General features: G+C 67.2%; 55 protein-coding genes (2 of these 55 running past the window's edge). 35 read left to right on the top strand and 20 right to left on the bottom strand.

Going from position 1 to position 56409, the window contains the following annotated elements:
• The 5 genes in view from sdhA to KAK88_RS01880 are tightly spaced (at most 53 nt apart) and all read left to right on the top strand, a layout consistent with a single transcriptional unit that may run on beyond the window.
• Positions 1-870 carry the final stretch of a succinate dehydrogenase flavoprotein subunit gene (gene sdhA, locus KAK88_RS01900; protein WP_055809722.1) on the top strand. The gene continues 915 nt to the left of window position 1, outside the view, so 870 of the gene's 1785 nt are visible here — the last part of the coding sequence; its start codon lies beyond the left edge, outside the window; the stop codon is at positions 868-870.
• Between the two features lies 1 nt (position 871).
• Complete coding sequence (locus KAK88_RS01895) at positions 872-1666, top strand: succinate dehydrogenase iron-sulfur subunit (protein WP_055755116.1); 795 nt, start codon at positions 872-874, stop codon at positions 1664-1666.
• A gap of 53 nt (positions 1667-1719) precedes the next feature.
• Complete coding sequence (locus tag KAK88_RS01890) at positions 1720-2040, top strand: 2Fe-2S iron-sulfur cluster-binding protein (RefSeq protein ID WP_017506647.1); 321 nt, start codon at positions 1720-1722, stop codon at positions 2038-2040.
• Position 2041: 1 nt separating this feature from the next.
• Positions 2042-2857, top strand: coding sequence for a kinase (locus tag KAK88_RS01885; protein ID WP_242077646.1), 816 nt, complete (start codon positions 2042-2044; stop codon positions 2855-2857).
• Between the two features lie 9 nt (positions 2858-2866).
• Positions 2867-3229 (top strand): PilZ domain-containing protein, encoded by a 363-nt coding sequence (locus tag KAK88_RS01880; protein WP_242077645.1) that lies wholly within the window; start codon positions 2867-2869, stop codon positions 3227-3229.
• A gap of 9 nt (positions 3230-3238) precedes the next feature.
• On the opposite strand, the gene KAK88_RS01875 is transcribed toward KAK88_RS01880, so the two are convergent.
• A complete protein-coding gene (locus KAK88_RS01875) occupies positions 3239-4108 on the bottom strand; it encodes an HAD family hydrolase (protein ID WP_039246730.1) in 870 nt (289 codons plus the stop codon).
• Between the two features lie 35 nt (positions 4109-4143).
• Positions 4144-4653: an S-type pyocin family protein gene (locus KAK88_RS01870; protein WP_242077644.1), complete on the bottom strand. Its 510-nt coding sequence runs from the start codon at positions 4651-4653 to the stop codon at positions 4144-4146.
• A 102-nt stretch (positions 4654-4755) separates the two neighbouring features.
• Here KAK88_RS01870 and coaBC point away from each other — a divergent pair, with 102 nt between their 5' ends.
• Both coaBC and dut read left to right on the top strand, forming a co-directional pair.
• Complete coding sequence (gene coaBC, locus KAK88_RS01865) at positions 4756-5985, top strand: bifunctional phosphopantothenoylcysteine decarboxylase/phosphopantothenate--cysteine ligase CoaBC (RefSeq protein ID WP_242077643.1); 1230 nt, start codon at positions 4756-4758, stop codon at positions 5983-5985.
• Complete coding sequence (dut, locus tag KAK88_RS01860; RefSeq protein ID WP_242077642.1) at positions 5982-6437, top strand: dUTP diphosphatase; 456 nt, start codon at positions 5982-5984, stop codon at positions 6435-6437. Before coaBC ends, dut begins: the two co-directional genes overlap by 4 nt.
• A gap of 4 nt (positions 6438-6441) precedes the next feature.
• On the opposite strand, the gene KAK88_RS01855 is transcribed toward dut, so the two are convergent.
• Both KAK88_RS01855 and secB read right to left on the bottom strand, forming a co-directional pair.
• Complete coding sequence (locus KAK88_RS01855) at positions 6442-7392, bottom strand: DMT family transporter (RefSeq protein ID WP_242077641.1); 951 nt, start codon at positions 7390-7392, stop codon at positions 6442-6444.
• Between the two features lie 9 nt (positions 7393-7401).
• Positions 7402-7914: a protein-export chaperone SecB gene (gene secB / locus KAK88_RS01850; RefSeq protein ID WP_017505358.1), complete on the bottom strand. Its 513-nt coding sequence runs from the start codon at positions 7912-7914 to the stop codon at positions 7402-7404.
• Between the two features lie 198 nt (positions 7915-8112).
• Between secB and timA the strand changes: the two genes are divergently transcribed.
• Both timA and KAK88_RS01840 read left to right on the top strand, forming a co-directional pair.
• On the top strand, positions 8113-8751 hold the full coding sequence (gene timA / locus KAK88_RS01845; RefSeq protein ID WP_039246722.1) for a TIM44-related membrane protein TimA: 639 nt from the start codon (positions 8113-8115) through the stop codon (positions 8749-8751).
• On the top strand, positions 8751-9866 hold the full coding sequence (locus KAK88_RS01840) for an MltA domain-containing protein (protein WP_242077640.1): 1116 nt from the start codon (positions 8751-8753) through the stop codon (positions 9864-9866). Before timA ends, KAK88_RS01840 begins: the two co-directional genes overlap by 1 nt.
• Positions 9867-9878: 12 nt before the next feature.
• Here the strand turns inward: KAK88_RS01840 and KAK88_RS01835 are convergent, their stop codons facing one another.
• Both KAK88_RS01835 and KAK88_RS01830 read right to left on the bottom strand, forming a co-directional pair.
• Positions 9879-10346, bottom strand: a complete 468-nt coding sequence (locus KAK88_RS01835) for a universal stress protein (protein ID WP_039246719.1) — start codon at positions 10344-10346, stop codon at positions 9879-9881.
• Between the two features lie 110 nt (positions 10347-10456).
• Positions 10457-15313 (bottom strand): NAD-glutamate dehydrogenase, encoded by a 4857-nt coding sequence (locus KAK88_RS01830; RefSeq protein ID WP_242077639.1) that lies wholly within the window; start codon positions 15311-15313, stop codon positions 10457-10459.
• Between the two features lie 462 nt (positions 15314-15775).
• Here KAK88_RS01830 and KAK88_RS01825 point away from each other — a divergent pair, with 462 nt between their 5' ends.
• Positions 15776-16672, top strand: coding sequence for a hypothetical protein (locus KAK88_RS01825; protein WP_242077638.1), 897 nt, complete (start codon positions 15776-15778; stop codon positions 16670-16672).
• Here the strand turns inward: KAK88_RS01825 and KAK88_RS01820 are convergent, their stop codons facing one another.
• Complete coding sequence (locus tag KAK88_RS01820; RefSeq protein WP_242077637.1) at positions 16673-17833, bottom strand: aminotransferase class V-fold PLP-dependent enzyme; 1161 nt, start codon at positions 17831-17833, stop codon at positions 16673-16675.
• Between the two features lie 84 nt (positions 17834-17917).
• On the bottom strand, positions 17918-20767 hold the full coding sequence (gene secA, locus KAK88_RS01815) for a preprotein translocase subunit SecA (protein ID WP_242077636.1): 2850 nt from the start codon (positions 20765-20767) through the stop codon (positions 17918-17920).
• A gap of 244 nt (positions 20768-21011) precedes the next feature.
• On the opposite strand from secA, the gene KAK88_RS01810 reads away from it, so the two are divergent.
• Genes KAK88_RS01810 through KAK88_RS01795 form a run of 4 tightly spaced genes read left to right on the top strand, consistent with a single transcriptional unit; the run spans position 21012 to position 23928 of the window.
• Entirely contained in the window at positions 21012-21908 is an 897-nt protein-coding gene (locus KAK88_RS01810; RefSeq protein WP_431307201.1) for a peptidylprolyl isomerase, read from the top strand.
• A 1-nt stretch (position 21909) separates the two neighbouring features.
• Positions 21910-23304, top strand: a complete 1395-nt coding sequence (gene argJ / locus KAK88_RS01805) for a bifunctional glutamate N-acetyltransferase/amino-acid acetyltransferase ArgJ (protein WP_242077635.1) — start codon at positions 21910-21912, stop codon at positions 23302-23304.
• Positions 23301-23714, top strand: coding sequence for a (deoxy)nucleoside triphosphate pyrophosphohydrolase (locus KAK88_RS01800; protein ID WP_242077634.1), 414 nt, complete (start codon positions 23301-23303; stop codon positions 23712-23714). Before argJ ends, KAK88_RS01800 begins: the two co-directional genes overlap by 4 nt.
• Before the next feature lie 25 nt (positions 23715-23739).
• On the top strand, positions 23740-23928 hold the full coding sequence (locus tag KAK88_RS01795; protein WP_039246696.1) for a Flp family type IVb pilin: 189 nt from the start codon (positions 23740-23742) through the stop codon (positions 23926-23928).
• Here the strand turns inward: KAK88_RS01795 and KAK88_RS01790 are convergent.
• On the bottom strand, positions 23925-24827 hold the full coding sequence (locus KAK88_RS01790; RefSeq protein WP_242077633.1) for a class I SAM-dependent methyltransferase: 903 nt from the start codon (positions 24825-24827) through the stop codon (positions 23925-23927). The genes KAK88_RS01795 and KAK88_RS01790 overlap by 4 nt on opposite strands.
• On the opposite strand from KAK88_RS01790, the gene KAK88_RS01785 reads away from it, so the two are divergent.
• The 5 genes from KAK88_RS01785 to KAK88_RS01765 all read left to right on the top strand — a co-directional run bounded on the left by KAK88_RS01785 (position 24826) and on the right by KAK88_RS01765 (position 27723).
• Positions 24826-25620 (top strand): ComF family protein, encoded by a 795-nt coding sequence (locus KAK88_RS01785; RefSeq protein ID WP_242077632.1) that lies wholly within the window; start codon positions 24826-24828, stop codon positions 25618-25620. The genes KAK88_RS01790 and KAK88_RS01785 overlap by 2 nt on opposite strands.
• Positions 25621-25684: 64 nt before the next feature.
• Positions 25685-25942, top strand: a complete 258-nt coding sequence (grxC, locus tag KAK88_RS01780; protein ID WP_055755096.1) for a glutaredoxin 3 — start codon at positions 25685-25687, stop codon at positions 25940-25942.
• Between the two features lie 3 nt (positions 25943-25945).
• On the top strand, positions 25946-26785 hold the full coding sequence (locus tag KAK88_RS01775) for a carbon-nitrogen hydrolase family protein (protein ID WP_242077631.1): 840 nt from the start codon (positions 25946-25948) through the stop codon (positions 26783-26785).
• 6 nt (positions 26786-26791) lie between these two features.
• The gene (locus KAK88_RS01770) at positions 26792-27226 is read left to right on the top strand and encodes a DUF1178 family protein (RefSeq protein ID WP_242077630.1); all 435 of its coding nucleotides are present in this window, start codon (positions 26792-26794) and stop codon (positions 27224-27226) included.
• Complete coding sequence (locus KAK88_RS01765; RefSeq protein WP_242077629.1) at positions 27226-27723, top strand: GNAT family N-acetyltransferase; 498 nt, start codon at positions 27226-27228, stop codon at positions 27721-27723. Before KAK88_RS01770 ends, KAK88_RS01765 begins: the two co-directional genes overlap by 1 nt.
• Here KAK88_RS01765 and KAK88_RS01760 read toward each other — a convergent pair.
• Entirely contained in the window at positions 27720-28025 is a 306-nt protein-coding gene (locus KAK88_RS01760) for a UrcA family protein (RefSeq protein WP_242077628.1), read from the bottom strand. The two genes, KAK88_RS01765 and KAK88_RS01760, sit on opposite strands and share 4 nt — an antisense overlap.
• A 233-nt stretch (positions 28026-28258) precedes the next feature.
• Here KAK88_RS01760 and typA point away from each other — a divergent pair, with 233 nt between their 5' ends.
• The 5 genes from typA (at position 28259) to KAK88_RS01735 (ending at position 36259) form a co-directional block, all read left to right on the top strand.
• The gene (gene typA, locus KAK88_RS01755) at positions 28259-30091 is read left to right on the top strand and encodes a translational GTPase TypA (protein WP_242077627.1); all 1833 of its coding nucleotides are present in this window, start codon (positions 28259-28261) and stop codon (positions 30089-30091) included.
• Between the two features lie 51 nt (positions 30092-30142).
• Positions 30143-32848: a [protein-PII] uridylyltransferase gene (gene glnD / locus KAK88_RS01750; RefSeq protein ID WP_242077626.1), complete on the top strand. Its 2706-nt coding sequence runs from the start codon at positions 30143-30145 to the stop codon at positions 32846-32848.
• Positions 32849-33018: 170 nt separating this feature from the next.
• Complete coding sequence (gene murJ, locus KAK88_RS01745) at positions 33019-34614, top strand: murein biosynthesis integral membrane protein MurJ (RefSeq protein ID WP_242077625.1); 1596 nt, start codon at positions 33019-33021, stop codon at positions 34612-34614.
• Positions 34615-34739: 125 nt separating this feature from the next.
• Positions 34740-35795, top strand: coding sequence for a tryptophan--tRNA ligase (trpS, locus tag KAK88_RS01740; protein WP_242077624.1), 1056 nt, complete (start codon positions 34740-34742; stop codon positions 35793-35795).
• Complete coding sequence (locus KAK88_RS01735) at positions 35795-36259, top strand: OsmC family protein (RefSeq protein ID WP_242077623.1); 465 nt, start codon at positions 35795-35797, stop codon at positions 36257-36259. Before trpS ends, KAK88_RS01735 begins: the two co-directional genes overlap by 1 nt.
• Here KAK88_RS01735 and KAK88_RS01730 read toward each other — a convergent pair.
• From KAK88_RS01730 to KAK88_RS01710, 5 genes are read right to left on the bottom strand one after another with little or no spacing between them, the layout of a single operon-like run.
• A complete protein-coding gene (locus KAK88_RS01730) occupies positions 36256-37170 on the bottom strand; it encodes an NAD(P)/FAD-dependent oxidoreductase (RefSeq protein WP_242077622.1) in 915 nt (304 codons plus the stop codon). The two genes, KAK88_RS01735 and KAK88_RS01730, sit on opposite strands and share 4 nt — an antisense overlap.
• A gap of 4 nt (positions 37171-37174) precedes the next feature.
• The gene (locus tag KAK88_RS01725) at positions 37175-37654 is read right to left on the bottom strand and encodes an Rrf2 family transcriptional regulator (protein WP_242077621.1); all 480 of its coding nucleotides are present in this window, start codon (positions 37652-37654) and stop codon (positions 37175-37177) included.
• Between the two features lie 58 nt (positions 37655-37712).
• Complete coding sequence (locus KAK88_RS01720) at positions 37713-38471, bottom strand: dienelactone hydrolase family protein (RefSeq protein ID WP_242077620.1); 759 nt, start codon at positions 38469-38471, stop codon at positions 37713-37715.
• A 43-nt stretch (positions 38472-38514) separates the two neighbouring features.
• Positions 38515-39153 (bottom strand): alpha-ketoglutarate-dependent dioxygenase AlkB, encoded by a 639-nt coding sequence (locus KAK88_RS01715; protein WP_242077619.1) that lies wholly within the window; start codon positions 39151-39153, stop codon positions 38515-38517.
• On the bottom strand, positions 39116-39484 hold the full coding sequence (locus KAK88_RS01710; protein ID WP_242077618.1) for a hypothetical protein: 369 nt from the start codon (positions 39482-39484) through the stop codon (positions 39116-39118). Before KAK88_RS01710 ends, KAK88_RS01715 begins: the two co-directional genes overlap by 38 nt.
• Positions 39485-39775: 291 nt before the next feature.
• On the opposite strand from KAK88_RS01710, the gene dnaK reads away from it, so the two are divergent.
• The 3 genes from dnaK to dapB all read left to right on the top strand — a co-directional run bounded on the left by dnaK (position 39776) and on the right by dapB (position 43807).
• Positions 39776-41683: a molecular chaperone DnaK gene (dnaK, locus tag KAK88_RS01705; protein WP_242077617.1), complete on the top strand. Its 1908-nt coding sequence runs from the start codon at positions 39776-39778 to the stop codon at positions 41681-41683.
• A gap of 175 nt (positions 41684-41858) precedes the next feature.
• Complete coding sequence (gene dnaJ, locus KAK88_RS01700; RefSeq protein ID WP_055809618.1) at positions 41859-43061, top strand: molecular chaperone DnaJ; 1203 nt, start codon at positions 41859-41861, stop codon at positions 43059-43061.
• Positions 43058-43807 (top strand): 4-hydroxy-tetrahydrodipicolinate reductase, encoded by a 750-nt coding sequence (dapB, locus tag KAK88_RS01695; RefSeq protein WP_066553577.1) that lies wholly within the window; start codon positions 43058-43060, stop codon positions 43805-43807. The genes dnaJ and dapB overlap by 4 nt, the downstream gene beginning before the upstream one ends.
• A gap of 87 nt (positions 43808-43894) precedes the next feature.
• On the opposite strand, the gene dnaQ is transcribed toward dapB, so the two are convergent.
• The 5 genes from dnaQ to KAK88_RS01670 all read right to left on the bottom strand — a co-directional run bounded on the left by dnaQ (position 43895) and on the right by KAK88_RS01670 (position 47599).
• Positions 43895-44617, bottom strand: a complete 723-nt coding sequence (gene dnaQ, locus KAK88_RS01690) for a DNA polymerase III subunit epsilon (protein ID WP_242077616.1) — start codon at positions 44615-44617, stop codon at positions 43895-43897.
• Positions 44618-44641: 24 nt separating this feature from the next.
• Complete coding sequence (gene coaE, locus KAK88_RS01685) at positions 44642-45274, bottom strand: dephospho-CoA kinase (protein WP_242077615.1); 633 nt, start codon at positions 45272-45274, stop codon at positions 44642-44644.
• Positions 45271-46101 (bottom strand): shikimate dehydrogenase family protein, encoded by an 831-nt coding sequence (locus KAK88_RS01680; RefSeq protein ID WP_242077614.1) that lies wholly within the window; start codon positions 46099-46101, stop codon positions 45271-45273. The genes coaE and KAK88_RS01680 overlap by 4 nt, the downstream gene beginning before the upstream one ends.
• Positions 46098-46643, bottom strand: coding sequence for a Maf family protein (locus KAK88_RS01675; protein ID WP_242078540.1), 546 nt, complete (start codon positions 46641-46643; stop codon positions 46098-46100). The genes KAK88_RS01680 and KAK88_RS01675 overlap by 4 nt, the downstream gene beginning before the upstream one ends.
• A gap of 86 nt (positions 46644-46729) precedes the next feature.
• Positions 46730-47599, bottom strand: a complete 870-nt coding sequence (locus KAK88_RS01670; RefSeq protein ID WP_045810959.1) for a pyruvate, water dikinase regulatory protein — start codon at positions 47597-47599, stop codon at positions 46730-46732.
• Positions 47600-48049: 450 nt separating this feature from the next.
• On the opposite strand from KAK88_RS01670, the gene hemE reads away from it, so the two are divergent.
• The 8 genes from hemE to rsmG form a co-directional block, all read left to right on the top strand.
• The gene (gene hemE, locus KAK88_RS01665) at positions 48050-49108 is read left to right on the top strand and encodes a uroporphyrinogen decarboxylase (protein WP_242077613.1); all 1059 of its coding nucleotides are present in this window, start codon (positions 48050-48052) and stop codon (positions 49106-49108) included.
• Positions 49105-50166: a ferrochelatase gene (gene hemH, locus KAK88_RS01660; RefSeq protein ID WP_242077612.1), complete on the top strand. Its 1062-nt coding sequence runs from the start codon at positions 49105-49107 to the stop codon at positions 50164-50166. The genes hemE and hemH overlap by 4 nt, the downstream gene beginning before the upstream one ends.
• On the top strand, positions 50163-50630 hold the full coding sequence (locus KAK88_RS01655) for a CopD family protein (protein ID WP_242077611.1): 468 nt from the start codon (positions 50163-50165) through the stop codon (positions 50628-50630). Before hemH ends, KAK88_RS01655 begins: the two co-directional genes overlap by 4 nt.
• 207 nt (positions 50631-50837) lie before the next feature.
• Complete coding sequence (gene rho / locus KAK88_RS01650; RefSeq protein WP_242077610.1) at positions 50838-52271, top strand: transcription termination factor Rho; 1434 nt, start codon at positions 50838-50840, stop codon at positions 52269-52271.
• A gap of 82 nt (positions 52272-52353) precedes the next feature.
• Positions 52354-52578: a DUF6489 family protein gene (locus KAK88_RS01645; RefSeq protein WP_137720449.1), complete on the top strand. Its 225-nt coding sequence runs from the start codon at positions 52354-52356 to the stop codon at positions 52576-52578.
• A gap of 36 nt (positions 52579-52614) precedes the next feature.
• Complete coding sequence (mnmE, locus tag KAK88_RS01640; protein WP_242077609.1) at positions 52615-53922, top strand: tRNA uridine-5-carboxymethylaminomethyl(34) synthesis GTPase MnmE; 1308 nt, start codon at positions 52615-52617, stop codon at positions 53920-53922.
• 102 nt (positions 53923-54024) lie between these two features.
• Positions 54025-55905, top strand: a complete 1881-nt coding sequence (gene mnmG / locus KAK88_RS01635) for a tRNA uridine-5-carboxymethylaminomethyl(34) synthesis enzyme MnmG (protein ID WP_242077608.1) — start codon at positions 54025-54027, stop codon at positions 55903-55905.
• Positions 55905-56409: the 5' portion of a 16S rRNA (guanine(527)-N(7))-methyltransferase RsmG gene (gene rsmG, locus KAK88_RS01630; protein WP_242077607.1), read on the top strand. 128 nt of this gene lie beyond the right edge of the window; 505 of the gene's 633 nt are visible here — the first part of the coding sequence; its start codon is at positions 55905-55907; its stop codon lies beyond the right edge, outside the window. Before mnmG ends, rsmG begins: the two co-directional genes overlap by 1 nt.

Raw genomic sequence — 56409 nt, 5'->3', positions numbered from 1 at the left:
GGTCCGAACAAGGACCACATCTTCCTGCACCTGGATCACCTGGATCCGAAGATCCTGCACCAGCGCCTGCCGGGCATCTCGGAGTCGGCCAAGATTTTCGCCGGCGTGGATGTGACCAAGGAGCCGATCCCGGTCCTGCCGACCGTGCACTACAATATGGGCGGCATCCCCACGAACTATCACGGCGAAGTCCTGACGCTGCGCGACGGCAACCCCGACAGCGTGGTGCCGGGCCTGATGGCCGTGGGCGAGGCGGCGTGCGTTTCGGTGCACGGCGCCAACCGCCTGGGCTCCAACTCCCTGACCGATCTGGTGGTATTCGGCCGCGCCGTCGGCCTGCGCTGCGGTGAAGTCGTCGACAAGGCCTCGGCCGTGCCGTCGGCCTCCAAGAGCCAGACCGACCAGCACCTGGCCCGCCTGGACCGCTTCCGCTACGCCGACGGCTCGACCCCGACCGCCGAACTGCGTCTGTCGATGCAGCGCGCGATGCAGGCCGATGCCGCGGTGTTCCGCACCGGCGAAACCCTGCAGCAGGGCACCGACAAGCTGCGCGCCATCGAGGCGGCCGGCGCCGACATCAAGACCACCGATCGCGGCTTGATCTGGAATACGGACCTGGTCGAGACGCTGGAGTACGACAACCTGATCGCCCAGGCGATGGTGACGATCGAGGGCGGCCTGAACCGCACGGAATCGCGCGGCGCCCACGCCCGCGAAGACTATCCCGATCGCGACGACGTCAACTGGATGAAGCACACCCTGGCGTGGAAGCGTCCGGGCGAGCAGGTCCAGATCGATTATCGTCCGGTCCACAACTACACCATGTCCGACGACATCGCGTATATCGAACCGAAGGCGCGGGTTTACTAAGATGGTCCAGCTTACTCTCCCCAGAGGCTCCAAGCCGACGACCGGCAAGGTCCACAAGGCCGCGCCGGGCTCCAAGGACGTGAAGACCTACAAGGTCTATCGCTACGATCCGGAAACCGACGCCGATCCGCGCTGGGACACCTATGAGGTGCCGACCGGCGACCACGGGCCGATGCTGCTGGACGCCCTGATCCACATCAAGAACACCATCGATCCGACCCTGTCGTTCCGGCGCTCGTGCCGCGAGGGCATCTGCGGTTCGTGCTCGATGAACATCGACGGGCGCAACGCCCTGGCCTGCACCAAGGGCTGGGACGAATGCGCGTCCAACAACATCACCATCTCCCCCCTGCCCCACCAGCCGGTGGTCAAGGATCTGGTGACGGACCTGAGCCTGTTCTACGCCCAGTACGACTCGATCCAGCCGTATCTGCAATCGGACGAGCCGGACCCCGAGAAGGAACGTCTGCAGACCCCGGCCGAGCGCGAGAAGCTAGACGGCCTGTACGAGTGCATCCTGTGCGCCTGCTGCTCGACCTCGTGCCCCAGCTACTGGTGGAACCAGGAAGAGTACCTGGGCCCGGCGGCGCTGCTGCAATCCTATCGCTGGATTTCCGACAGCCGCGACGACGCGACCCAGAAGCGTCTGGACGATCTGGAAGACCCGTTCAAACTGTATCGCTGCCACACGATCATGAACTGCGCCCAGGTCTGCCCCAAGGGTCTGAACCCGGCCAAGGCCATCGCCGAGACCAAGAAGCTGATGGTCGCGCCCAGCCGCAAGAAGGCGGCCTGAGTATCCGGCGCTGGGGGCCTTGCCTCCGGCGCCGCCTCGTTTAAGAGCGGCGCATGGCCAGCATCACCTATATCGAGCATGACGGAACCGAGCACGTCGTCGACGTGAAGCCGGGGCTGAGCGTCATGGAAGGCGCGATCCGCAATAATGTGCCGGGCATCGACGCGGACTGCGGCGGGGCCTGCGCCTGCGCCACCTGCCATGTCTATGTCGACGACGCCTGGCGCGAGGCGACGGGCAAGCCGTCGGCGATGGAAGAATCGATGCTGGACTTCGCCGAGGAGGTCGAGCCGAACAGCCGCCTGTCGTGCCAGATCCGGGTGTCGGACGCCCTGAACGGCCTGATCGTGCGGTTGCCGGAAAACCAGCACTGAAATGATCGACGCGCGGCTGATCGACAGGATCGGCCGATGGATCGACCAGCGCACCGAGGCGATAGACCGTGACGGTCCGCCGCCGCTCCTGGGGATCGCGGGCTCGCAGGGATCGGGAAAATCGACACTGGCCAAGGCTGTCGCCGAGCGGTTCGGCGGGGCGAGCCTGTCGCTGGACGACGTCTATCTGACGAAGGCGGAGCGGGCGGCGATGGCGGTGCGGGTGCATCCGCTGTTCGCCACGCGCGGGCCGCCGGGGACGCATGACCTGGGCCTTCTGAACCGTCTGCTGGATCGGTTGCAGGCGGCCGGGCCGGACGATCTGACGCCTCTGCCGCGTTTCGACAAGCTGGCCGACGACCGGGCAGCCGAGGCGGACTGGCCTGTCGTGAAGGGTCGGCCGCGGGTCATCGTGCTGGAGGGATGGTGTTTGGGCGCGACGCCGCAGGCCGAGGGGGACCTGGTTGCGCCGATCAACGCCCTGGAGGCCCGGCAGGATGTCGGAGGCGAGTGGCGCAGGACGGTCAATGCGGCGCTGGGTCAGCCCTATGGCCGCCTGCGCGCGCGTCTGGACGCCCTGATCTTTCTGAAGGCGCCGGGGTTCGATGTCGTGCTGGACTGGCGCTGCGAGCAGGAGGCGGGATTGATGGGGCAGGACGCCGTATCGCCCGAGCGACGCGCGGCCCTGGCGGTCTTCATTCAGCATTACGAACGCCTGAGCCGGCATATGATGACCGGCGGCGTGGAGGCAGACCTGATCGTCGCCCTGGACCGGGACCGCCGGGTTCGCAGCCTCGAAGGCAGGCTTGGCGCCTGAGCCGTATCCGTGCGTTATCGGGCCATGAGCCTGTTTGGATCCAAGCCCGCCGTCGAGCCCGACCGTCGCATGGGCGCGCGCCGACCCGCCAATGCGCGCGGCGTCATCTGTGCGCCCGGCCTGGAGACGGCGTGTCTGATCGTCGATCTGTCGGACGCGGGGATGAAGCTGCGGCTGGACCGGGGCGGGGCCCTGCCGCGCGAGGTGGTCGTGGTCGATGTGGCTGCGGGCGTCGCCTATCCCGCCACCGTCGTCTGGCAGCGCGGGCAGGAGGCCGGGCTGAAACAGACCGGGGCCAAGTCGCTGAGAGGCCTGGCGCCGGCGAGGCTGACCCCCGCCCGCGACGCCTGGCTGAGAGCCGGGGGGCGCTGATCGACCGGCCTAGTCCGCCGTATCGGCGGGCATGGAGCCGGCGTTGATTGCGATGCGGCCCACCAGCCCCTTGACGATCAGGTCCAGGGCCGAACCCTCGCGATAGTCGGCGGCGGCGACGAAGTTCACCCGGTCCTCCGAAATCAGGGAATAGACCTTCTTCTGATCCCGCTCGTTCGAGCGCGGGTCATAGACGGCGATCGAGAAGCCGCCCTTGGTGTGCATCATCTTCATGGTCGGCACGTCGGTGTCGCCGTCGCCGATGAAGATCATCCGGTCGAACGGCACGGCGCGCTCGTCGTCGGGGATGAAGTGGTTGATCCGCTCGTGCTCCCAGTGGTTCTTCACGCCCTTGTTGATGCGGAACAGATACTGGGTCTTGGTGGTGTAGTTGACGCCGACCGCCGGCCAGGCGGCCTCGCCCTTGTCGTCATAGACGTAGTGGGAGGCGAAGACGTGGGTCAGGGCGGGGCGGATCGGCGTGCCGTCGATCATCTCCTCCAGTCCGGCGGAGATGATGTAATGCTCGATCTCCAGCCCGTATTTGGCCCCGAAGGCGTTCATCCGGTCGAACCAGCTGAGGTCCTTCAGCCCCTCGAACAGGGCGACGGCCTCGCCGTGCTGGCGCAGGGTCTCGCGCGTCACCGGGGCGCCGTTCTGACGCGCGTGATGCAGCATCAGCTGCATGTACATCAGGATACCGTCGCCGTCGGCGTCCTTGGTCAGGCGCTCGGCCTCTTCCCAGAAGGCGCCGATGCCCATGCCGACGGAGGGGATGAAGGACACCTCCTGCATATTGCCGCGCGCCAAGGTGCCGTCGAAATCATAGATCAGGGCGGTCTTAAGCAGCGGGGTCTTGGGTTCGGCCGTATCGGACATGGGGGCGAGATCCTTGGTGGACCCCGCCCTCTATATCAGCCCGCCGCGCCCGTCGATTGGCGCCGCTGGCCGAAGGTGGGCGCCGCCGCCTTCTGCTCAGCCCAATAATCCGCGCCCGTCGTCGGCTTGAACATGGTGCGCGGCGAGCCGTTGCGGGCCACGACGGCGAAGGTGTTGGTCGAGGCCTGATAGATCAGGGTGTCGCCATTGGGCCGTTTGACGGTCTCGGCGTCGGCGGGCGGACTGGCGGTGAAGGCCTTCACCTTGGCGATATAGTCCTGGGGCGTTCGGGCGTCGAAGTCCGCGCCATTGCGCGCGAAGAGACGGGCCGTCTTGGCGTCGATCGTCTCGGTGCGGGTTACCGTCAGACCCGGCTTAATCTCTTGCGTCGTGGTCGTCTCGATCGTGTCGGACACAAGACCGGCCTTTGGCGCCGCCTCGGTCGTCCGATCCCGCGTCTCGACCGCCGAGCTGTTGTCGCAGCCGGCAAGCGCCAGCAGACCGCACAGAACCAGCGCGGCCCCTCCCCTCGTCAGCGTTCTCATTCTTCCCTCCAGATACCCGCTGGGCGCGACGAAAGCACAACTTTGTTGTTCGTGCAATGTTCTCGTCTCGACGGCGTCACGCGCGGCGGCTAGACCGTGGGCATGGACAATCGCCCCCTTTCGAACCGCAAGATCCTGCTGATCGTCGGCGGCGGCATCGCGGCCTATAAGGCGCTGGAGCTGGTGCGGCTGATCGCCAAGGCGGGCGGGCGGACGCGCGTGATCCTGACGGAATCCGGAGCCGAGTTCGTCACGCCCCTGTCGCTGGCGGCGCTGAGCGGGCATCCGGTGCGGTCAGGGCTGTTCCACCCAGACGACGAGACCAGCATGGGCCATATCGAGCTGTCGCGCTGGGCCGATCTGGTGGTGGTGGCGCCGGCGACGGCGGGGCTGATCGCCAAGGCGGCGAACGGCCTGGCCGACGACCTGGCCTCGACCACTCTGATCGCCACGGACAAGCGAGTGCTGCTGGCGCCGGCGATGAATGTGCGGATGTGGGAACATCCGGCGGTCCAGGCCAATATGGAGCGGTTGAAGGCCTTTCCGGGCTTCCACGGCGTCGCGGTGGTGGGGCCGGACGACGGCGAGATGGCCTGCGGCGAATACGGGCCGGGGCGCATGGCGGAACCCGCCGCGATCCTGGAGGCCATCGAAGGGCTGCTGGCGGGTGCGGCGGAGCGACCGCTCCAGGGACGCAAGGCCGTGGTCACGGCCGGCCCGACGTTCGAACCGATCGATCCGGTGCGGGGCCTGACCAATCGCTCCAGCGGCAAACAGGGCTACGCCATCGCCGCCGCCCTGGCCGAGCTGGGGGCCGAGGTGACGCTGGTGTCGGGGCCGACGGCGCTGGCGGCCCCGACCGGCGTGACGCGGATCGATGTGGAGAGCGCGCTGGAGATGCAGGCGGCGACGCAGGGCGCCCTTCCCGCCGATATCGCCGTGCTGTCGGCCGCCGTCGCCGACTGGCGCATCGACACCATCGCCGGCGGCAAGATCAAGAAGGGACCCGGCGGCCCGCCGACCCTGGCCCTGATCGAAAACCCCGACATCCTGGCCGGCGTCGCCGCGCCCGGTCCGAACCGCCCGGCCCTGGTCATCGGCTTCGCCGCCGAGACGACGGATCTCGAGGCCAATGCGCGCGCCAAGCTGTCGAGGAAGGGCTGCGACTGGATCCTGGGCAACGATGTGTCGGACGACGTGTTCGGATCGGACGGCAACGCCGTGCTGCTGGTCACCGCCGATCGGACCGAGACTTGGCCGCGCCAGTCCAAGACCGCCATCGCCCGGGCCGTCGCCGCCCGCATCGCCGATCATTTCAAGGCCCCCGAATGACTGAAACCGCCATCCAGATCCTGCGCCTGCCGCATTCCGAAGGCCTGCCCCTGCCCGCTTATGAGACGGCAGGGTCGGCGGGCATGGACCTGCGCGCCGCCGTGCCGGAGGATCAGCCGATGACCCTGGCGCCGGGCCAGCGGGCGCTGGTGCCGACGGGGCTGAAGATCGCCCTGCCGCTGGGGTATGAGGCCCAAGTGCGGGCGCGCTCGGGACTAGCGTTGAAACACGGCATCATCTGCCCCAATGCGCCGGGCACGATCGACAGCGACTATCGCGGCGAGTGCGGCGTGATCCTGGCCAATATCGGCGACGAACCCTTCGTCATCCGCCGCGGCGAACGCATCGCCCAGCTGGTGATCGCCCGGCATGAGCGGGCGGACTGGATCGAGGTCGAAACGCTGGACGAAACCGCACGCGGGACGGGCGGTTTCGGATCGACGGGTCGCTGACGCCCTAAACCAGAGGCGCGGTCGGCTGGATCAGGCTGGCCTTGCGGCGGATGTGTTCGCGCCAGGCGGTGTAGAGGCCGCTGCTGGCGATCAGGGCGGCGCCGGCCAGGGTGGTGAGGGTGGGCGTCGCGGCCATCAGCCACCAGCCGAAGACGATGGCGCCGACGATCTGGAGATAGTCGAAGGGCGCGACTACGGCGACCGGAGCCTTTTGCAGCGAGGCGGTCATGAACAGTTGCGCCAGGCCGCCAGCGACGCCCGATCCGATCAGCAGGCCGAAGGTGCCGAGCGCGTGCCAATGGCCGACGAAGGGCAGCAGGATCGCCCCCACGACCGAACAGGCGACGAAGAACCAGAACACGATGGCGGCGACGTGTTCTGTGTCGCGCAGCTGGCGCAGAGTGATGGTCACGCCGGCCGTCAGCACCGCCCCGATCAGGGCGAAGGCCACGCCGGCCAGCGGCAGCACCGAATGGCCGACGCCCGGCCGCATGACGACGATCACGCCGATGAAGCCGACCGCGACGGCAGCCCAGCGGCGCGGGCCGACCGCCTCCTTCAGCACGAAGAAGGACAGGATGGTGGCGAAGATCGGGGCGGTGAAGCTGAGGGTCGTCGCGTCGGCGAGAGGCAGCAGCGTCAGCGTCTGAAACAGGCACAGGATGGCCGCGACGCCCAGGGCGCTGCGTCCCAGATGAGCCAGGGGGCGGCGCGTCGACAGGGCCGACAGCCCGCCCGGCTGGGTCAGCACCCAGGCCAGCACCACCGGCAGGCCGAAGACGGCGCGGTAGAACAGCATTTCCGGCGCCGCCACGCCGTCCTGCGACGCCAGCTTCAACGTCGCCGTCATGATCGAGAAACAGCCGGCGGCGGCGATGCGCAGAAGAATGCCGCGGACGACGTCCTCGCCCGCGGCTTTCGATGGATCAGGCGAGGGCCGCGCGGCGGCGACCATGTCGCGCGCTTAGGCCTGGCCGGTTTCGACCGGCTGCTGGGCGATCTGCTGCTGACGCGCGATGTAGATGGCGGCGAAGTCGATCGGGTCCAGCTGGAACGGGGGGTAGAAACCGCCGTCGGCCGTGGCGCCCGAGATGATCTCGCGCGCGAACGGGAACAGATAGCGCGGGCATTCGATCAGCAGCAGCGGCTCGATGTCCTGCTCCTGGACATTGGCCAGCTGGAACAGGCCGCCATAGACCAGTTCGACGTGGAAGACGGGCTGGTTCTCGTGCGTCGCCTTGATCGACAGCTTCAGGTCCAGTTCGAACAGGCCGTCGGGGCGGCCCTGGGCGGCCATTTCAACGCCCAGGTCGATCGCGGGCTTGCCGTCGATGCGCAGGGATTCCGGGGCGCGCGGGTTCTCGAACGAGAAGTCGCGGACGTATTGCGCCAGGATGCGGAAGCCGGGACCGGCGGGCTGGCCCTGTTGGGCGTCGCCTTGCTGGGGCTGTTCGGCGGGAGGGGCGGCGTCGGTCATGAAACGGTCTTTGGCGCAGTTTGGGGCCGATGAGGCCGGAATGAGGCGCCGCGACTACCATGCCGGGACGCTTGGCCGCAACGTCGCGCGCGCGATTGAGGGCGCGCTTCGCCTTGCCTCACCCTATATGAGCCCGTAATCACGCCAGACTAAGTGTTTGGCGCACCCGTCGTTCGCTACAGGAATCTCCTCTTGAACATGCCGGTTCAGTTCCAGGTCGTCGTCTTCGCCTTCATCGCAGCCTTCGTGCTGTTCCAGCTCTACAATGTGCTGGGCAAGCGGGTGGGCCGTCAGCCGCAGGAAGACGCCAAGATCGCGCCGCCCGGCCCGGCCCAGGCCGAGACGCCCAAGGTCGCGGCGATCGACCCGGCGACCCTGGCCTCGATCGCCAGCCTGAAGGCGCGCGATCCGGCGTTCGACCCGGCCCGTTTCCTGGACGGGGCGCGCCAGGCCTATGAGACCATCGTGCGCGGCTACGCCGCCGGCGACCGGGCCGCGCTGAAGCCGTTGCTGAAGCCGAACGTCTTCGCCTCGTTCGAGACCGGCATCGCAGCGCGCGAGACGCGCGGAGAGACCGAGACGGTCGAGTTCCTGTATCCGCCCCGGGCCGATCTGGAAGGCGCAGTGGCCGAGGGCGACAAGGCCGTGGCCAAGGTCCGTTTCCTGGCCGAACTGCGCAGCCGGGTGACCAAGGCCTCGGGCGAAACGGCGGACGCGACGACGGGCGAGCCGCTGGTCGAGGAACGCCGCACGGCCGAACACTGGACCTTCGAACGCACCCTGGGCGCGACGGACCCGAACTGGGTCCTGGCGCGCGTCGAGCCGGCCAACGCCTGATGGCGGTTCGGGGCCGGTCGGGCGGACTGGCGACGCTGACGGCCGCCCTGGCTGTCGCCGCCTGTTCGACCGGGCCGATGACGCCGACGGGGACGACGGGGCCGCAGACAGGGCCGATCCCCTATACGCCCTCGCCCAATCCGACCCCGCCTCCCGCGCCGTCCGACGCCCTGAGCCCCGCCGTGCTGCCGGGCTGGGGCCAGGAAGACCATCTGGCCGCCTTCCGGGCCTATGTGGACGGGTGCGGCGCAGCGCGTGACGAGGCCGCACGCCGGCTCTGCGGACGCGCCAAGGCCATGACGACGACGATGGCGATCACGCCGTCACAGGCGCGCGCCTTCTTCGAGGCCAGCTTCAGCGCGATCCCGGCCCAGACGCCGGACGGGCGACCGGGGCTGCTGACCTCCTATTTCGCCCCCGAGTATCCGGCGCGGCGACGGCCGGACGCCGAATTCTCGGCCCCCGTCCTGCCCAAGCCCGCCAATCCACGCGCCGCCGGCGACCGGGCCTATATCGAATCCGCCGCACGGCCGGAGCAGGCCCTGGCCTGGATGCGGGCCGAGGACCTGTTCTTTCTGCAGATCCAGGGGTCGGGCTATCTGACGTTCGAGGACGGCACGCGCGGCCGCGCCGCCTATGCCGCCGACAACGGCAAGCCGTTCGTGGGCATCGCCCGACCGATGGCGCAGCAGGGGCTGTTGCTTCAAAACGGCACCTCCGGCGACGCGATCCGGGACTGGCTGGCCAGCCATAGGGGCTATGAGGCGCAGGCGGTCATGGCGCTGAACCCGCGCTACATCTTCTTCCGGCTGGACCCTGACGATGACGGCCATCCGGCGGGGGCGGCGGGCGTGCCTCTGACCGAGCGGCGGGCCATCGCGGTCGATCCGGCGCACTGGCGCTATGGCGAACTGGTCTGGCTGGAGGCCGACGGGGGCGATCTGCGCGGCGCCACGGCCAGCTATCGCGGTCTGGCCATGGCGTTGGACACCGGATCGGCCATTCGCGGACCGGTGCGCGCGGACCTCTATATGGGGCGCGGCGACCGCGCGGGCGCCGAGGCCGGGACCGTGCGCCATCCTTTGCGGATGTGGCGGCTGGTCCCGAAGGGCTAGACCCCTGCCCGTCTAGGCCAGGTCTTCGATCTCGTCTTCGGTCAGTTCGCCGGGGACGATGGTGACGGGCAGTTTGCGGCCGCCGATCTGCGCGCCCTGTTTGATGATGGCCGAGACCAGCGGGCCGGGGCCGCGCGAGCTGGTTCCGGCGGCCAGGACCAGGATCTTGATCTCAGGGTCGGCGGCGACGACCTTCTTGATCGCGGCCTGGGCCTCGCCCTTTTCGATCAGGAAGACCGGCGCGGCGCCGGAACGGGTCTGCGCCTCCTCGCCCAGGCGGTTCAGCAGGATTTCCGCCTCCTGGCGCTGCTGGCGTTCGATTTCCTCGCGCACGCCCGACCAGTGGGCGTCGCTGTCGGTCGGCAGGACGCGCAGCATGACCACGCGCCCGCCCGTCGATTTCGCCCGGCGCGAGGCGAACCGCAGGGCGGCCTCGAACTCCGGACTGTCGTCGACGACGACGAGGAACTTTCTCGGCATTGCGGCCTCCCCAGCCTGATCAGCGGCTGAAGAGGCCGTGCGACGACGGCTTCGTCAAGCGGAGCGTCCATATAGCGTGCTCAAGTAGGCCGAAAGGCCGATAGCACACCTCAGGAACTCACCGCCGCCGTCGCCAGATCGCGGATCGTGGCGTTGGCGATGGTCAGTTTGGCGAAGGTCCAGCCTGAGCCGGACTGTTCGATCTCGTCCACCGAAGCGCGCACGCCCTCGACCGTCGCCTGTTTGGAGCCAATCCAGGCGTCCACGGCGGCCTCGGCCGCGTCCTCGCTGACGCCGACCGACGGATCGGAGGCGCGCGCGACGGCGCGGGTCAGGGCCGCCTGCTCGTTCATCAGATCCTCGATCAGACGACGGACGGCGAGACGATCGAAATGATCCGCAGACGGAATGGAGCCGGCGGCGGCGCGCAGACGGTCGAAGTCGAAGGCGGCTCCGACCTGGTGATACAGGCGCGCCATGGCCGCGACCGGCCAGTTCGCCTCCTGCGCCAGGTCTCCGATGTCGGAGGCAGCGACGAGGGGGCGCATGATGGCGATGCTGCGGGTCAGATCCTCAGGCGCGCCGTGGTCGGCAAAGCGTTTGACGCGCGCATCCAGACGCCCCTGTTCGAAGCGCGACAGGACCGGCGCGCCCTCGGCCTGCAAGGCGTCGGCGATCGGGCGGTAGCGGTCGATCAGGGCCTGAACCGACAGACCGCCCTTGGCGCGGCGGGCCAGCCAGAAGGTCTGGCGACGCAGGACGACGGCGATTTCCTGATAGAGGGCGATCTGCGCCTCGGCAGAGATCTTCAGGTCCAGGGCCGACACGGCGTCCCAGGCCTCGTCCAGACGGAAGACGCGGCGCGCGGCCTCGAAGGCGATGATCAGGGCGGTAGTGTCGCATTCCGCCGAGCCGCGCAGGCGGTCGGGGAAGGTCGGGCCGCACATGTTGACGACTTCGTTGGCCATGACGGTGGCGATGATCTCGCGCCGCAGACGGTGGCTCTTCATCTCCGGCTCGAACCGGGCCAGGGCCTCGGGGAAGTAGCGGACCAGGATCTGTTCGAAGAAGGGATCCTCTGGCGCTTGCGAGGCGACGATGTCGTCCGACAGCTCCAGCTTGGCGTAGGCCATCAGGACGGCCAGCTCAGGCCGGGCCAGCGGAATACCCGCCATCATCAGCTCCTTGACGCGGGCGTCGTTGGGCAGGCCTTCGACCTTGCGGTCCAGCTTTCCGCGCGCCGACAGGCTCTGCATGAACCGCTGCTGGGCGTCCAGGGCGCCGATGCCCTCAGCCTGTTGCAGGGTCAGGGCCAGGGTCTGGTCGTAGTTGTGGGCCAGCACCTTGAGGCCGACCTCGTCGGTCATGGAGGCCAGAAGTGGCGTGCGCTCCTCAGCCGGCAGGACGCCGTTGGTCACGGCCGAGCCGACCAGGATCTTGATGTTGACCTCGTGGTCGGAAGTGTCGACCCCGGCGGAGTTGTCGATGGCGTCGGTGTTGATGCGACCGCCGGCCTGACCGAAGGCGATGCGCCCCGCCTGGGTGAAGCCCAGGTTTGCGCCCTCGCCCACCACCTTGACCCGCAGTTCGTCGGCGTTGATGCGCAGGGCGTCGGTGCCCTTGTCCCCGACCTGGGCGTCGGTTTCGGCCGCCGATTTCACATAGGTGCCGATGCCGCCCAGATAGAGCAGTTCGACCGGCGCCTTCAGGATGGCGCGGATCAGGCTGACCGGGTCCAGTTCGTCCTCGGCGATGTCCAGGACCGCCTTGATCTGCGGCGTCAGCTGGATCGACTTGGCCGAGCGCGAGAAGACGCCGCCGCCCTCCGAGATCAGAGCCTTGTCATAGTCCTGCCAGGACGAGCGCGGCAGGTCGAACAGACGCTTGCGTTCGGTCCAACTGGTCACATGATCCGGGTTCGGATCAATGAAGATGTCGCGGTGATCGAAGGCGGCGACCAAGCGCGTCGCCTTGGACAGAAGGACGCCGTTGCCGAAGACGTCGCCGGACATGTCGCCGACGCCGACCATGGTGAAGGGCTGGGTCTGGATGTCCTTGCCCATTTCGCGGAAGTGGCGCTTGACCGCCTCCCACGCGCCGCGGGCGGTGATGCCCATGGCCTTGTGGTCATAGCCGATGGAGCCGCCCGAGGCGAAGGCGTCGCCCAGCCAGAAGCCGTAGGAGGCCGAGACGCCGTTGGCGATGTCGGAGAAGGTCGCCGTGCCCTTGTCGGCGGCCACGACCAGATAGGGGTCGTCGCCTTCCCAGGCGATGACATTGGCCGGATGGGTCACCGAACCGTCGGAGGCGATATTGTCGGTGATGTCCAGAAGGCCGGACAGGAAGGTGCGATAGGCGCGGATGGCCTCGCCCTGAATGGCCTCGCGGTCCGTCGTGCGGGGCAGTTGCTTGGGATAGAAGCCGCCCTTGGAGCCGACCGGCACGATGACCGCGTTCTTCACCTGCTGCGCCTTGACCAGGCCCAGCACCTCGGTGCGGAAGTCGTCGCGACGGTCCGACCAGCGCAGACCGCCGCGCGCGACGGGACCAAAGCGCAGGTGCACGCCCTCGACGTGCGGCGCCCAGACGAAGATTTCGCGATAGGGTTTGGGCAGGGGCAGGTCGTCCAGTTCGCGCGAGGCGATCTTGATCGAAATGTGCGGCTTGGGCTGACCGTCGGCGTCCAGCTGGAAATAGTTGGTGCGCTTGATCGCGCCGATCAGGGCGGCGATGCGGCGCAGGGCTCGGTCGTGATCCAGACTCTTCACGTCCTGCAGCAGGGTGACGATCTTGGCGTCCAGCTCGGCGACGGCCGGCGCGCGGTCGTCGGCGGTGCCGCCTTCAGGCGCGAACTTGGCCTTGAACAGCGACAGCAGGGCGCGCGCCACGTCGGGGTATTCGCGCAGGGCCTCTTCCTGCACCGTCTGGGAGGGGTCGAGACCCGTCTGCTGGCGATAGTGGGCCAGGGTGCGGATCAGGGCGGCGTCGCGCCATTCCACGCCCAGTTCGATCACCAGACGGTTGAAGCCGTCGCTTTCGTTGCGGCCGGTCCAGACGGCGGCGAAGGCGTCCTCGAACGGGCCCTTCACGTCATCGAAGACCAGCGCCTCGCCGCGCGGATCCTCCATCAGGAACTCGTGGACGTGGATTTCCTCTTCGCCCAGCGGGCGGATCGGATAGCCGTATTCCTCCAGCGTCTTCAGACCCATATCAGCCAGGATCGGCAGGACGTCGGACAGGGGAACGGCCGGGCCGCGACGATAGAGTTTGAAGCGGAACTGCAGTCGGCTGTCGTCCGGCGTGCGGAAGGCGCGCACGGCGACGGCCTTGCCTTCGCCCGGCAGACCGGTCTCGTTCAGCCGGTTCACATACTGCAGGTCGGTCGCGGCCTCGTCGGCGTCATAGCGATCGCGATAGGCGGCGCCGAAAGCCTTGGCCCACTGGGCGCTGAGCGGACCGACGGCGACTTCCTCGACGCCCGAGCGGCGCAGGGCGCCTTCGAAACGATCGACCCAGCCTCGACCGGCCTCGGCGACGTCGGCCTCCAGCTGGGCGGCGTCCGGGATTGGGTGGGCGCCGGGCTCGACGCCGATGATGTAGTGGATGCGCACCAGGGGCGCGTCGGACAGCTCCGGATACCAGGCCGAGATGCGGCCGCCCCAGGCGCGGGCGATGATCTGGCCGATGCGTTCGCGCACGGCGGAATCGAACTTCTCGCGCGGAATGAAGCACAGGACCGAGACGAAGCGGTCGAACGGATCCTGGCGCGAGAACAGACGGATGCGCGGCCGGTCGTAGAGGTGAAGGATGCCCAGGGCGATGGACAGCAGCTCGTCCTCGCTGACCTGAAACAGCTCGTCGCGCGGATAATTCTCAAGGATGTTCTTGAGGCGTTTCTCATTGTGGCTGCCGGGCGCCTTGTCGGCGCGGGCCAGGGCGTTGGCCACCTTGCGACGGAGCAGCGGCACTTCGGTCGCCAGCTGATCGTAGGCTTCCGACGTGAACAGGCCGACGAACCGGGTCTCGCCCGTCGCCTTGCCGTCCGGGCCGTAACGCTTGACCCCGACATAATCCATGTAGGCGCGACGGTGGACGCGCGAGCGGGCGTTGGCCTTGGCCACCGTCACCGGTTCGCTGAGGTCCAGTTGGCGACGCATCTGGCGCGTCAGGACGGCGGGTTCCGACGCGCGACGCAGCACCGTGCGCTCAGGATCGGCCAGGATCCCCATGCCGTCGGTGGACAGGCCCAACGGCGCCTCGGCCTCATAGTCGCCGTCGGCGTTCAGCGGATAGTCGTAGTCGCGCGCGCCTAGGAAGACGAAATGGTCGCTCTTCAGCCATTTCAGGAAGGCGATGTTCTCGGCCAGGACGGCGGGATCGACCGGGGGCGGAGTCTCTTCCAGTCGCTGCACGGCCTGACGCATCAGAGACGTCATGGCGTCATGATCGGCGACGGCGGCGTGAACGTCCGACAGGCTCTGGGCCAGGCCTTCGCCCAGGGCGTCGCGACGCTCCTGCGGCACGCTGTCGATGACCAGCATGATGATCGACAGGCGGCGGCCGTCCAGTTCAACCACCGGGTGGAACAGGGCGCGCACGGACACGGCGGCCTCGGCCAGGGCGCCCATGACGCTGTCGACCAGGAAGGGCGCGTCGGACTGGACGATACGCACCAGATCGTAATCCAGAACCCTTTCCGACGCGCCGTGTAGCGGGCCGACGGTGATGGCGGGAGCGGCCGCGTCGGTCGGATAGGCCTTGGCGGCGATCCAGGAGGCGGCGAGCAGGGCGGCCAGATCCTCGCCGCTGAGCTCGGGCGTCTCATCGGCCGAATAGTCTTCGTGCGCCTGGGTCAGATAGGTCTGTTCGACTGCGCCGGGCCCAGTCCCCGCGATCTTGGCGAAGGCCGCCTCCAGCGCGGCCTTGGTGATCGGCTGAACGGGTTGGCGCAGATCGTGGGCGGTCATGGACGAGCAGTCTCGAACGACGCGGCAGGGCCGCAAGGGATGCGGCGCGACGGGGCGCCACCCTCGCTGACTAGGCCAGGTCCGATCGCTCGGGAAGCCCCCGGCGACCGTTCATTGTAATGATCAGTGATCAGGTTGGAATTATTGTGCAGCGCCACAAAGCAGAAAGCCGCCGGACTGGGGGAGTCCGGCGGCCTGCGCGAGCGGCGCCTGGAGGGGAGGGGAGGGTGCCGGCTTCGCTTCGCTGCGGTTCGGAGGGGGAGTGTCCCGCAGCGTCGAAATCGGAAATGGGAAGCCGCCTGCGCCGTTCAAGAGCGCATCGGGCGGAATCTTTCGCGACATTTTGGCGCCTCTGGTTGGCGCCTCTGGGCGCCGATGAAGACGTCGGCGAATGCGGGCGACAACGGATTCCGATGCTATGCGTTAGGAGGGGTCAACGGTGAAGCTGGAGGACCCGATTACATGCGCCGCTTTTTAATGGGTTCGATCGTGGCGGCCGTGGTCGGCCTGCTGCTCGCCGGCGCCGGATACTGGGCCTATTGGAACTTCTACTCGCGGTTCCAGCCGGTCACAATCAGCCGCAATCAGGCCGAGGTGCAGCAACTGCTGGACGAGGCGTCCTGGGTGTCGGACGGCAGCGGGGGGCAGGCCCTCTATATCGTCACCTATCGCGACAGCGCTTCAGCCCTGCGTTACGCGCGCGACGAGGCGCCCAAGCTGAAGGCGGCGGGGATCGAGACGCGCTACATCCTGTTCGCCCGCCCCGATCTGGAGGGTGCGGCGCAATCGACGGCGGCGGAGCGGGCGACGGTCGCGGAGCTGTGGCTGACGCGGGACTGGCCGCTTTACCAGCGCTGGATGGCGACGCCGGCGAACAGCTGGACCGCCGCCGGCGTGCCGCAGGCGGATGGCAATCTGGCGCGCACCGCCGTGGTGGAGGCCGGCCGTCGTTTCAACGAGCGGCTGAGCCAGCTGCTCAAGGAGTCCGGCGTCGACATCAGCTATCCGCTGATCCTGTGGCGCGACAAGCAGGGCTTCCTGAAGGCCTGCGGCTGTTCGGACCGGCAGGCCTGGGCCTTCATCCGCGACGATGTCGGCGCGCCCGACCGGTTGGGCCAGTCCGACACGGGACCGATCGCGCCCGATGAAGCGGCGCCGGCGCAGGACGCCCGCCCCGCGGCCATGCCCTATCCGGACCTGCCGGCGATTCCGCCAGTCGATGCGCCGGCAGCGGGGACCGCGCCGGCGCCGGCTTCGCCTCAAGCCCGCCCGGCAACCCCGCCCGGATCGAACCGACCGGCGACGCCGCCGCGCACGGCCCCGGCGCCCAGCAAGCAGGACGACACGACCTTCTACTGATCAGAGGGATCGGCAGGCCGCGATCAGGCGATCGACATCCTCGGCGTCCTGATACAGGCCGAAGCCGAAGCGGATGACGTCGTCGCGCACGTCGGTGACGATGTTCGCCGCCCGCAGACCCGCGCACCAGGCCTGGGCGTCGGGATGACGCAAGGCGAGGAAACGGGCGCGCGGCGCATCGCCCTCGACGGGATTGAGGATTTCGGCCTGAGACAACACCCCGGCCTGTCCACCCTGAACGGCATGCTGGAACCTGGTTGCCAGATCGCGCGCATGGGCGGCGATGGCGGCGGTGTCGAGCCCCTGCTGATCCAGCATTCGGCGCACGGCGTTGAAGCGATACAGCGGCGTGCAGTCGAAGGTGGCGCCCCAGAAGCGACCGCCGTCGCTGCGGTACTGAACGCCGCCGGGCGGACCCGACAGGTCGCCGAACTCCGCGAACCAGCCGGTGACGACAGGACGCGGGCAGAAGCCGGGCGGGGCGTGCAGGAAGCAGACGCCCTCGCCCGACATGGCGTATTTGTAGCCGCCAGAGACATAGAAGACCTGGTCCGCCACCGCCGACAGGTCGGTCGGGGTCGCCATGAAGCCGTGATAGCCGTCGATCAGCACCCAGGGCCCTTCGGGTCTCGCCAGGGCGGCGAGCTCCTCGATCCGGTCGAACAGGCCCCCGGTGCGGAAGAAGACCTGGCTGACGACGATCCAGTCGAAACCGCCCCTCGACGCCTCGGCGACGAAGCGATCGGCGAAGGTTTCGAAGGGCGCCAGTGGAACGCGCGTGACCACCGCCGCCCCGACCTCTTCCCACCGTTCCGCCTGGCGACGGAAGGAGTGGAACTCGCCGTCGGTCGCCAGAATGCGAACCGGCTTGGTCTCCACGCCCGAAAACACACGCAGCAGGAAGTCGTGGGTGTTGGACGAAAAGACGATGCTGTCGGGCGAGGGCAGGCCCAGTTCGGCCGCGACATGGGCCTGGGCCTCGGGGATCACCTGACCGAAGACGAGGTCCCACTTGTGGTCGGCATGCAGATTGGCGTCGAGCCAGGTCTGTTGCTGCGCCTCGAAACTGGCGTCGGGCCACAGGTGATGGCTATGCGCGGCGAAATGCAGCCGACCGGGCGCCGCCGACAGGGCGCGGGAGAAGAGGGACTTGTAGGTCATCCCTCTTCTTTAGGACATCTCACTCAGCGCTCAAGCAGCGAGCCGAAGCGCGGCGAGCGAGAGCGCCGCGCGGTGGCTCGCCTCTTAAACGAGAGCCCCGTGGCAGTGTTTGAACTTGCGGCCCGAGCCGCAGGGGCAGGGGGAGTTGCGGCCGGTCATTTCCCAGCCGGGCGGCAGAGCCTCGACGGGCAGTTTGGAGCGGTCGTCGCCGATCAGCGTGCCTTCGGGGTTCTGGGCCGACGGATTGGCCATCTCGTTCTCGCCGGTGCCGGGGTTCAGGTGGATTTCCTGGAACTCAGGCAGTTCGGGCGGCGCCTGGAAGCGGAACTCCACCGTCATCAGCCAGCGGGTCACATTGTGGCGCAGGTCGTAGAGCAGGTTCTCGAACAGGGAGAAGGCTTCGGTCTTGTATTCGTTCAGCGGGTCACGCTGGCCGTAGCCGCGCAGGCCGATGACGCCGCGCAGGTGGTCCAGATGGACCAGGTGCTCGCGCCACTGCATGTCGATCATCTGCAGCATGAATTGCTTTTCCAGACCGCGCGTCTGTTCGGCCCCGATCATCTCCAGACGTTCGGCGGCGCGCGCATCGGCGGCGGCCAGCAGCCGCTCCTCGATCTCCTCGTTCGACACGCCTTCCTCGGCGGCCCAGTCGTGCAGCGGCAGCTCAAGACCCAGGGTCGAGCGGACCTTTTCGTCCAGGCCGTCGATGTCCCACTGCTCGGCATAGGCCTTGGGCGGCATGTAGCGTTCGACCAGGTCCGACACGACGTCGCGGCGGAAGTCGCCGACCAGTTCGGACAGATCCTCGGAGTCCATGAACTCCTGGCGCTGCTCGAACACGGCCTTGCGCTGGTCGTTCACGACGTCGTCGTATTTCAGCAGATTCTTGCGGATGTCGTAGTTGCGGGTCTCGACGCGCTTCTGGGCGGTCTCGATGGCGCGGTTCAGCCAGGGGTGGGTGATCGCCTCGCCCTCCGCCACGCCGAAGGTCTTCATGATCGAGTCGAGGCGGTCGCCGGCAAAGATGCGCAGCAGGTCGTCCTCGCAGGACAGGTAGAATTTGGAGGTGCCGGGGTCGCCCTGACGGCCGGTGCGGCCGCGCAGCTGGTTGTCGATGCGGCGGCTCTCGTGGCGCTCGGTGCCCAGAACGAACAGGCCGCCGGCGGCCAGCGCCTTTTCTTTCTGGACGGCGATCTCGGCCTTGAACTCGGCCTCCTTGGCCGCTTCCATTTCCGGCGTGACCTCGACGGCCATGTTGCGCTGTTCAAGTAACCACTTCTGCATCTTCATCTCGAGGTTGCCCCCGAGCTGAATGTCGGTGCCGCGGCCGGCCATGTTGGTGGCGATGGTCACCACGCCCGGCAGGCCGGCGTCGGCGACGATGTAGGCTTCCTGCTCGTGCTGGCGCGCGTTCAGGACGCTGTGCGGGATGCCGCGCAGCTTGGTTTCGTAGGTGATGTTATAGGCGGCGTCGCCGATCTTCTCGGCTTCCTTGGCCTTGCCCGCATATTCCGGCTTCAGCGTGCGCGCGGTCTCGACATTGTATTCGAAGCGGTTCAGCAGGTCCGACAGCTGTTCCGAACGCTCGATCGACACGGTGCCGACCAGGATCGGCTGACCGGCAAGGTGGCATTCGGCGATCTGGCGCGCGATGGCCTGGTTCTTCTCGGCGTGGGTCCGATAGACCTCGTCGTCATAATCCTTGCGCTGGATCGGCCGGTTGGTCGGCACTTCCAGCACGTCCATCTTGTAGATGTCGCCGAATTCCTGGGCCTCGGTCGCGGCCGTGCCGGTCATGCCCGACAGCTTTTCATACAGGCGGAAGTAGTTCTGGATCGTCACCGAGGCCAAGGTTTGGTTCTCGGGCTGGATTTTGACGTCTTCCTTGGCCTCGATGGCCTGGTGCAGACCTTCGGACAGGCGGCGGCCGGTCATCATACGGCCGGTGAACTCGTCGATCAGGACGATCTCGCCGCCCTTGATGATATAGTCCTTGTCACGCTGATACAGGGTGTTGGCGCGCAGGGCCTGGTTGGCGTGGTGGACCAGGCTGATGTTGGCGGCGTCGTAAAGGCCGGTGGTGTCGGCGGCGAAATGACCGCCGGCCTCCAGGGCCTCTTCCATCCGCTCGGAGCCCAGCTCGGTCAGCAGGACCTGCTTCTGCTTCTCGTCGAGCTCGAAGGTGTCCTTGTCCTTGATCAGGTCTTTGATCAGGCCGTCGAGGATCTTGTAGAGATCCGAACGGTCCTCGGTCGGGCCCGAGATGATCAGAGGCGTGCGCGCCTCGTCGATCAGGATGGAGTCGACCTCGTCGACGATGGCGAAGTTGTGCGGACGCTGCACCATCTCGCGCCGGTCATAGACCAGGTTGTCGCGCAGATAGTCGAAGCCGAATTCGTTGTTGGTGCCGTAGGTGACGTCGGCGTTATAGGCCTGCTGTCGTTGGCCCTGGCTGAGTCCGTTGACGATGACGCCGACCTCAAGACCCAGGAAGCGATAGACCTTGCCCATCGTCTCGGCGTCGCGGCGGGCCAGGTAGTCGTTGACGGTGATGACGTGCACGCCCTTGCCGGGCAGGGCGTTCAGATAGACCGGGGCCACGGCTACCAGAGTCTTGCCTTCGCCGGTCCGCATCTCGGCGATGCCGCCTTCGTGCAGGATCATGCCGCCGGCCAGCTGAACGTCGTACTGACGCTGGCCCAGCACGCGCTTGGAGGCTTCGCGCACGACGGCGAAGGCTTCGGGCAGGATCTTGTCCAGGGTTTCGCCGTTCGCCAGCCGATCACGGAAGGCGTCGGTCATCATCCGCAGCTCGTCGTCGGACAGGGCGGCGAACTTGGGCTCCAGCGCATTGATGCGCTGTGCGTGGTCCTGGAAGGCCTTGACCTTGCGGTCGTTGGAAGAGCCGAAAAGTTTCTTGGCGAAGCCGAGCATATTGGATCCGGTAAGCGGTCGAGCGTCTGCGAGCTGAGCGGCTCTGAAATCCCGTGAGGGGCGGCGATACGGACGCCGTGAGAGAGGCCCAGACCGATCGCAGCCCCGGAGCGCCGCATCAGGCGCGCGCGAAGGGCCGCGCAGACGATCAAAACCCCTCGACTTGGGCGCAGGCGGGACTTAAGCACCGGCCTAACCCCTGTCAACGCGAGGGGCTTTCGGCCGCCTTCGACGGAGCGCCCCCTTGACCCCCTTCCGGCGATCTTCACGCATTCTGACGGCGGCCTTGCTGACGGCGACGCTTTCGACCGCCGCCTGTTCGCGCGGCGGCGACAACCGGCCGCCCGAACAGGGCGACCAGGCCGTGGCCACAGTGCAGGATGAGACCATCTGGGCCTCGGACGTGAAGCGCGAGGCGGTGGCGCAAGGCCTGATCGGCGAGGACGAGACGCTGGATGTGACGTCGGATCTCTTCCGCCGGGTGCTGGACGAGGTGATCGATCAAAAGCTGCTGGCCGGAGAGGCGCAGCGGCGTCGACTGGATTCCTCGCCTCTGGCGCAGCGGCGTCTGGAAGCGACGCGCGAACGCATCCTGGGCGACATGCTGGTCGAGAGCGTGGTCAACAAGGCCGTCTCGGACCAGGCGGTGCAGACCCTGTATAATGAGCAGTTGCGGCTGGCGAAGACCTCGGAAGAGATCCGCGTGCGGCTGATCCTGTCGCGCACCAAGCCCGAGGCGGATGCCGTGATCGGCATTCTGGGCCAGGGCGCCGGCTTCGAGGCGGTGGCGGCGGAGCGGTCGATCGACGAGGCGACACGGTTTTCCGGCGGCGACCTGGGCTATTCGACGCTGGACGTGATGCCACAAGCCTATGCCGACGCCCTGCGCGACAAGCCGGCCGGTGCGACCGTTGGGCCGTTCCAGACCGAGGGCGGCTGGGCCGTTCTGAGGGTCGAGGACCGGCGCAAGGAAAACCCGCCGACGCTGGAACAGGCCCGACCGCAGATCGTGCGCTATCTGACCTATGAGGGCGTTCGGCAACTGCTGGAACAACTGCGCGGCAAGGCCCAGGTGGATGTGCGCCTGCCCGCCCAAACGCCGCCCGCATCGCCTGCTCCTTCCGCTCCTCCGGGCGCCTGACATGACCAAGCCTCCCTCCACGACCGGCCAGAAGATCGAGCATGCGTTCGAAAAGGCGCTGGACCCGTTCGCCACGGCGCTGAAGCGCGCAACCCGCACGCCGGGATCGGATGCGGCGCCGGCCGCCGCGACTGCGCCCGCCGCCGCCGGCAAGCCCGGCCTGGCCATCTCGCCCCTGGCCGTGCCGTTCCCGACCATTCCGCCGATCGGCGGGGTCGAGATCGCGACCGCGCGCGCCGGCTTCTACAAGCATGAGCGCGACGACCTGGTGGTGTTCCGGTTCGCGCGCGGGACCAGCTGCGCCGGGGTCTTCACCCGCCACAAGATCGGGTCGGCGCCCGTCGATTGGTGCAAGAAGCATCTGGCCGGGGCCGAGGGCGGCAAGGATGTGCGCGCCCTGGTGATCAACGCCGGATGCGCCAATGCCTTCACGGGCAAGGCCGGCGCGGACGCCGCGCGGCGAACGGCCTCGGAGGTCGCCAAACGGTTCGGCTGTCGCCAGCGCGACGTCATGCTGGCCTCGACCGGTGTGATCGGGGTGGTGCTGGACGATAAGAAGATCGTCGCCAAACTGCCTGAAATCGAGAACGGGCTGGAGGCGGACGCCTGGGCCCGGGCGGGTCGCGGCATCATGACCACCGACACCTTCCCCAAGGGCTCCTACGCCGAGGCCGAGATCGAGGGCTACAAGGTCCGGATCGCCGGCATCGCCAAGGGATCGGGCATGATCGCGCCGGACATGGCGACCATGCTGGCCTTCATCGTCACCGATGCGGACATCCATCCGAACGTGCTGCAGGCGCTGCTGGGCCTGCATGTGCGCACCACCTTCAACAGCGTGACGGTGGATGGCGACACCTCGACCAACGACACGGCCCTGCTGTTCGCCACCGGAACCTCGGGCGCGCCGCGCATCGGGCGGGTCGGCGATCGCCGGCTGAAGAGCTTCTCGGCCGCCCTGGACAAGGTGATGCTGGACCTGGCCCACCAGCTGGTGCGCGACGGCGAGGGCGCGACCAAGTTCGTCAAAGTCACGGTCGACGGCGCCGCCAGCCCGGCCTCGGCCCGCAAGCTGGCCAAGTCCATCGCCGACAGCCCCCTGGTCAAGACCGCCATCGCCGGTCAGGACGCCAACTGGGGCCGCGTCGTCATGGCGGTGGGCAAGACCGAGGAACCGGTCGACCGAGACCGTCTGGCCATCAAGTTCGGTCCGCACCAGGCCGCCGTCGACGGCGCCCCATCCCCGACCTACGACGAGGCCAAGATGACCGCCTATATGAAGAACCCCGAGATCGACATCACCGTCGAAGTAGGTTCGGGCCGGGCGTCGGCGACCGTGTGGACCTGCGATTTGACCAAGGGCTACATCGAGATCAACGGCGATTATCGCTCGTGACCGCTGCGTCGCTTCCTACCGTCCTGGTCGTCGCCGTCGCCCTGATCGATGTGGATGGGCGGGTGCTGATTGCCAAACGTCTCGAGGGCAAGAAGCTGGCCGGCCTGTGGGAGTTTCCGGGTGGCAAGGTGGAGCCCGGAGAGCGGCCGGAACAGGCCCTGATCCGCGAGCTAAAGGAAGAGCTGGGCATCGACGTCAGCGAAAACTGTCTGTCGCCGTTCGTTTTCGCCAGTCACGCTTACGATTCGTTTCACCTGTTGATGCCATTGTATCTGTGCCGACGGTGGGACGGCGTGGTCACGGCGCGTGAACACGACGGCCTGGCCTGGGTGAAGCCGAGCAAACTTTCGGACTATCCCATGCCGCCGGCGGACGAACCTCTGGTCGCCTGGTTGCGCGACCTGCTCTGACCACCGCCGACCAGGGAGGCCGGCCATGCGACGTCTTATCGGCCGGTTCCTGCGCAATGAGAGCGGGGCCACAGCCATTGAATACGGCCTGCTCTGCGCCCTGATCTTCCTGGCGATCGTGACTTCGATCAGCGCCCTGGCGAACAGCCAGAACGGCGGCCTGGCCGCCACGGTGAACAAGCTGAGCGCCGCCATACAGGCCGCGATCAGCTAGTCCTGCTCTTCGCCGGTCATTTCCTTGACGCCCAGGGCATCGGCCAGCCGCGTCTTGGCCGAGCCGCGCGGCAGGGGCTTCTGCTGGCTGTCGTGGGGTTTCCAGCCGGCCAGGTGAATGATCTCGAAGGTCGCCGGGATGCGGCCGTCGTCGAGACCGTATCGCTCGGCATAGAGGGCGGCGGCGCGCGCCACGATGCGGCGGCTTAAGGGTCGAACGGGCCCGTACAGCACATTGGTCTCGCCCATGGCGCGCAGGTCGCGGATCAGGGCGAACAGGTCGGCGTAGCGGACGGTGAAGCGGTCCACGTCCGATACTGGAAGGGCGAACCCGGCGCGCTGCAACAGGGCCGCCCCGTCATAGCCGTCGGCGAAGGGCGAGACGCGCGCCTGGGCGCCGCCGCGCTCTTCCAATTCGACCTCGGTCAGAACGGCGCGAAGTTCTTTCAACGTGCCCGCGCCGAACAGCGTGCCGATGAACAGACCGTCCGGTTTCAACGCGCGCCGGATCTGGGCCAGGGCGCCGGGCAGGTCGTTGGCCCAGTGAAGGGTCAAAAGGGAGACGATCAGATCGGTCGAGGCGTCGGCCAGCGGCAAAGCGTCCGCCCCCGGCGCTGCGCGTTGGGCCAGAGAGACGGGCGTCTGGACGGGGCCGACCCGTCCAGCGGCGTCGCTTGACCGAACCGCCGCATCGAACACGCCTGGATGGGCAGACAGATCGACCGCAACGGGAAAATCGCGCAATATGGCTTCCAGGCTCTCGGCGGCGTTGGCGGCGGCGCGGGCATGCAGGAAGTCGGCCTGGGGGAACTGGGCGGCGGACCGCGCCAGCCGCGCCTGACGTCGCACGGCGTCGAAGATGCGCGGGGGGCCGTCGGAAGAGGATTGGGGGGCGGTCATGGACGCACAGGATGGGGGCTGGCGACGCGCCTGGGAAGAGGCGGGGCGTCACTTGCGCGGAGCGGGGCGGGGACTGGCCGACTTGATCCTGCCGCCGATGGCGCACGACAGCCGGGAGGCGACGGCTGCGGCCGGCCTGACGCCCGACGCCTGGAGCCGGATCAAATTTCTGGAGGCGCCGGTCTGCGACGGCTGCGGGGCGGCCTTCGACTTTGACGGCGGCGCCTTCGCCGAGGATCGCTGCGCCGCCTGTATCGCCAAGCCCTATGCGTTTGAGCGGGCGCGTGCGGCATGCCTGTATGACGAGGCGTCGCGCGGCCTGATCCTGAGGTTCAAGCACGGGGACCAGCAGCAGTTCGCGCCCCTGTTCGCGCGATGGATCGGGCGCGCTGCGGCCGATCTGGTTGAAGACGCGGACGTGATCCTGCCCGTGCCGCTGCATCGGTTTCGCCTGTTGTCGCGACGGTTCAATCAGGCGGCCGAGATCGCCCGGCCGCTGGCCCGGCACGCCGGCCGCGACTATCTGCCCGACGCGCTGGTCCGCACGACCCACACGACCAGCCAGGGCGGCAAGAGCCAGCGCGGACGGCGGCTGAACGTCAAGAAGGCCTTCGCCGTGACGGAGGCGGGCCGGCGTCGGATTCGGGGACGACGCATCCTTCTGATCGACGATGTGTTGACCACGGGCGCGACCGGAGAGGCCTGCGCGCGCGCCCTGATCGACGCCGGAGCGCGCGCCGTGGATCTCGCCGTCATCGCGCGGGTGCGAAACGCCCGTGAACTTATTATGTAGGCCCTAGCGCTCGCCGCGCGGCGGTTCGCTGCTTTAGGGCGCCCTCATTTCTGGAGATCTGAATTTGGCCGACGTCGTCATCTACACCAAGCCTGGCTGCCCCTACTGCTTCAGCGCCATGTCGCTGCTGAAGAAGAAGGGCGTGGACTATACGGAGATCGTCGCCTCCAACGATCCCGACAAGAAGGCCGAGATGGTCGAGAAGTCGGGCGGCCGCATGACATTCCCGCAGATCTTCATCGACGGCCAGCACGTCGGCGGTTCCGACGACATCCACGCACTGGATCGCGACGGCAAGCTGGACGGACTTCTGGCCGCCTGATCCATGAGCAGCGGGCTCGACATCGCCCTGATCCAGACGCGCACGCCGGCGAGCGCGCAGGCGGCGCTGGCCCATGTCGAGCCCCTGATCCGCGAGGCGGCGTCGGGCGGGGCCAAGTTCGTCCTGACGCCCGAGGGGACCAATGTCCTGGAGCAACGCCGCGACAGGCGCGAGGCGGCGATCACGACCGAGGACGAGGACGCCGCCGTTCTGGGTCTGCGTCGTCTGGCGGCGGAGCTGGGTGTCTGGCTGCTGATCGGTTCGGCTATCGTCCGGTCGGGCCAGGCGGGAGACGGCCGCGCCGCCAATCGGTCGCTGCTGATCGATGGGTCGGGCGGGATCGTGGCCCGATACGACAAGCTGCATGTCTTCGACGTGAACCTGCCCAATGGCGAGACCTATCGCGAAAGCGCGACGGTGAGGCCCGGCGACGGGGCGGCGGTGGCGGATACGCCCTGGGGTCGGCTGGGTCTGACCATCTGCTACGACATCCGCTTTCCCCATCTGCATCGCCAACTGGCCAAGGCCGGGGCGTCGATGATCGCCGTGCCAGCCGCCTTCACCGCCCCGACGGGGGAGGCGCATTGGGAAACCCTGTTGCGCGCCCGCGCCATCGAGACGGGCGCCTTCATCCTGGCCCCGGCGCAGGGCGGACGGCACGAGGACGGCCGTCGCACCTGGGGGCGATCCACCGTCGTCGGACCCTGGGGCGAGATCATCGCCAAGGCGGATCACGACGAGCCTTGCATCGTGCGTGCGAAACTGGACATGGAGGCCGTGGCCAGGGCGCGCGCCGCCGTGCCCAGCTTAACCCACGATCGCGATTTCCTGCCTGCCGTTTGACGCCCCATGATCCGCTACGCCCTGAAATGCGACCAGGCCCACGCCTTTGAAGCCTGGTTCGGCTCCTCGACCGACTATGACGACCAGGCGGCGCGGGGGCTGGTGGAATGCCCATTCTGCAGTTCGCACGCGGTCGAAAAGGCGATCATGGCCCCGGCCGTCAGCGGCGCTCGCAAGGCCGATCCCGCCACTGACGTCGCCGCCAAGATGCAGACGATGATGATGGCCGCCGCTCGCGAGGTGCGCGCCCATGTCGAGGCCAATTTCGACTATGTCGGCGACGCCTTCGCCCGCGAGGCCCGCGACATCCACGAGGGCCGGTCCGAGAAGCGCGAAATCTATGGCGAGGCCACGCCCGCCGAGGTCAAGAAGCTGAAGGACGACGGGGTGCCGGTCTCGGCCCTGCCGGCTGCGCCCGTCGATCCGGCAAAGGTGAACTGATGCCTCTGCAATGGCGGCCCATGCGGCCGACGGACATCGATGCGGTGGTGGAGGTGGCGCGGCTTTCGTTTCCCGACCATTTCGAAGATCGCGCCTGTTTCCAGAACCGTCTGGCGCTTTATCCGCGCGGCTGTTTCGTGCTGGCGGATGGGGAGGGCGCCGCGCGGGGCTATCTGATCGCCTATCCGTGGAAAACCGAGAGCGCGCCGCCGCTGAACACGATGATCGAAGGCCTGCCGGCCCAGCCCGACCTGATCTATCTACACGATCTGGCCCTGCACCCTGAGGCGCGGGGCGGCGGCGTGACCGGCGCCATCGTCGAGCGTTTGGCCGAACAGGCGACGGAGGACGGTTGGACCGCCATCGCCCTGGTCGCGGTCAATGACGCGGTCGGCTTCTGGTCACGACACGGCTTCGTCGAGCAGCCCGCCGAGGCCATGGCGGCCAAGCTGGCCAGCTACGGCGCCGACGCCCGCTATATGCTGCGGCCGCTCTAGCGCCGATTGAGGGCGGTATGGCCGCCCGCACGCACGAAGTGCATGCGTTGGGGACGGGGCAGGGCGATATAGGCCCGGCGTCTCATTTCACGCTCGCAGACGCTGGCGTCGCCAAGACTGTCAGGCGTCAGAACCGCGCGATTGACGGCGCACCAGTCATGGCTGGCGGCGCGAATGCGGCCGGCCAGGATCATCGCCTCGCCGGGTCGAGCCATGTTCAACCCCTCGGCGTTCACATGCATGCCTGGCACCTCGCCCGCGGCCAGGGCGGCGGCAAGCGCGGCTGCGATCATCAAACCCATAATCATCTCCCCTTCGGAATGGGCCTGCGTCAGGCCCGTCGTGGGAAAGAGGCGTCCGTCGGCGGCGTCGGATGCGGCGTCGGGGATGAAATATCGGTAAGGCGTCGATCGGCGCGACGAACGCCCGCTCTGGTCTTTCTGTCCACATGCCTGTAAGAGGCGCGCGCCTCCCGCATGCCTTTTCATGACCAGCGGCCGCCCGTATGCCGGCCGCGCCTTTTCGCGATACTCAAATGAACCTGCGCAACGTCGCCATCATCGCCCACGTTGACCACGGCAAAACGACCCTGGTTGACCAACTGCTCGCCCAATCCGGCGTGTTCCGAGCCAATGAGGCGACGACCGAGCGCGCCATGGACTCCAACGACCAGGAAAAAGAGCGCGGCATCACCATCCTGGCCAAGTGCACCTCGGTGCTCTGGAACGGCAAGGCGGGCGAAACCCGCATCAACATCATCGACACCCCCGGCCACGCCGACTTCGGCGGCGAGGTCGAGCGCATCCTGGGCATGGTGGACGGCTGCGTCATCCTGGTGGACGCCGAAGAGGGCGTCATGCCCCAGACCAAGTTCGTGCTGACCAAGGCGCTGAAGATGGGCCTGCGCCCGATCCTGTGCATCAACAAGGTCGACCGCGCCCACGCCGATCCGGACCGCGTCCACAACGAGACCTTCGACCTGTTCGCCGCCATCGGCGCGACGGACGAGCAGCTGGACTTCCCGCACATCTACGCCTCGGGCCGCAACGGCTGGGCGACGCTGGACCTGAACCAGCCCAATGACAATCTGGCGCCGCTGTTCGACCTGATCGTCGATCACGTCCCGCCGCCCGCCGTTCAGGCCAACAAGGACAAGCCGTTCCGCATGCTGGACGTGCTGATCGAAAGCGATCCCTTCCTGGGCCGCCTGCTGACCGGCCGGATCGAGAGCGGCAAGGCCGTTCCCGGCATGGCGATCCACGCCCTGGACCGTGAAGGCAAGGAAATCGAACGCGGCCGCATCACCAAGGTGCTGGCCTTCCGCGGCCTGAAGCGTCAGGCCTTGGACGAGGGTTCGGAAGCGGGCGACATCGTCGCCATCGCGGGCATGTCCAAGGCGACCGTGGCCGACACCCTGTGCGCCATGGAAGTGACCGAGCCGCTGGACGCCCAGCCGATCGACCCGCCGACCATCTCCATGACCGTCTCGGTCAACGACAGCCCGCTGGCCGGTCGCGAAGGGGACAAGGTCCAGTCGCGCGTCATCCGCGATCGCCTGCTGAAGGAAGCCGAGGCCAATGTCGCCATCCGCGTCACCACGACCGAAGGCGGCGACGCCTATGAAGTCGCCGGCCGTGGCGAACTGCAGCTGGGCGTTCTGATCGAGAACATGCGCCGCGAAGGCTTCGAGGTCTCGATCTCGCGTCCGCGCGTGGTGTTCCAGACCGGCGAGAACGGCGAGAAGCTGGAGCCGATCGAAGACGTCATGATCGACGTCGACGACGAGTTCTCGGGCATCGTCATCGAGAAGCTGTCGGCCCGTAAGGCCGAAATGACCGACATGGGCCCATCGGGCGCCGGCAAGACCCGCATCCAGCTGAAAGCCCCGTCGCGCTCGCTGATCGGCTATCAGGGCGAGTTCCTGACGGACACGCGCGGTTCGGGCGTGCTGAACCGCGTGTTCAGCCACTATGAGCCGCACAAGGGCGCCATCGCCGGCCGTCTGAAGGGCGTCCTGATCTCGAACTCGGACGGTGAAACCGCCGCCTTCGCCCTGTGGAACCTGGAAGACCGCGGCGTCATGTTCGTCGGCGCCGGCGAAAAGACCTATCAGGGCATGATCATCGGCGAGAACGCGCGTTGGGACGACCTGGACGTCAACCCGATCAAGGGCAAGCAGCTGACCAACGTCCGCGCCGCCGGCAAGGACGAGGCCGTTCGCCTGACCCCGCCGCGCCAGATGTCGCTGGAACAGGCCATCGCCTATATCGACGACGACGAGCTGGTCGAGGTGACGCCCAAGTCCATCCGCCTGCGCAAGCAGACGCTGAACCCGTCGTTCCGCAAGAAGCGCGTTCGCCCGGAGTAGTCAGCAATCCCCGACTGACGCGGGGTGGGATGGGGCCTATAGACGGCTGACATGAACGCCTCGCCCAGTCTGGATGACCGCCTTGACGAGGCCGCCCGCGCGGAAGACCCGCGCGCGGCGGTCTCTGTCGTTTTGCGCGAGACCTATGACGTCGCCCGCGCGCGGGCCGAGCGCAAGCTGGACGGCGGCATGAAGGGTCGCGACGTGGCGCGTCTGTACGCCGCCGCCGCCGACGAGATGCTGGCCGGCCTGTGGCGGGTGGCGACCCAGACGCTGTGGCCGACCTCGCCGGTGGAGGCCGAACGGCTGGCCCTGGTCGCGGTCGGGGGCTACGGCCGGGGCGTGCTGGCGCCCCATTCCGATCTGGACCTGCTGTTTTTGAGATCGTCCAAGGCGACGCCGCGCGGCGAACAGGTGATCCAGTTCGTCCTCTATGTGCTGTGGGACCTGGGGGCCAAGGTCGGATCGGCCGTGCGCTCGGTCGAAGAGTGTCTGAGCCTGTCGCGGACAGACATGACGGTGCGGACGACCCTGCTGGAGGCGCGCCCGCTGGCGGGGGACGAGGCGCTGGCCCAGCTGATGATCGGCCGGTTCCGCGACATGGTGTCGAAATCCGATCCGCGCCCCTTCATCGCCGCCAAGCTGGAGGAGCGGGCCGCCCGGCACGAGAAGGCCGGCTCGACCCGCTACAAGGTCGAACCCAACGTCAAGGACGGCAAGGGGGGCTTGCGCGACCTGAACACCCTGTACTGGATCGCCCGATCCCTGGCGCCCGAAAGCCGGCTGGGCGCCACGGTGATGGACGAACTGTTCACCCCGCGCGAGCGCCGGACGTCGGACGAGGCGTTCGACTTCCTGTGGCAGGTCCGCATCCATCTGCATCTGATCGCGGGCCGGGCCGAAGAGAAGCTGACGTTCGACATGCAGCCCGAGGTGGCCCGGCGCATGGGCTGGCGCGGGCGTGGCGACGAACCGGCGGTCGAGCGGTTCATGCGGCGATACTTTCTGGTGGCCCGCGACGTCGGCGCCCTGACCCGCGCCATGTCGGCCAAGCTGGAGGCGCGCCACCAGAAGACGGCGCACGGCCTGTCGCGGCTGATGGCGCCGTTTCGGCCCGCCCCCCGGCGCAAGCTGGAGGTCGAGGGATTCTGGATCGACCAGGGCCGTCTGTCGGTCGGAGGGCCTGTGGTGTTCGCCGCCGATCCGGTCAAGCTGCTGACCCTGTTCGTCTGCGCCGACAAGCATGACCTGGACCTGCACCCGGACGCCTTTTCGGCGGTGACGCGGTCGCTGTCGTTGGTGACGCCCCGGCTGAGGCGCGATCCGGCGGCGACGCGGGCCTTCCTGGACATTCTGGCGCACGGGCAAAGGCCCTATCGCGTCCTGACCATCATGAACGAGACGGGCCTGCTGGGCCGGTTCCTGCCCGAATGGGGGCGGATCGTCGGCCAGACCCAGTTCAACATGTACCACGCCTATACGGTCGACGAGCACACGCTTCAGGCCATCGGCATCATCAACGACATCGCGCGCGGCAAGCTGAAGACCGACCACCCGATGGCCAGCGAGATCGTGCATCTGATCTCGGACATGGAAGCCCTGATGCTGGGCATGCTGCTGCACGACGTGGGCAAGGGCGGCGAGCGGGGGCAGCTGGAGGATGGCGCCATCGCCGCGCGTCGGGCGTGCGAGCGGCTGGGCGTCGATCCGCGCCGGATCGAACTGGTCGTCTGGCTGGTGCGCAGCCATCTGGCGCTGTCGGACTATGCCCAGAAGCGCGATCTGTCGGACCCGGCGACCATCCGTGCCTTCGCCGAACTGGTCGGCGATCCCGAGCGACTGCGGATGCTGCTGGTTCTGACGGTCGCCGATATCCGAGCCGTGGGGCCGGGCGTGTGGAACGGCTGGAAGGGTCAGCTGATGCGCACCCTCTACAACCAGGTCGCCGCCCTGTTCCGGGGCGAGGACGTGACGCGCGAGGACTCGCTGGCGGCGCACCCGGCCCTCGTCCAGCGGGCGCGCGAGACGGGCGCGGCGGCCGAGGCGGCCCCGACCGCGCCGGTGCAGGGGCTGACGGTCCAGACCACCGAAATCTCCATCGCCGCCGCCGACCGGCCGGGTCTGTTCGCCGATCTGGCCCAGACCATGGCCGCCCTGGGCGCCGACGTGACCGACGCCCGGGTGGCGACCGAGGACGGCGTCGTCCTGGACGTGTTTCGTGTTCAAGACGGAGCGGGCCTGCCCTATGGCCAAGCCGAACCACGCCGGCTGAAGGCTCTGGTCGAGGCGCTGGAAAAGGCCGCGCGGGGCGAGGGCCGCATCGGCCAGGCGCCCGATCCGACCGGCAATGCGCGCAAGGCCGCCTTCGAAGTCCGGCCCGTGGTCATGGTCGATCACCACGCCAGCGAGGTCGCCACCGTGGTCGAGGTGTCCTGCGCCGATCGGCCGGGCCTGCTGGCGGACCTGTCGCGCGTATTCAACGACGAAGGCCTGAGCATCCGCTCCGCCCATGTCGCCAGCTATGGCGAGCGGGCGGTGGACAGTTTCTACGTCGTGGATCGCCAAGGGCGAAAGATCACCTCGGAACAGCGGATCGCCGAATTGCGCACCGCACTTGAGGCCGTGCTGGACAGTCGCGCGCCCGCGCCCGCCGGACGCAAGGTCGCCTCGGCCCGCGCCAGCGCACGCGACGTCTCCGACCTGGGCCGCCGCAGCCCGCGCGCAAAGCCCGTATCGCCCGGCGAACAAGCGCGCTAAGCGATAGGATCAAATGTCCGCTCATCCCCGCGAAAGCGGGGACCCAGGTCTTTGGGCGATCAGGCTTTTCGAGTTGGCGATATGCCAATCACGGACAGGTCAGTGCGTCGCGAAAGCACTGGATCCCCGCTTTCGCGGGGGTGAGCGGGGAGAATAGAGCCAAAGATCGCATGAGCCTCGCCCGAAACACCCTGGTGCAGTCGACCCTGACGCTGGGCAGTCGAATTCTCGGCTTCGTGCGCGACATGGCGCTGGCGGCGCGCTTCGGCCAGGGGCCGATGATGGACGCCTTCACCACGGCGTTGATGCTGCCCAACATTTTCCGCCGCCTGTTCGCCGAGGGCGCCTTCGCCCAGGCCTTCGTGCCGGTCTATGGCGGGGTTCGGGCGCGCGAGGGCGAGGAGGCCGCCGCCGTCACGGCGTCCGAGGCGCTCAGCTTCATGCTGGCGGTCGTCGCCGGATTCTGCATCCTGCTGCAGGTCGTGATGCCCTGGATCATGCCGTGGCTGCTTTCGGCCTATCGCGACCAGCCGATGGTGCTGCGCGCGGCCGTGATCGCGACCCAGCTGGCCATGCCCTATCTGGCCTGTATGACCGTGGCCTCGCTGCTGTCGGGCGTGTTGAACACGGGTGGTAGGTTCGCCCTGTCAGCGGCCGTGCCGGTGTTTCTGAACCTGTGCACCCTGGCCGCCCTTATGCCGCCGCTGATCCTGCCGATCCCGCAGGAGACGGTGCTGCTGATGGTGACGGCGGCGGTGACGGTGTCGGGCCTGATCCAGGCCGGCCTCTTGTGGTGGGGCGTGCGGCGTCTGGGCGTTCGGCTGAAGATCGGCCTGCCGCGCATCACCCCGAATGTGCGTCACACCCTGGCGCTCGCCGTGCCCGGCGCCCTGGCGGGCGGGGCGTTGCAGATCAACTCTCTGGTGTCGCAGTTCCTAACCGGGTCGGACGAGGGCGCGCGCTCGGTGCTCTATAACGCCGACCGGCTGTACCAACTGCCGCTGGGGCTGGTGGGGGTCGCCATCGGCCTAGCCCTGGTGCCGCGCCTGACCAAGGCGTTCGTCGACGGCGATCACGAGGGTGGGCAGAAGACGCTGGACGACGGCATCAACCTGGCGATGGCCTTCACCCTGCCCGCCGCCGTGGCCCTGTTCGTCATTCCCTTCTTCATCATCGACGCCACGGTGACGCGCGGGGCTTTCACCTCGGCCGACGCCGCCCGCACCGCCGACGTTTTGCGTCAGTTCGCCTGGGGCGTGCCGGCCTTCGTCCTGGCCAAGGTTCTGACCCCGCCCTTCTTCGCGCGCCAGGACACGCGTCGTCCGATGATCTTCGCCGTGGCCAGCGTGGTCATCACCGTCATCCTGGGTTCGGCCCTGTTCTTCTGGTTCCGCCGCCAGGGTTGGGACGGAGTGCTGGGCCTGGCCATCGCCACCAGCACCTCGGCCTGGGTCAATGTCGCGCTGCTGGGCGGCGTCCTGATCCGCGAGAACAGCTGGCGGCCGTCGCCGGCCTTTATGTCACGCATCGCCCGCGTGATCGCCGCCAGCGCCATGATGGCCGCTCTGCTCTTCGCCGCCGACGTCTTCTATCCGCAGCTTAGCCGACTGTTCCTAGCCAAGGAGATCGCCGTCCTGGTGGTCTGCGGCGCCGGGGCCGGGCTTTACGGCTTCTGCCTGCTGGCGTTCCGGGCCGTCACGCTCTCGGAACTGAAGGCCACGCTGAGGCGCGAGCCCGGCGGCGGCGCGGTCTCCGGTCTGGACTGACAGGCGGCGAACCGATAAGCGCGAGGCCATGACGACCTCGGGCCTGATCCATGACCTGCGATGGCGCGGCTGAACCGCCGCCTGCCTCGCCACGCCTGCCTTTCGACCTTCCGAGACCCGATCCCATGACCGACCAAACCCCGGACGTTGCGACCCCCGTCCCTAACTATGACGGCCCGCGCCGCATCCTGTCCGGCATCCAGGCCTCAGGCGCGCTGCATCTGGGCAACTACCTCGGCGCCCTGAAGCGGTTCGTCGAACTGCAGGACCAGGACGCGCCGGTCTTTGTCTTCGTCGCCGACATGCACGCCATCACCGTGTGGCAGGATCCGGCCAAACTGACGGCCCAGACGCGCGAGATCGCCGCCGCCTATCTGGCTTCTGGCCTGGATCCGGAAAAGGCGATCATCTTCCCGCAATCGGCCGTGCGCGCCCATGCGGAACTGGCCTGGATCTTCAACTGCGTCGCCCGCCTCGGCTGGCTCGACCGGATGACCCAGTTCAAGGAGAAGTCGGGCAAGCACAAGGAACGCTCCTCGGTCGGCCTCTACACCTATCCTGTGCTCCAGGCGGCCGACATCCTGTTGTACAAGGCGACCGAGGTGCCGGTCGGCGAGGACCAGAAACAGCATCTGGAGCTGACCCGCGACATCGCCGCCAAGTTCAACAACGACTTTGGCGTTCCCGGCTTCTTCCCCGTGCCTGAGCCGATAATCCAGGGGCCGGCGACCCGCGTCATGTCCCTGCGCGACGGGGCGGCCAAGATGTCCAAGTCGGACCCGTCCGATAACAGCCGCATCAACCTGACCGACGACGCCGACACGATCGCCTCCAAGATCAAGAAGGCCAAGACCGATCCAGAGCCGTTGCCGGAAACCCTGGACGGGCTGAACGAACGGCCCGAGGCCAAGAATCTGGTCGCCATCTATGCGGCGCTGGCGGGCCTGACCCGCGAACAGGTGATCGCACAGTTCGGCGGCCAGGGCTTCGGCGCCTTCAAGCCGGCGCTGGCGGACCTGGCGGTGTCGTCGCTGGCGCCCGTGACCGCCGAGATGCGCCGCCTGATGGACGACCCGGCCGAGATCGACCGCGTGCTGAAGGCCGGCGCCGAGCGCGCCGCCGAGGTCGCCGATCCCGTGGTGGACGAGGTCAAGAAGATCGTCGGCTTCTGGAGAGCGTAATGGGCGTCTACGAGGCCAAGGTCGTCTGGAACCGGGGCGACCAGCCCTTTCTGGACAAGGGCTACAGCCGCGCCCATTCCTGGACCTTCGACGGCGGGGCGGTGGTGCCGGGGTCGTCGGCGCCCTCCAGCGTGCCCGTGCCGATGTCCGATCCGGCCGGCGTCGATCCGGAAGAGGCGATGATCGCCTCTCTGTCCAGCTGCCATATGCTGTGGTTCCTCGCCTTCGCCGCCAACGCCGGCCTGGTGGTCGACACCTATGTCGACGAGGCCTCGGGCAAGATGGGCAAGGACGATCACGGCAAGCGCTACCTCGCCGAGGTGACGCTACGACCCTTCACCAGCTTCACCGGCCGCGAGCCCGATCAGGCCGAGATCGACGCCCTGCACCACCAGGCCCACGATCATTGCGAAATGGCCCATTCGGTCCGCGCGACCATCACGGTCGAGGCGACGGTCGACTAGGCGGCGATCGCCGTCTCTTCCTCGACCAGGGATCTGAAAAGAGCGTGGGCGGCGATCATGCCGTCCGAGGTCGCCAAGGTGATGTTGGAGGCGGCGCGCGCCAGGTCGCCGGCGGCGAAGACGCCCGGCTGGGTCGTCTGCTGCATGGCGTCCACCTTGATCACTCGCCCCATAGGGGTATCGGTCATCTCGCAACCCAACCGCTCGGCGAAGGGGCTGGCGACCCGCACATTGGCGCCGACGAAGATGGCCTTCAGGTCGAGGAACCGTCCGTCGGTCAGCCGCGCGCCGCTCAGGCCCGGCGCCTCGCCCTCCAGCCGCGCGATGGGCGTGGCCTCGATGGTGACCCCGCGTCGATCCAGCAGATGGGCGTCCTCGGGCGACAGGCCCTGATCAAGGTCCATGAACAGGGTGACCTGGCCCCATTCGGCGACCGTCGCCGCATACGGAACCGCGTGATCGCCGCGCCCCAGCACGCCGATGGGGCCGCCGCCGATCTCATAGCCATGGCACCAGGGACAGTGCAGGGCGGTGCGGCCCCAGCGTTCCTTCACCCCCGGGATGTCGGCCAGCACGTCCTCGACCCCGTGCGACAGCAGCAGCCGGCGACCGCGCGTACGTGTGCCGTCAGCGAAGGCGACCGAGAAACCGCCATCGATCCGTTCGACCTCGACCGCCTCCGCCATGCGGAAGGCGGCGGTGGGATAGGCCGCGACCTGAGACCGGGCAGATGCCGTGATCTCAGCGCCGGGCTTTCCATCATTGGTCAGGACGCCATGAGCGCGGGCGGCGAACCGATTGCGGGGCCGGCCGTCATCGATGACCAGAACGCGGCGGCGCGCGCGAACCAGCTGCATGGCGGCGGACAGGCCGGCATAGGAGCCGCCGATGATTAGAGCGTCGTGCGACATGGGCTCAGGACTTTCGGGCGTGGGCATGGAGCAGGTCTCTCTTGGGATGTTCGGCCATGCGGCGCGAAAAATCCGCCGCCAGATCGGCCAGGGTTATGTCGTTCAGGCGCGCGATCAGCAGGGCGCGGGCGGCGGCGTAGGTCTCGGCCAGGGCGTCGTTGACCGCCGCCTCGACCAGGCAGCCGTCAGCCTCGATGGGCGGAGCGGCCGGAAACAGATCCGCACCGCCTAGGGCAGCGTTCACCTGGCCCAGGGTGACCTGATCCAGCGGTCGCGACAGACGCCAGCCGCCGCCATGCCCCTTTTCCGACGCCACCAATCCCTGCTCGCGCAACCCGGCCATGGTTCGGCGCACCACTACGGGATTGGTGGACAGGCACACCGCCAGCTGGTCCGAGGTCATGGGCGAGCCGGTGCGTGTCTCATGCTCGGCCATGTGCAGCAGGGCATGGAGAATGTTGGACAGGCGGGAATCCCTTTTCATGTAACTGCAATTGTTACGTGATGGGTCGCCCGTCAAGAGCGCGGGAGAGTTTTCTTTTTCAGCTGTGTGGGACGGCGTCGGTCAGGAAGGCGCCGAAGCGGCGCAGGGCTTCGGTCGTCAGTTCCGGGTCGTGGCGCATGGGGCCGTTGTTGGTCGGTTCGTCGAAGGCGTGAGTGCCCCCGGCGATCCAGCTTTCGACTTCGGAGCCGCAGTTTCGGATCATGGCGTTGACCTGCTCGGCGTTGCGAACGGTCGTCAGGTGGTCGCGCTTGCAGGTGACGGCCAGGACGCGCGGGCAATGCCGCCAGGGCTTCAGCCGGTTGAAGGCGAACGGGCCGATATAGGGATAGGCCAGCCACACCGCCTTGACGCCGGACAGGTCGGCCTCGGCGGGATCGGTCACGCCAAAGGCGCCGGGCGTCGGCGCGCCGCTCATCATCTCCATGATCGACCAACCGCCGTGGCTCCAGCCGGCCAGGGCCAGCTTCGTCGCATCGACATCCGGCCGGGCCGAAACGCCCTGGATCGCCGCCAGCACGTCGCCCACCCGCTCATAGCCCCTGAACGACAGGCCCGTGCAGACCGCCGTCAGGGTGAAGGCCCGGCCCCAGCCGCGCGGGCCGTAGGAATCAACGATGAAGGCGCGCCAGCCCGCCGCCTTGGCGACCTCGGCATAGCGGGGTAGATGGTCGCGCAGGCCCCCGCAGCCGTGGAACATCAGCACGGCAGAACGGGGTCGGTCGTCGTCCGGTCCGACAACGGTGACATGGGGCTCCAGCCGGGCCCAACGGCGCTTCAGATCATCCATCTCCGACATACGCCGCAGCCGGACGGCGAAAGCCAGTCCAAAAATCCGGCGATCAACCGGCGCAACGCAGCGTCAGGTTCAGCCGGCCGCCGCCGGGGATCAGGCGCGACGATCCGGCCAGCACGCGGTCGACGCCGTGACGGGCCAGGCGTGCGGGTCCGGTCAGGGCGCAGACATCGCCGCTGTCCAGCCTCAGCGTCGTGGTGCGTCCCCCCTCCGCCGCGCCGATGCGGAACGTCGCCGTGTCCCCTAGCGACACCGACAGGACGGGCGCGCCGAGGTCGGCCTCGTCCTTGTCCTGGTGCAGGCCCATCTTCGCCGCATCGCGATACAGATTGACCAGACAGGCGTCCGGCGGCGTGGGCCAGCCGACCGTGGCGTCCCACAGGTCGAGCAGCATAGTCGGGATCGCCGGCCAAGGTCGCCCGGTCTCGGGATGGGTCGACTGATAGCGATAGCCGCCCCGGTCGGAGACCCAGCCCAGCGGCCCGAAGTTGCTCATCTGAACCGAAAAGGGCCGCCCGCCCGGCGTGGTCGGCCGATAAAGGGGCGCGTCATCCAGCCGGCCGAACACCTCGGCGACCAGATCAGCCTGCGCCGCGGCGTCGAACGCGCCCGGCCAGAGCCGGAAGCCCTTGACGGCGGTCTTCACCTCAACGGGTGTAGGTGTATTCGCTGACCTCACAGACATTGATGCGCGACCGCGTCAGCTCCTGACCGTTGGTGAACTCGGCCTTGAAGTCATAGATGCAGGCGCCCGAGCCGTCATCGATGTTGATGCGCACATCCTGCCCGCTTTCCAGAACGTCCGAGCCCAGGATGTCCTCTTCCCAGTCGTCGCTGCGCGAATCCGACGCGTAGAAGCGCAACATGGTCCAGCCGGTGCGGTTCTTGATGGTGACGTGGCGATCATAGCCGTCACGCGACTGTATGGCCGGCGCCCCAGCAGACGGCGCGGCGGCGGCCGCAGCGCCGACCAGAATGGCGGCGGCGACGGCCGCCTTGAGCATGGTCTTGATCATTGTTTCCTCTCCCTTCCTTCATCGCGGTCCCCTGAGCGCGATGGGAAATCTTATGCCCGACGATCGCTGTCTCCGCATCTTTGAATTTCAACGTTCTTCGAAAGCGTTGAATCGCAATAACGCCCTTGCGGGCGGGGGGGATTTTCCCATATCGGGGCCAGCTTCGGAGAAACCCCGCGAAACTTGGGGCTATCCAGCCTGATCCACGCCAACCCAACCGGGGGCGGTCACGCGCAGCGCTTCGTCGAAGGCCGCCGCATCGCCCGCCGAACCAGAGAGACTGAAGAACACATGGCCAAGATTATCGGCATCGACCTGGGCACCACCAACTCGTGCGTCGCCGTCATGGACGGCAAGACGCCGAAGGTGATCGAAAACGCCGAGGGCAACCGCACGACCCCGTCGGTCGTGGCGATCCAGGACGGCGCGGAAGTGCTGGTGGGTCAACCCGCCAAGCGCCAGGCCGTCACCAACCCGTCCAACACCTTCTTCGCGATCAAGCGCCTGATCGGCCGCAACTTCGATGATCCCGTCGTCGCCAAGGACAAGGGCATGGTGCCCTATGAGATCGTCAAGGGCCCGAACGGCGACGCCTGGGTGCGCGCCTTCGGCAAGGACTATTCTCCGCAGCAGATTTCGGCCTTCACCCTGACCAAGATGAAGGAAGCGGCCGAGGCCTATCTGGGCGACAAGGTCACCCAGGCCGTGATCACCGTGCCGGCCTACTTCAACGACAGCCAGCGTCAGGCGACCAAGGACGCCGGCAAGATCGCCGGCCTGGAAGTGCTGCGCATCATCAACGAGCCGACAGCGGCGGCCCTGGCCTATGGTCTGGAAAAGAACGACGGCCAGAAGATCGCCGTCTATGACCTGGGCGGCGGCACCTTCGACGTCTCGATCCTGGAGATCGGCGACGGCGTGTTCGAGGTGAAGTCGACCAACGGCGACACCTTCCTGGGCGGCGAGGATTTCGACCTGCGTCTGGTCGACTATCTGGCCGACGAGTTCAAGAAGGAGCAGTCGGTCGACCTGCGCCAGGACAAGCTGGCCCTGCAGCGTCTTAAGGAAGAGGCCGAAAAGGCCAAGAAGGAACTGTCGACCACGACTCAGTACGAGGTCAACCTGCCGTTCATCACCATGAACGCCTCGGGTCCGCTGCACCTGAACATCAAGCTGACGCGCGCCAAGCTGGAAAGCCTGGTCGAGGATCTGGTCCAGCGCACGATCGAGCCGTGCAAGAAGGCCCTGGCCGACGCCGGTCTGAAGGCCTCGGACATCGACGAAGTGGTTCTGGTCGGCGGCATGACCCGCATGCCCAAGGTCGTGGAAGCCGTGAAGGCCTTCTTCGGCAAGGAACCGCACAAGGGCGTGAACCCTGATGAAGTCGTGGCCCTGGGCGCCGCCGTTCAGGCCGGCGTTCTGCAAGGCGACGTCAAGGACGTGCTGCTGCTGGACGTGACGCCTCTGACCCTGGGCATCGAGACCCTGGGCGGCGTGTTCACGCCCCTGATCGAGCGCAACACGACGATCCCGACCAAGAAGAGCCAGACCTTCTCGACCGCCGACGACAACCAGTCGGCCGTGACGATCCGGGTCTTCCAGGGCGAGCGTCCGATGGCGTCGGACAACAAGATGCTGGGTCAGTTCGACCTGATGGGCATTCCGCCCGCGCCGCGCGGCATGCCGCAGATCGAGGTCGCCTTCGACATCGACGCCAACGGCATCGTCAACGTGTCGGCCAAGGACAAGGCGACCAATAAGGAGCAGTCGATCCGCATTCAGGCGAACGGCGGCCTGTCGGACGCCGACATCGACAAGATGGTCAAGGAAGCCGAGGCCAACGCCGCCACCGACAAGGCCAAGAAGGATCTGGTCGAGGCGCAGAACGCCGCCGACAGCCTGATCCACTCGACCGAAAAGGCCCTTGCCGAGCACGGCGACAAGGTCGGCGCGGACGAAAAGACGGCCATCGAGACCGGCCTGGCCGAGCTGAAGACCGCGCGCGAAGGCGCCGACCCGGAAGACATCCGCGCCAAGACCAACACCCTGGTCCAGGCCTCGATGAAGCTGGGTGAAGCCATGTACGCCCAGCAGCAGGGCGACGCCGCCGCCGAAGGCCAGCCGGCCGACGACGGCGTGGTCGACGCCGAGTTCGAGGAAGTGTCGGACACGGACGGCGACGACAAGAAGAGCGCCTGATCCGTCACAGGTCGCTGAAATGATACGGCCCCGCTTGTCTTGCGATAGGCGGGGCCTTTTCATGAAACTTGCATCATTGGTCCCGGACCCCATGTCAGCCGGGACATCGATTTCGACCAACGCTCGATAAGAGGCGAGGCGAAAACGAACGGGGAAGTATGAGGACGAACGCCCGATGGCGCGTGATTATTACGAAGTTCTGGGTGTCGAACGCACGATCGACGCCCCCGGCCTGAAAGCCGCCTACCGCAAGCTGGCCATGGTGCATCACCCCGACCGCAACGGCGGTTCGGAAGAGTCGATGGCCAAGTTCAAGGAACTGTCCGAGGCCTATACGGTGCTGTCGGACGACAACAAGCGCGCGGCCTATGACCGTTACGGCCATGCGGGCGTGAACGGCGGCGGGGGCGGCAATCCCTTCGGCCAGGGCGGCCAGGGTTTCTCGGACATCAACGACATCTTCTCCCAGGTCTTCGGCGATGCGTTCGGCGACGCCTTCGGCGGACGCCAGGGCCGGGGCCAGCAGGGCGGACCGCGCCGGGGCTCGGATTTGCGCTACGATCTGGAGATCACCCTGGAGCAGGCCTACAAGGGCGAAGACGTCGAGATCGACATCCCCTCGACCATGACCTGCGACACCTGCGAGGGGTCCGGCGCCAAGCCGGGCACCAAGCCCGTCACCTGCACCACCTGCCAGGGCGCCGGTCGCGTGCGCCAGGCCAACGGCTTCTTCCAGGTCGAGCGCACCTGCCCCCGCTGCCACGGCCAGGGTCAGATGATTGCCGATCCCTGCACCACCTGCCACGGGCACGGACAGGTGCGCAAAACCCGCACCCTGAACCTGAAAATCCCGGCCGGCGTGGACGACGGTTCGCGCATCCGGCTGTCGGGCGAGGGCGATGCGGGCCAGCGCGGCGGACCGCGCGGGGATCTGTACGTCTTCATCTCGGTCACGCCGCACGACCTGTTCGAGCGCGACAACCTGGACCTGCTCGTCACCGTGCCCGTGCCGATGACGGTGGCGGCCCTGGGCGGCGAGATCGACGCGCCCTGCCTGGTCTCCACGGCCTGCGACGGCAAGTGCAAGGCCTCGGTCGCCGTGCCGGCCGGCGCCCAGACCGGCAAGACCGTGCGCATCAAGGGCAAGGGCATGCCCCATCTGAACGGCCGCAACCGGGGCGATCTGGTGGTCGAGCTGTTCGTCGAGACGCCCACCGATCTGACCGCGCGCCAGCGTGAGTTGCTTGAAGAGCTTGCCCTCTCGTTCGGGGAGGGGCAGAACCCCAGGAATTCCAGCTTTGCCGGAAAGGCGAAGCGTTTCTGGGCCGACATCCTGGGCAGTCAGGACGCGGACGGGTCGAAAGAGAACGCGGTTTGAGCGCAATCTTCCATGCCGGCATTTCCGGCTATCGTGGCCGGATGGGGCGTGCGGTCTCTCAGGTTCTGGACGCCCGTGAAGATGTGGTGGTCGCCGCCCGTTTCGATTGGGGCGAAACCGCCGACCTGTCGCTGTGCGACGTGATCATCGATTTCTCGACCCCGGCCGCCTCGGTGGCTCTGGCCCAGAGCGCTGCCGAGCGCGGCGGCCCGGCCCTGGTGATCGGCTCGACCGGCTTCACGGACGAGCAGGAAGCCGACCTGATGAAGGCCGCCGAGAAGGTCGCCATCGTCAAGAGCGGCAACTTCTCTCTGGGCGTGAACATCCTGATCGGCTTGGTCCAGCACGCGGCCCAGCGTCTGGACGCCCAGGATTGGGACATCGAGATCACCGAGGCCCATCACCGCCGGAAAGTGGATTCACCGTCGGGCACGGCCCTGATGCTGGGCGAAGCCGCCGCCGAGGGCCGGTTCGCGGATCTGGATGACCTGCGCTCCAAACCCTACGACGGGGTCCAGGGCGAGCGCGAAAGCGGCAAGATCGGCTTTTCCTCCATCCGCGCCGGCGGCATCATCGGCGAACATACGGTGCTGTTCGCCTCGGAAGATGAAGTGCTGACCCTCAGCCATTCGGCGATCGATCGGTCGCTGTTCGCCAAGGGCGCTGTCGCCGCCGCCGCTTGGGTGCGGACGCGCGGCCCCGGTCTCTATGACATGCAGGACGTGCTGGGCTTCCGGCAGGCATGATTTAGGGGCGCTGCGCGCCGCGCTACGTTCGCGACGCGGTCGCTCTCTGCTTGAGCGCATCTATTGTGCTGGGTTGGGAACGGTGACTTAAGCCGCGTTTTCTTGCGCTGGCAGACCGTAGGCTTCCCACAGTGAGCGGTCCTTCAGCGCCTTGGCGAGGAAGGCGACGTGGGCGGCCTGTTCCTCGGGCGTGGAGCGCGGCGCCAGGGGGCGGGGACGCTGTCCGTAGGCGGCGGTTTCGATGACGCCGCCGGGACCACGACCGACCGGCGCCGACGACAGGTCCAGCACCCGTTCCTTGCCGCCGCGAAGCTCCAGATAGACCTCGGCCAGCAGGCGGGCGTCGATCAGGGCGCCGTGCAGCGTCCGCTCGACCAGCGACACCTTGTAGCGTTTGCACAGGGCGTCCAGCGAGTTGGGCATGCCCGGAAACCGCGTCTGGGCCAGTTTCAGCGTATCGATCCAGCGCGCCTCGCCGGTGATCGGGCGACCGCACCGCGCATATTCGAAGTCGATGAAGTTGCGGTCGAAGGCGGCGTTGTGGGCGATCATCTGCGCATCGCCGATGAATTCGATCAGCTCGTCGGCGATCTCGGCGAACTTGGGCGCATCCTTGACCTTTTCGTCGGTGATGCCGTGAACCCGGATGGCGTCGGGCGGGATCAGCCGCTCGGGATTGACGAACCGATGGAAAGTCCGCCCCGTCGGCAGCAGATCCTGAATCTCGATACAGCCGACCTCGATCAGCCGGTCGCCCGTCTTGGGGTCGAAGCCGGTGGTTTCCGTATCCAGAACGATCTCGCGCGCCATTCGCCCTTAATGGCGGCATTCGCCTCAGCGCGAAAGGCTCGCCGCGCCGCGCCGGGGAGATATCCACGACGCGTCAAGAACGGCGACGACGATCGCCTCGACCTCGGCCCGCGCGGCCTCCAAACCCCGGCCGGTGTCGATGACGAAATCGGCGCGGGCGCGCTTTTCCGCGTCCGGCATCTGGCGCGCCAGGATGGCGTCGAACCGTTCGCGGGTCATGCCGGGACGGGCCAGGACCCGCTCCGCCTGGATCGCCGGATCGGCGGTGACCACCACGACGGCGTCGACGGCGCTGTCCCCACCCGTCTCGAACAGCAGGGGGATGTCCAGAACCGCCAGTTGCACACCCGCCGTGCGCGCCGCCTCCAGATCGGCCGCGCGACCCTGGGCGACCAGGGGGTGCACGATGGCTTCCAGATGTCGAAAGGCGGTGTCGTCTTCCCCAAGCGCCTCGGCCAGACGCGTGCGATCGACCGCGCCGTCCACGACGACGCCGGGAAAGGCTTCGCCCACCGGACCAACCGCCGCACCGCCAGGCGCGTAGAGGCGGTGAACCGCATCGTCGGCGTTCCAGACGACCGCGCCCAGATCGGCGAACATGGCCGTCGTCGTCGACTTGCCCATGCCGATGGAGCCGGTGAGACCGAGCAGGATCATGCCGTCTCGCCCAGATGCGTCATCAACAGGGCGCGAAGATCGAGAGGCGGCGGCGGGCGGCGGAACAGGGCTTCGAACGACGGCGCCGCCTGGCCGATCAGCATGGCCAATCCATCCACCGTCGGCAGGCCGCGTTCGCGCGCCGCCATCAGGAAGGGCGTGGCCAGCGGCTTGTAGGTCATGTCCATCACCACCGTGCCGGGCGCGATCCGGTCGAAGTCAATACTGGGCGGGACGCTCAGCGCATTGATGACCAAGGCTGCGCCGTCAAAAGCGTCATCGGCCGTCATGACCCGAACCGACGGCCCGAGATCGGCGGCCAGGGCCTGGGCGCGTTCGGGCGAACGGTTGACGATGCGCACCTTGGCGCCGGCCTCGACCAAGGCGCCGGAGCCTGCGCGGGCCGCGCCGCCGGCGCCCAGCATCACCACCGGCCGCCCCGCCACGTCCAGGTCCGGCGCTTGTTCCCTCAGGCCGCGCATCAGGCCGATCCCGTCGGAACTGTCGGCCAGCACCCGCCCGTTTTCGAACTGCAGGATATTGGCCGAAGACGTCAGCCGCGCCGCCGCCGTCGCCTGATCCGCCAGGGCGAAGGCCTGTTCCTTGAACGGGGCGGTGACGTTCAGCCCCATGATCAGACCGGCACGTCCCGCCGCGACCAGGGCCTCAAACCCGGCCGCATCGGCTGGGGCGAAGGGAACATAGGCGCCGTCGATGCCGCCCGCGGCCAGCCAGGCGTTGTGAATGACCGGGCTGAGCGAATGGGCGACCGGATTTCCGGAGACCCCGGCGACCATGGCGGCCCCGGTTATGCGGTGCGTGCTCATGCCGCGATCACCCCCGCGCGACGTAGCTCTTTCAACACCGGCCAGAGCGGCAGACCCAGCACTGTGAAATAGTCGCCGTCCACCGCCTCGAACAGCTGCGAGCCCAGCCCCTCCAGCCGGTAAGAGCCGACGCAGGACAGCAGGGCCTCACCCTCGGCCGCCAGATAGGCGTCGAGGAAGGCGTCCGAGAAATCGCGCATCCGCATCTGAACCGTATCGACGCCGGACCAGACGATCTGGCCCTTGGTCGCCAGCGCTGCGCCGGAATGCAGTTGGTGCGACTTGCCGCGCATGGCTTTCAGCCGCTGGCGCGCCGCGTCCAGAGACCTGGCCTTGGAGACCAGGCCGCCGTCAAAGGCCAGGGTCTGATCCGAGCCCAGCACCCAGGCGGTCTCGTCGTCGCGCGAAACGGCAAGGGCCTTGTCTTCCGCGAGACGAACGGCGAGGGCGGCGGCGTCCAGGTCGGTCGAGACGGCCTTGATGGCGTCCTCGTCCACATCGGCGACGCGCACCTCAAAGGCGACGCCGGCGTTTACCAGCATGGCGCGGCGGGCCGCGCTCTTGGACGCCAGGATGAGAGTTCCGCGCTCAAGCAGCCCGGAGGGCGATAGCGCAGCAGGAATGCTTTTCACCAGGTCGTCCCGATCTTGTGGTTGCGGTGCTCGCTCAGAAGATTGGTGATCGCCGCCGCCGTCTCCTCGACCGAGCGGCGGGTCACGTCGATGGTCGGCCAGCCGCGCCGCTCGAAGGCCCGCCGGGCCTTGATCGTCTCGTCGCGCACGGCGTCCTGATCGGTATAGTTCGACGATTGGCTGGCGTTCAGATTGTCGATGCGGTTGCGGCGGATCTGAACCAGTCGATCCGGCGATACGGTCAGGCCGATCACCAAGGGGTTCTTCAGCTTGGTCAGCCGCTCGCCATCCTCCTGACCCGGCACCAGAGGCACGTTGGCCGCCCGGATGCCCCGGTGGGCCAGATAGATGCAGGTCGGGGTCTTGGACGTGCGGCTGACCCCGCAAAGGACGACGTCGGCGCCCTCCAGCTGATCGAGCGAACCCTGACCGTCGTCGTAGGCCATGGCGAAGTCCAGCGCCGCGATCCGGTTGAAATAGTCGTGGTCCAGCGCGTGCTGGGCGCCGACGCGGGTGGACAGGGCCGCGCCGAGATAGCGCGACATGGCGCCGACCAAGGGATCCAGCGCGCCGATCTGCGGCATGTCCAGGCGACGGCAGCCTTCTTCCAGCTGCTCGCGCAGATCGCGGTCGACCAAGGTGTGGAGAACGACGCCCGGCGCGGACTCCACCTCCTGCAGCACCCGCTCCATCTGCTTTGACGATCGCACCAGGGAATAGATGTGCTCGATCGGAATGACGCCGTCGAAACGCGCGGTCACCGCCTTGGCCATGGCGTTCAAGGTCTCGCCGGTGGAGTCCGACACCAGATGAACGTGGAAATAGGTGGCCAGACGGGCCGGTCCCGAGGGTCTCGCAGGGCTCATGAGACTGTCTGTCTCCCTGTTGAAAGTTGGGGGACGGCGTTGGACCATCGGGGCGCCGTTTCTCTTAGCCGCTGATCGATCCGCCCGCGAGCGGGGATGATGGTGGATCGCGTCAGCAGTCAGCCGCTGGATCATCCCAAGGCGGAAAACCGAATTTCAAACCGCTGTGGAAAATCCTAATGAAAGGTTAACGTCGCTTAACCGCGTTCACAGCCGCAAGTCCCCGCAAACCCTTACCTGTTAAGGTTTCGTTAGGGATTGTCCACCGGCGGGATCAGCCGTTTCGACATCCCCGTTAACGATAGGCCAGGCGTGGATATCCGCTTTTGTTCCGTCGCCGCCGATCGAGTCATCCCCGCCATTCCACCGCCCTACCTGCCACTTCGAATCTTTTAATTCTTAATCTGATTAGGGATTGAGAGCGGGGGGCTGTGACCTTAATCCTCCGGCATGACCGATCAGACCCAGACTGCCGATCCGACACCCTTGGTGCTCCGGGCTCTCCGTGGAGAGACGCTGGAGCGTCCGCCGGTGTGGTTCATGCGCCAGGCCGGTCGGTATCTGCCGGAATATCGCAAGCTAAGGGCCGAGGCGCCCGACTTTATCGCCTTCTGCCTGAACCCCGAGATGGCGGCCGAGGCGACGCTCCAGCCGATGCGGCGGTTCGGGTTCGATGCGGCCATCGTCTTCGCCGATATCCTGCTGATCCCCCGCGCCCTGGGCCAGGACGTTTGGTTCGAGACGGGGGAGGGGCCGCGTCTGGGCGAAATGCCGATCCCGGGTCGGATGTCTGAACTGGCCCCGGCGGCGGGCGAGCATCTGTCGGCGGTGGGCGAGACCCTGTCCATCGTGCGCGCGGCCCTGGAGCCGGAACGGGCCCTGATCGGCTTCGCCGGCGCCCCCTGGACCGTGGCGACCTATATGCTGGACGGCCAGGCGCGCACCATCGGCAAGGGCGAACGCGCCCAGGCCCGCTCCTACGCCTATGCCGATCCCGAGCGTGTCGACGAGACGCTGGAGGTTCTGGTCGAGGCCACCGCCCGATATCTGAAGATGCAGGCGGACGCCGGCGCCCAAGTTCTGAAGATCTTCGAGAGTTGGGCCGAGGGGCTGCCGGACGACCTGTTCGAAAGATTGGTCTTGAAGCCCCACCAAGCGCTTGTGAAGCGCACGCGGGAGCTGGGGGTCACCGTACCCCTCATCGGCTTCCCACGGGGCTCTGCGGCGCTTGCAGAGCGGTATGCTGAAGAGGTCGAGGTCGACGCCGTCGCCCTAGACACCGCCTGCCCGCTCGAGGTCGGTAAACGCGTGCAGCAGATCAAGCCGATCCAGGGCGCGCTCGACCCGCTGTTGCTGCGCGCCGGCGGCGATCTGCTGGACCGACGTGTCGACCGGCTGATGGAGGCCTGGGGGCAGGGGCCCTGGCTGTTCAACCTCGGCCACGGCATCCTGCCGGACGTGCCGATCGACCATGTCGAACAGGTTCTGAGACGGATCGGCGCCCAATGAGCGATGCGACCCCCGGCCGCCGCATTGCGGTGGTGTTGTTCAATCTGGGCGGGCCGGACGATCAGGCGTCGGTCAAGCCGTTTCTGTTCAACCTGTTCAACGATCCGGCCATCATCGGCCTTCCGGGGATCTTGCGCACGCCTCTGGCCAAACTGATCTCCAGCCGGCGCGAAACCAGCGCCCAGGCCAACTACGCCCTGATGGGCGGGGGATCGCCGCTGCTGCCCGAAACCCGTCGCCAGGCCGAGGCTTTGCAGGCGGTGCTTGGCGCGCGGCTGGGCGGCTATGAGGTCAAGGTCTTCATCGCCATGCGCTACTGGCATCCGTTGACCGAAGAGACGGCGGCCGAGGTCGCCGCGTTCGGACCCGACGAGGTCGTCCTGCTGCCGCTCTATCCACAGTTTTCGACCACGACGACGGAATCCTCGTTGAAGGCCTGGAACGCCGCCTATGCCGGCCCGGGCGTCAGTCGCGCCGTCTGCTGCTATCCGGCCGCGACAGGTTGGGTTGAGGCCCAGGCTCAGGCGATCGGCGAGAAGCTGGACGAGGCGGTGGGTCAGCCGGTCCGGGTGCTGTTCTCCGCCCACGGGATCCCCGAGAAGCTGGTGACCGGCAAGGGCGATCCCTATCAGGAGCAGATTGAGACGACCGTCGCTGCCGTGGTCGCCGCGATCGAGGCCCGACGCGGGCCGATCGACCACGCCATCTGCTACCAAAGCCGGGTCGGGCCGATGAAATGGCTGGGCCCGTCGACGCCGGAAGCCATTCAAGCCGCGGCCAAAGACGGCGTCGGGGTCGTCGTCACGCCTATCGCCTTCGTCTCGGAGCATATCGAGACCCTGGTCGAGCTGGATATTGAATACGGCGAACTGGCCCACGAAAAAGGGGCCAGTCCCTATTTGCGGGCGCCGGCGGTCGGGATCGAGCCGCTGTTCATCGACGCTCTGGCCGAGGCGGCGGTGGGCGCACTGTCCCACAGAGGCGTCGCGCCGTTCGGTCAGGGCTGCAAGGCGGACTGGAAGGCCTGCCCGCATCGCAAGGCAAGGCAGGCGGCATGAACACCTACGATCTCGCCCGCGGGCTACACATTCTGGCGGTGATCGCCTGGATGGCGGGTCTGCTGTTCCTGCCTCGGCTGTACGCCTATGACGCCGAACAGAACGCCAAGCCCGAACCGCTGAAAAGCGAGATGCAGACCTTGTTGCGCCTGTGGCAGACGCGGCTACTGCGCATCATCCTGAATCCGGCGATGATCCTGGCCTGGGTCTTCGGTCTGTGGCTGATCCACATCGACGTCTCGGCGCGCGGCGCGGCGTTTCTGGGCGAGCCTTGGATGATCGCCAAGCTGGCGGGTGTCTTCCTGCTCAGTGGTTGGCATGGCTTCCTGGCGGCCCAAAGGAAGAAGATCGCGGCCGGCACGTCGAAATATTCGGGCAAGTTCTGGCGCATGACCAATGAAGTGCCTTTCGTTCTGGCCATCGTCATGGTGCTGTCGGTGACGACCGAGTGGACGTTGCGATAAGCGGCTCCGCTTGACCTGATCCGCCGCCTGTGGTTCCGCTGACGACGAACCGTTCGGCGTCCTGCGCAGGCGGTCCCTCTCTTTCGTGACGCCTGCAGGCCTTGGAGCCAGCCGGAGCCCGTCGCACCTCCCTTCGGCCTTCCGGCCAGACATTTTCAGAGACCCGCGCCGCAGCCGTCTGGCTGCGTGCGCCCGCGAGCCTGCATCATGACCGACGTCCGCGACACCAATCCCGACACCCCCGAGAACGAAGGCGTGGAGGTTGAAACCCCCACCCATCACGGCGCTGCGCATGAAGCCGGCGAGGCGGCGGGCGCCGACTCCGGCGTGGATACGACAGCGGACGACGAAGAGGACGGCGAGCCCGTCGTCGCCAACGGCCGCATCACGCTCGCCGAACTGAACGAGAAGACCCCGGCTGACCTGGTCGCCTTCGCTGAACAGCTGGAGGTGGAGAACGCCTCCAACCTACGCAAACAGGATCTGCTGTTCGCCATCCTGAAGGCCCTGGCCGACGAGGAAGTCGAGATCATCGCCGACGGCGTGCTGGAGATTCTGCCGGACGGCTTCGGCTTCCTGCGCAGCTCGGACGCCAACTATCTGCCGGGGCCGGACGACGTCTATGTCTCGCCGTCGCAAATCCGCCGCTTCGGCCTGCGTTCGGGCGACACCGTCCACGGGGCCGTGCGCGCCCCGCGCGAAGGCGAACGCTACTTCGCCTTGCTCAAGGTCGACACGATCAATCTGGAAGACCCCGAAGCGGTCAAGACCAAGGTCCTGTTCGACAACCTGACGCCGCTCTATCCCGAAGAGCGGCTGCACATGGAAATCCAGGATCCGACGCTGAAGGATCGCTCGGGCCGGGTCATCGATATCGTCGCGCCGCTGGGCAAGGGCCAACGCTGCCTGATCGTGGCGCCGCCGCGCGTGGGTAAGACGGTGATGTTGCAGAACATCGCCAAGTCGATCGAACGCAACCACCCGGAAGTCTTCCTGATCGTCCTGCTGATCGACGAACGTCCCGAAGAAGTGACGGACATGCAGCGCACGGTGAAGGGCGAGGTCGTCGCCTCCACCTTTGACGAGCCAGCCACCCGCCACGTCGCCGTCGCGGAAATGGTGATCGAAAAGGCCAAGCGTCTGGTCGAGCACAAGAAGGACGTGGTGATCCTGCTCGACTCCATCACGCGTCTGGGCCGCGCCTACAACGCCACCGTCCCGTCGTCGGGCAAGGTGCTGACGGGCGGCGTGGACGCCAACGCCCTGCAACGGCCCAAGCGCTTCTTCGGCGCCGCGCGCAATGTGGAGCAGGGCGGTTCGTTGACCATCATCGCCACGGCCCTGATCGACACGGGCAGCCGCATGGATGAGGTGATCTTCGAAGAGTTCAAGGGCACCGGCAACTCGGAAATCGTGCTGGACCGTAAGGTCGCCGACAAGCGCATCTTCCCCGCCATCGACGTGCTGAAGTCGGGCACCCGCAAGGAAGACCTGATCACGCCGAAGGATCAGCTGGCCAAGACCTATGTCCTGCGCCGCATCCTTAACCCGATGGGTCCGCAGGACGCGATCGAGTTCCTACTCGACAAGCTGCGTCAGTCGAAGAACAACTCGGACTTCTTCCAGTCGATGAACACCTGATCCGTCATCCTCAAACAGCCGCGCGCCGCGCGTGCGGCGTCAGGACGGAAAAAGCGTTTCACGTGAAACAGGAAACCGCGCGATGAAGGTCAATGTGGAAGTCGAGTGCACCCCGGCGGAGGCTCGTGCCTTTCTTGGTCTTCCGGACGTGACGCCGCTGAACGACGCCATGGTTGCGGAGATGCAGAAACGGATGGAGGCCAATGTCGCCGCCATGCAGCCCGAGGAACTGATGAAGACCTGGACCAGCTTCGGCCTCCAGGCCCAGGACCAGTTCCGTCGTCTGATGGAAGCGGCGGTGAAGTGAGCACGCGCTCGCTTCGGAGCCGCTCGGTCTGAGTCGATGATCGACACCATCTTCGCCTTGGCGACACCGCCCGGCCGAGGCGCCATCGCGGTGCTTCGTTTGTCGGGCCCGAGCGTCGAGGCCGCGTTGACGGCGCTGGGCGCAACCCGTCTGAAACCGCGCATGGCGTCGGTGCGCGATCTCAGCCATGCCGGCGATCACATCGATAAGGCGCTGGTGCTGCGTTTTGTGGCGCCCAACAGTTACACCGGTGAAGACGCCGCCGAGCTGCATCTGCACGGCGGTCGTGCCGTCGTCGAGGCCGCCAGCCGCGCCTTGATCGCGCTAGGCTTGCGACCGGCGGACCCCGGCGAGTTCACGCGCCGCGCGTTTCAGAACGGCCGCATGGACTTGGCGCAAGCTGAGGCGGTCGCCGATCTGATCGACGCGGAAACCAGCGCCCAGGCCAAGCAGGCGTTGGGGCAGTTGGACGGCAAGCTCAGCGAGACCTATGCTGGTTTTCGTCGTGACCTTCTCCACGCCCTGGCCCTGGTCGAGGCCGAGATCGATTTTCCCGATGAAGAGGTGCCGGACAATCTGGCCCGCACGGCGGGGCCGGTGCTGGACCGACTCGGCGCTGACCTGCGACACGCGGCCGATACGGGGCGGCGTGGCGAACGGGTGAGAGACGGCTATCGCATTGTCCTGATCGGAGAGACCAACGCCGGCAAGTCGTCGCTGTTCAATGCGCTGGGTGCGCGTGAAGCGGCCATCGTGACGCCGATCGCGGGCACCACGCGGGATGTGCTGGACGCCGATCTGGTGATCGGCGGCTATGCCGTGACCTTGTCGGATACGGCTGGCTTGAGAGATAGCGATGACCCGGTCGAGGCTGAGGGTGTGCGCCGCGCCCGGATGCGCGCCGAACTCGCCGACCTGCGTCTTTGGGTTCGCGCGCCCGGTGATATGGACGGGGTGGCGGCGGGTTACGTCAAGGATGGCGATCTGATCGTGGCGACCAAGTCCGACCTTGGCGTCAGTTTAGCACGCGGCGGCCATGAGACTCTCGCGGTCAGCACCACCACTGGCGACGGCCTGATCGAGCTTCGGGACTGGATTGCTGCTCGTCTTGCGCAAGATCTTTCAGGCGCTGACTTCCCAGCTGTGACCCAGGAACGGCATCGGCTGCGTTTGCTTGAGGCGCTGGAAAGCGTCGATGCGGCGCGCAAGGCGCTTGATGTTGCGCCGGAAATGGCAGGCGATGACTTGAGGCGGGCTGCCGATGCTCTGGCCCGCGTCACCGGCGCGATCGGTGTCGAGGACATTCTGGGCGAAGTCTTTTCAACCTTCTGTATCGGAAAGTAGGTCCAGCCATACCAGCGTTTCACGTGAAACAGATGCGGGTCGCGGGCCGATCCGATTGGCCCACCTCTGGCGATCATACGCGTTTTGGCTTATGTGGCGGCGATGAATTCTCCCCCTGATCTCCTCTTCGACGTCGTCGTCATCGGCGGCGGCCATGCCGGCTGCGAAGCGGCGGCGGCCTCAGCACGCGCCGGCGCCAACACGGTTCTGTTGACCCAGAAGCTGGAGACGATTGGCGAGATGTCGTGCAACCCGGCCATCGGAGGGCTGGGGAAGGGCCATCTGGTTCGCGAGATCGACGCCATGGACGGCGTCATTGGACGGTTGGCCGATGTGTCCGGCATCCAATTCCGCCTGCTGAACCGATCCAAGGGCGCCGCCGTTCGGGGTCCGCGCAGTCAGATCGACCGCCGCCTCTATCGCGAGGCCATGCAGGCCGAACTGAAGGGCACGCCCAATCTGACCCTGATGGCGGGGACGGCCGAGCGGCTTATTCGCGAAGGCAGCCGTGTCGTCGGGGTCGTCACCGGCGCGGGAGAGACGGTTCGCGCCGGGGCGGTCGTGCTGACGACCGGCACCTTCCTGAACGGCGTCATTCATCGCGGCGACGAACGCATACCGGCGGGGCGGCATGGCGAGGAGCCCTCGACCGGTCTGGCCGCCGATCTTCACGCGGCCGGCCTGATGATGGGGCGTCTGAAAACAGGCACGCCGGCACGCCTGGACGGGCGAACAATCGCCTGGGACCGTCTGGAAATGCAGGAGGCGGACGATGCGCCGTCAGCCTTTTCCTTCCTGACCGACCGGATCGACGTGCCCCAGATCGCCTGCGGCGTGACGCACACGACCGAGGAAACCCATCGGATCATCGCTGAGAACCTTGGCGAGAGCGCCGTCTATGGCGGCAAGCTGTCGGGCCGGGGGCCGCGGTATTGTCCGTCGATCGAAGACAAGGTCGTTCGGTTCGCCGACAAGACCAGCCATCAGATCTTCCTGGAGCCGGAAGGGCTGGACGATCCAACGGTGTATCCGAATGGGATTTCGACCTCGGTATCGGAGGCGACGCAACTCGCCTTCCTGCGTACCATTCCCGGCCTGGAAGCGGTTGAGGTTTTCCGATACGGCTACGCCATCGAATACGACTACGTCGATCCGCGCGAGCTGACGGCGGCGCTGGAGGTCAAGAAGCGCCCCGGGCTGTATTTGGCCGGACAGATCAACGGCACCACGGGTTATGAGGAGGCTGCGGCTCAGGGGCTGATGGCGGGGCTGAACGCCGCGCGGTCGGCAGCCCGGCAGGAGCCGGTGATCCTGGGGCGTGATCAGGCGTATATCGGCGTCATGATCGACGACTTGGTGACGCGCGGTGTGACCGAACCGTACAGGATGTTCACCAGCCGGGCGGAGTATCGGCTGACGCTGCGAGCGGACAACGCCGATCTTCGGCTGACACCCCTTGCGATCAAGCTGGGCATCGTCGGCGAGAAGCGGCGCATTCGGTTTGAAGGCAAGGCCGCGGCGCTTGCAGCAGCGAGCACTGTTTCACGTGAAACACTGTTTACGCCGAACGAGGCTGGCGCGCTCGGTATCTCGGTCAATGCTGACGGGCGGCGAAGGTCGATGCGCGAACTGTTGGCCTTCCCCGACGTGACTTTGGATCACTTCGTTCCAGCCGTACCCATCATCTCGACGTGGAGCCCTGACGTACAGGAGCAGGTCCAGATTGACGCGGCTTACGCCAACTACCTGGATCGCCAATCGCAGGATGCCGACGCTCTGAAGGCTGAGGAGGGGCTGATGCTTCCGACTGATCTCGACTACGGCGCCGTCGGCGGTCTTTCGAACGAGGTCAAGGAGAAGCTGGCTCGCGTCCAACCTCGTACCCTGGGCCAGGCCGGCCGGATCGAGGGAATGACGCCGGGCGCGCTGACGGCGCTGCTGGCCCATGTGAAGCGCGCGCCCAAGGCGTCGGTCGCGGCTTGATGTTGGAGATCGAACAGCAAGCCTTTCGTTCGCGCGCCAATGCGTCTTCGGAGCAAATGGCCGACCTTGAGGCCTTCCGACTGCGGTTAGTCGAAGCCAACGCGGTGATGAATCTTGTGGGGCCGGATAGTCTGCCAGACTTCTGGAACCGCCACGTCTGGGACAGCGCGCAGCTGCTCGACCTGGCGCCAGAAGCCCGAACTTGGGCCGATCTGGGCGCCGGGGCCGGCTTCCCAGGCCTGGTGCTTTCCATCATGTTGAAGGGACGGGAAGGGGCGCATGTCTGGCTGATCGACAGCCTGGCCAAACGCTGCCGATTTCTTCAGGAGATGGTGGATGCATTGTCCCTGCCGGCGACGGTCGTCGTTGGTCGGGCTGAGGCGCAATCTTTGACATGCGACGTTGTCACCGCCCGCGCCGTTGCGCCGATGGAGAAACTGCTGAGTTATGCACAGCCCTACTTCCAAAGGGGTGCACAAGGTCTGTTCCTGAAGGGGGAGCGTG

It is taken from the genome of Brevundimonas diminuta (genome assembly GCF_022654015.1).
Classification (GTDB): Bacteria; Pseudomonadota; Alphaproteobacteria; order Caulobacterales; family Caulobacteraceae; genus Brevundimonas; species Brevundimonas diminuta_C.
Note: the sequence above shows the minus strand (reverse complement) of the source record. Positions and strands in the feature narration are given on the sequence as shown.

Bases quoted from the DNA above. Each gene is read 5' to 3' on its own strand.
- KAK88_RS01895 (WP_055755116.1), top strand. From the start codon at position 872: ATGGTCCAGCTTACTCTCCCCAGAGGCTCCAAGCCGACGACCGGCAAG.
- KAK88_RS01890 (WP_017506647.1), top strand. From the start codon at position 1,720: ATGGCCAGCATCACCTATATCGAGCATGACGGAACCGAGCACGTCGTC.
- KAK88_RS01885 (WP_242077646.1), top strand. From the start codon at position 2,042: ATGATCGACGCGCGGCTGATCGACAGGATCGGCCGATGGATCGACCAG.
- KAK88_RS01875 (WP_039246730.1), bottom strand. From the start codon at position 4,108: ATGTCCGATACGGCCGAACCCAAGACCCCGCTGCTTAAGACCGCCCTG.
- KAK88_RS01870 (WP_242077644.1), bottom strand. From the start codon at position 4,653: ATGAGAACGCTGACGAGGGGAGGGGCCGCGCTGGTTCTGTGCGGTCTG.
- coaBC (WP_242077643.1), top strand. From the start codon at position 4,756: ATGGACAATCGCCCCCTTTCGAACCGCAAGATCCTGCTGATCGTCGGC.
- dut (WP_242077642.1), top strand. From the start codon at position 5,982: ATGACTGAAACCGCCATCCAGATCCTGCGCCTGCCGCATTCCGAAGGC.
- KAK88_RS01855 (WP_242077641.1), bottom strand. From the start codon at position 7,392: ATGGTCGCCGCCGCGCGGCCCTCGCCTGATCCATCGAAAGCCGCGGGC.
- secB (WP_017505358.1), bottom strand. From the start codon at position 7,914: ATGACCGACGCCGCCCCTCCCGCCGAACAGCCCCAGCAAGGCGACGCC.
- timA (WP_039246722.1), top strand. From the start codon at position 8,113: ATGCCGGTTCAGTTCCAGGTCGTCGTCTTCGCCTTCATCGCAGCCTTC.
- KAK88_RS01840 (WP_242077640.1), top strand. From the start codon at position 8,751: ATGGCGGTTCGGGGCCGGTCGGGCGGACTGGCGACGCTGACGGCCGCC.
- KAK88_RS01835 (WP_039246719.1), bottom strand. From the start codon at position 10,346: ATGCCGAGAAAGTTCCTCGTCGTCGTCGACGACAGTCCGGAGTTCGAG.
- KAK88_RS01830 (WP_242077639.1), bottom strand. From the start codon at position 15,313: ATGACCGCCCACGATCTGCGCCAACCCGTTCAGCCGATCACCAAGGCC.
- KAK88_RS01825 (WP_242077638.1), top strand. From the start codon at position 15,776: ATGCGCCGCTTTTTAATGGGTTCGATCGTGGCGGCCGTGGTCGGCCTG.
- KAK88_RS01820 (WP_242077637.1), bottom strand. From the start codon at position 17,833: ATGACCTACAAGTCCCTCTTCTCCCGCGCCCTGTCGGCGGCGCCCGGT.
- secA (WP_242077636.1), bottom strand. From the start codon at position 20,767: ATGCTCGGCTTCGCCAAGAAACTTTTCGGCTCTTCCAACGACCGCAAG.
- argJ (WP_242077635.1), top strand. From the start codon at position 21,910: ATGACCAAGCCTCCCTCCACGACCGGCCAGAAGATCGAGCATGCGTTC.
- KAK88_RS01795 (WP_039246696.1), top strand. From the start codon at position 23,740: ATGCGACGTCTTATCGGCCGGTTCCTGCGCAATGAGAGCGGGGCCACA.
- KAK88_RS01785 (WP_242077632.1), top strand. From the start codon at position 24,826: ATGGACGCACAGGATGGGGGCTGGCGACGCGCCTGGGAAGAGGCGGGG.
- KAK88_RS01790 (WP_242077633.1), bottom strand. From the start codon at position 24,827: ATGACCGCCCCCCAATCCTCTTCCGACGGCCCCCCGCGCATCTTCGAC.
- KAK88_RS01775 (WP_242077631.1), top strand. From the start codon at position 25,946: ATGAGCAGCGGGCTCGACATCGCCCTGATCCAGACGCGCACGCCGGCG.
- KAK88_RS01770 (WP_242077630.1), top strand. From the start codon at position 26,792: ATGATCCGCTACGCCCTGAAATGCGACCAGGCCCACGCCTTTGAAGCC.
- KAK88_RS01765 (WP_242077629.1), top strand. From the start codon at position 27,226: ATGCCTCTGCAATGGCGGCCCATGCGGCCGACGGACATCGATGCGGTG.
- KAK88_RS01760 (WP_242077628.1), bottom strand. From the start codon at position 28,025: ATGGGTTTGATGATCGCAGCCGCGCTTGCCGCCGCCCTGGCCGCGGGC.
- typA (WP_242077627.1), top strand. From the start codon at position 28,259: ATGAACCTGCGCAACGTCGCCATCATCGCCCACGTTGACCACGGCAAA.
- glnD (WP_242077626.1), top strand. From the start codon at position 30,143: ATGAACGCCTCGCCCAGTCTGGATGACCGCCTTGACGAGGCCGCCCGC.
- murJ (WP_242077625.1), top strand. From the start codon at position 33,019: ATGAGCCTCGCCCGAAACACCCTGGTGCAGTCGACCCTGACGCTGGGC.
- trpS (WP_242077624.1), top strand. From the start codon at position 34,740: ATGACCGACCAAACCCCGGACGTTGCGACCCCCGTCCCTAACTATGAC.
- KAK88_RS01735 (WP_242077623.1), top strand. From the start codon at position 35,795: ATGGGCGTCTACGAGGCCAAGGTCGTCTGGAACCGGGGCGACCAGCCC.
- KAK88_RS01730 (WP_242077622.1), bottom strand. From the start codon at position 37,170: ATGTCGCACGACGCTCTAATCATCGGCGGCTCCTATGCCGGCCTGTCC.
- KAK88_RS01725 (WP_242077621.1), bottom strand. From the start codon at position 37,654: ATGAAAAGGGATTCCCGCCTGTCCAACATTCTCCATGCCCTGCTGCAC.
- KAK88_RS01720 (WP_242077620.1), bottom strand. From the start codon at position 38,471: ATGTCGGAGATGGATGATCTGAAGCGCCGTTGGGCCCGGCTGGAGCCC.
- KAK88_RS01715 (WP_242077619.1), bottom strand. From the start codon at position 39,153: ATGTCTGTGAGGTCAGCGAATACACCTACACCCGTTGAGGTGAAGACC.
- KAK88_RS01710 (WP_242077618.1), bottom strand. From the start codon at position 39,484: ATGATCAAGACCATGCTCAAGGCGGCCGTCGCCGCCGCCATTCTGGTC.
- dnaK (WP_242077617.1), top strand. From the start codon at position 39,776: ATGGCCAAGATTATCGGCATCGACCTGGGCACCACCAACTCGTGCGTC.
- dnaJ (WP_055809618.1), top strand. From the start codon at position 41,859: ATGGCGCGTGATTATTACGAAGTTCTGGGTGTCGAACGCACGATCGAC.
- dnaQ (WP_242077616.1), bottom strand. From the start codon at position 44,617: ATGGCGCGCGAGATCGTTCTGGATACGGAAACCACCGGCTTCGACCCC.
- coaE (WP_242077615.1), bottom strand. From the start codon at position 45,274: ATGATCCTGCTCGGTCTCACCGGCTCCATCGGCATGGGCAAGTCGACG.
- KAK88_RS01680 (WP_242077614.1), bottom strand. From the start codon at position 46,101: ATGAGCACGCACCGCATAACCGGGGCCGCCATGGTCGCCGGGGTCTCC.
- KAK88_RS01675 (WP_242078540.1), bottom strand. From the start codon at position 46,643: ATGCTGGTAAACGCCGGCGTCGCCTTTGAGGTGCGCGTCGCCGATGTG.
- KAK88_RS01670 (WP_045810959.1), bottom strand. From the start codon at position 47,599: ATGAGCCCTGCGAGACCCTCGGGACCGGCCCGTCTGGCCACCTATTTC.
- hemE (WP_242077613.1), top strand. From the start codon at position 48,050: ATGACCGATCAGACCCAGACTGCCGATCCGACACCCTTGGTGCTCCGG.
- hemH (WP_242077612.1), top strand. From the start codon at position 49,105: ATGAGCGATGCGACCCCCGGCCGCCGCATTGCGGTGGTGTTGTTCAAT.
- KAK88_RS01655 (WP_242077611.1), top strand. From the start codon at position 50,163: ATGAACACCTACGATCTCGCCCGCGGGCTACACATTCTGGCGGTGATC.
- rho (WP_242077610.1), top strand. From the start codon at position 50,838: ATGACCGACGTCCGCGACACCAATCCCGACACCCCCGAGAACGAAGGC.
- KAK88_RS01645 (WP_137720449.1), top strand. From the start codon at position 52,354: ATGAAGGTCAATGTGGAAGTCGAGTGCACCCCGGCGGAGGCTCGTGCC.
- mnmE (WP_242077609.1), top strand. From the start codon at position 52,615: ATGATCGACACCATCTTCGCCTTGGCGACACCGCCCGGCCGAGGCGCC.
- mnmG (WP_242077608.1), top strand. From the start codon at position 54,025: ATGAATTCTCCCCCTGATCTCCTCTTCGACGTCGTCGTCATCGGCGGC.